The organism is Halarchaeum sp. P4 (assembly GCF_051195175.1).
In the GTDB taxonomy this organism is placed as follows: domain Archaea; phylum Halobacteriota; class Halobacteria; order Halobacteriales; family Halobacteriaceae; genus Halarchaeum.
On sequence record NZ_JBNTKC010000004.1, the window covers coordinates 226,262 to 283,932 of the forward strand.

46 protein-coding genes (2 of these 46 running past the window's edge) are annotated in these 57,671 nt (G+C 67.1%); 17 read left to right on the forward strand and 29 right to left on the reverse strand.

Going from position 1 to position 57,671, the window contains the following annotated elements; all coding sequences use genetic code 11:
- Window positions 1–374, reverse strand: partial view of a glutathione-independent formaldehyde dehydrogenase gene (locus tag ACQUS8_RS14135; protein WP_435102322.1) — the 5' portion only. 805 nt of this gene lie to the left of the window's left edge; the window shows 374 of its 1,179 coding nt (coding positions 1–374); the start codon lies at window positions 372–374; the stop codon falls past the left edge of the window.
- Window positions 375–569: 195 nt separating this feature from the next.
- Entirely contained in the window at window positions 570–1,481 is a 912-nt protein-coding gene (locus ACQUS8_RS14140) for an EamA family transporter (RefSeq protein ID WP_435102225.1), read from the reverse strand.
- 159 nt (window positions 1,482–1,640) lie between these two features.
- On the opposite strand from ACQUS8_RS14140, the gene ACQUS8_RS14145 reads away from it, so the two are divergent.
- Window positions 1,641–3,863 carry an alkaline phosphatase D family protein gene (locus ACQUS8_RS14145; protein WP_435102227.1) on the forward strand — a complete coding sequence of 741 codons (2,223 nt, stop codon included), beginning with the start codon at window positions 1,641–1,643 and terminating at the stop codon, window positions 3,861–3,863.
- 413 nt (window positions 3,864–4,276) lie between these two features.
- Here the strand turns inward: ACQUS8_RS14145 and ACQUS8_RS14150 are convergent, their stop codons facing one another.
- From ACQUS8_RS14150 to ACQUS8_RS14170, 5 genes are all read right to left on the reverse strand, one after another.
- The gene (locus tag ACQUS8_RS14150) at window positions 4,277–7,192 is read right to left on the reverse strand and encodes a GAF domain-containing protein (protein WP_435102229.1); all 2,916 of its coding nucleotides are present in this window, start codon (window positions 7,190–7,192) and stop codon (window positions 4,277–4,279) included.
- A 69-nt stretch (window positions 7,193–7,261) separates the two neighbouring features.
- The gene (locus tag ACQUS8_RS14155) at window positions 7,262–8,263 is read right to left on the reverse strand and encodes a DUF5305 family protein (protein ID WP_435102231.1); all 1,002 of its coding nucleotides are present in this window, start codon (window positions 8,261–8,263) and stop codon (window positions 7,262–7,264) included.
- A 7-nt stretch (window positions 8,264–8,270) separates the two neighbouring features.
- Window positions 8,271–8,771 (reverse strand): hypothetical protein, encoded by a 501-nt coding sequence (locus tag ACQUS8_RS14160; RefSeq protein WP_435102234.1) that lies wholly within the window; start codon window positions 8,769–8,771, stop codon window positions 8,271–8,273.
- On the reverse strand, window positions 8,768–9,772 hold the full coding sequence (locus ACQUS8_RS14165) for a signal peptidase I (protein ID WP_435102236.1): 1,005 nt from the start codon (window positions 9,770–9,772) through the stop codon (window positions 8,768–8,770). The genes ACQUS8_RS14160 and ACQUS8_RS14165 overlap by 4 nt, the downstream gene beginning before the upstream one ends.
- A gap of 15 nt (window positions 9,773–9,787) precedes the next feature.
- The gene (locus ACQUS8_RS14170; protein ID WP_435102238.1) at window positions 9,788–10,348 is read right to left on the reverse strand and encodes a hypothetical protein; all 561 of its coding nucleotides are present in this window, start codon (window positions 10,346–10,348) and stop codon (window positions 9,788–9,790) included.
- Window positions 10,349–10,492: 144 nt separating this feature from the next.
- Here ACQUS8_RS14170 and ACQUS8_RS14175 point away from each other — a divergent pair, with 144 nt between their 5' ends.
- The gene (locus ACQUS8_RS14175) at window positions 10,493–10,945 is read left to right on the forward strand and encodes a hypothetical protein (RefSeq protein WP_435102240.1); all 453 of its coding nucleotides are present in this window, start codon (window positions 10,493–10,495) and stop codon (window positions 10,943–10,945) included.
- A 6-nt stretch (window positions 10,946–10,951) separates the two neighbouring features.
- Here the strand turns inward: ACQUS8_RS14175 and ACQUS8_RS14180 are convergent, their stop codons facing one another.
- Window positions 10,952–11,170 carry a hypothetical protein gene (locus ACQUS8_RS14180; protein ID WP_435102242.1) on the reverse strand — a complete coding sequence of 73 codons (219 nt, stop codon included), beginning with the start codon at window positions 11,168–11,170 and terminating at the stop codon, window positions 10,952–10,954.
- Window positions 11,171–11,367: 197 nt separating this feature from the next.
- Between ACQUS8_RS14180 and ACQUS8_RS14185 the strand changes: the two genes are divergently transcribed.
- Complete coding sequence (locus tag ACQUS8_RS14185; RefSeq protein ID WP_435102244.1) at window positions 11,368–12,021, forward strand: helix-turn-helix domain-containing protein; 654 nt, start codon at window positions 11,368–11,370, stop codon at window positions 12,019–12,021.
- A 3-nt stretch (window positions 12,022–12,024) separates the two neighbouring features.
- Here the strand turns inward: ACQUS8_RS14185 and ACQUS8_RS14190 are convergent, their stop codons facing one another.
- Window positions 12,025–12,951 carry a thiamine-phosphate synthase family protein gene (locus ACQUS8_RS14190; protein ID WP_435102246.1) on the reverse strand — a complete coding sequence of 309 codons (927 nt, stop codon included), beginning with the start codon at window positions 12,949–12,951 and terminating at the stop codon, window positions 12,025–12,027.
- 57 nt (window positions 12,952–13,008) lie between these two features.
- Between ACQUS8_RS14190 and tenA the strand changes: the two genes are divergently transcribed.
- From tenA to ACQUS8_RS14220, 6 genes are all read left to right on the forward strand, one after another.
- Window positions 13,009–13,674, forward strand: coding sequence for a thiaminase II (tenA, locus tag ACQUS8_RS14195; protein WP_435102248.1), 666 nt, complete (start codon window positions 13,009–13,011; stop codon window positions 13,672–13,674).
- Window positions 13,671–14,318 carry a TenA family protein gene (locus tag ACQUS8_RS14200; RefSeq protein WP_435102250.1) on the forward strand — a complete coding sequence of 216 codons (648 nt, stop codon included), beginning with the start codon at window positions 13,671–13,673 and terminating at the stop codon, window positions 14,316–14,318. Before tenA ends, ACQUS8_RS14200 begins: the two co-directional genes overlap by 4 nt.
- A gap of 86 nt (window positions 14,319–14,404) precedes the next feature.
- Window positions 14,405–15,937, forward strand: coding sequence for an FAD-dependent oxidoreductase (locus tag ACQUS8_RS14205; protein ID WP_435102252.1), 1,533 nt, complete (start codon window positions 14,405–14,407; stop codon window positions 15,935–15,937).
- 211 nt (window positions 15,938–16,148) lie between these two features.
- Window positions 16,149–17,624 (forward strand): sodium:solute symporter family transporter, encoded by a 1,476-nt coding sequence (locus ACQUS8_RS14210; RefSeq protein WP_435102254.1) that lies wholly within the window; start codon window positions 16,149–16,151, stop codon window positions 17,622–17,624.
- A 141-nt stretch (window positions 17,625–17,765) separates the two neighbouring features.
- Window positions 17,766–18,695: an ABC transporter ATP-binding protein gene (locus ACQUS8_RS14215; RefSeq protein ID WP_435102256.1), complete on the forward strand. Its 930-nt coding sequence runs from the start codon at window positions 17,766–17,768 to the stop codon at window positions 18,693–18,695.
- Entirely contained in the window at window positions 18,692–19,483 is a 792-nt protein-coding gene (locus ACQUS8_RS14220) for an ABC transporter permease subunit (protein ID WP_435102258.1), read from the forward strand. Before ACQUS8_RS14215 ends, ACQUS8_RS14220 begins: the two co-directional genes overlap by 4 nt.
- Window positions 19,484–19,644: 161 nt before the next feature.
- Here ACQUS8_RS14220 and ACQUS8_RS14225 read toward each other — a convergent pair whose 3' ends face one another.
- Window positions 19,645–20,112, reverse strand: a complete 468-nt coding sequence (locus ACQUS8_RS14225) for a universal stress protein (protein ID WP_435102260.1) — start codon at window positions 20,110–20,112, stop codon at window positions 19,645–19,647.
- Window positions 20,113–20,242: 130 nt separating this feature from the next.
- Between ACQUS8_RS14225 and ACQUS8_RS14230 the strand changes: the two genes are divergently transcribed.
- Window positions 20,243–21,643: a GntP family permease gene (locus ACQUS8_RS14230; RefSeq protein WP_435102262.1), complete on the forward strand. Its 1,401-nt coding sequence runs from the start codon at window positions 20,243–20,245 to the stop codon at window positions 21,641–21,643.
- Between the two features lie 417 nt (window positions 21,644–22,060).
- Here the strand turns inward: ACQUS8_RS14230 and gfo6 are convergent, their stop codons facing one another.
- The 4 genes from gfo6 to ACQUS8_RS14250 form a co-directional block, all read right to left on the reverse strand.
- Window positions 22,061–23,131 carry a D-xylose 1-dehydrogenase Gfo6 gene (gfo6, locus tag ACQUS8_RS14235; RefSeq protein WP_435102264.1) on the reverse strand — a complete coding sequence of 357 codons (1,071 nt, stop codon included), beginning with the start codon at window positions 23,129–23,131 and terminating at the stop codon, window positions 22,061–22,063.
- A gap of 50 nt (window positions 23,132–23,181) precedes the next feature.
- Entirely contained in the window at window positions 23,182–25,812 is a 2,631-nt protein-coding gene (locus ACQUS8_RS14240) for a sugar-binding domain-containing protein (protein ID WP_435102266.1), read from the reverse strand.
- Window positions 25,813–25,892: 80 nt separating this feature from the next.
- Window positions 25,893–27,497: a GMC family oxidoreductase gene (locus ACQUS8_RS14245; RefSeq protein WP_435102268.1), complete on the reverse strand. Its 1,605-nt coding sequence runs from the start codon at window positions 27,495–27,497 to the stop codon at window positions 25,893–25,895.
- Entirely contained in the window at window positions 27,494–28,024 is a 531-nt protein-coding gene (locus ACQUS8_RS14250) for a gluconate 2-dehydrogenase subunit 3 family protein (protein ID WP_435102270.1), read from the reverse strand. The genes ACQUS8_RS14245 and ACQUS8_RS14250 overlap by 4 nt, the downstream gene beginning before the upstream one ends.
- Before the next feature lie 145 nt (window positions 28,025–28,169).
- On the opposite strand from ACQUS8_RS14250, the gene ACQUS8_RS14255 reads away from it, so the two are divergent.
- Window positions 28,170–29,312, forward strand: coding sequence for an ABC transporter ATP-binding protein (locus tag ACQUS8_RS14255; RefSeq protein ID WP_435102272.1), 1,143 nt, complete (start codon window positions 28,170–28,172; stop codon window positions 29,310–29,312).
- A 104-nt stretch (window positions 29,313–29,416) separates the two neighbouring features.
- Here the strand turns inward: ACQUS8_RS14255 and ACQUS8_RS14260 are convergent, their stop codons facing one another.
- From ACQUS8_RS14260 to ACQUS8_RS14285, 6 genes are all read right to left on the reverse strand, one after another.
- A complete protein-coding gene (locus ACQUS8_RS14260) occupies window positions 29,417–30,073 on the reverse strand; it encodes a hypothetical protein (RefSeq protein WP_435102274.1) in 657 nt (218 codons plus the stop codon).
- 81 nt (window positions 30,074–30,154) lie between these two features.
- Entirely contained in the window at window positions 30,155–31,015 is an 861-nt protein-coding gene (locus tag ACQUS8_RS14265; RefSeq protein ID WP_435102276.1) for a carbohydrate ABC transporter permease, read from the reverse strand.
- On the reverse strand, window positions 31,008–31,928 hold the full coding sequence (locus ACQUS8_RS14270; RefSeq protein ID WP_435102278.1) for a carbohydrate ABC transporter permease: 921 nt from the start codon (window positions 31,926–31,928) through the stop codon (window positions 31,008–31,010). Before ACQUS8_RS14270 ends, ACQUS8_RS14265 begins: the two co-directional genes overlap by 8 nt.
- 31 nt (window positions 31,929–31,959) lie before the next feature.
- A complete protein-coding gene (locus tag ACQUS8_RS14275; protein WP_435102280.1) occupies window positions 31,960–33,309 on the reverse strand; it encodes an ABC transporter substrate-binding protein in 1,350 nt (449 codons plus the stop codon).
- A 162-nt stretch (window positions 33,310–33,471) separates the two neighbouring features.
- Entirely contained in the window at window positions 33,472–34,827 is a 1,356-nt protein-coding gene (locus tag ACQUS8_RS14280; RefSeq protein ID WP_435102282.1) for an extracellular solute-binding protein, read from the reverse strand.
- A 173-nt stretch (window positions 34,828–35,000) separates the two neighbouring features.
- A complete protein-coding gene (locus ACQUS8_RS14285) occupies window positions 35,001–37,544 on the reverse strand; it encodes an alpha-L-arabinofuranosidase (protein ID WP_435102284.1) in 2,544 nt (847 codons plus the stop codon).
- A 169-nt stretch (window positions 37,545–37,713) separates the two neighbouring features.
- Between ACQUS8_RS14285 and ACQUS8_RS14290 the strand changes: the two genes are divergently transcribed.
- Together ACQUS8_RS14290 and ACQUS8_RS14295 are read left to right on the forward strand one after the other, a co-directional pair.
- Window positions 37,714–39,846, forward strand: coding sequence for an alpha-L-arabinofuranosidase C-terminal domain-containing protein (locus ACQUS8_RS14290; protein WP_435102286.1), 2,133 nt, complete (start codon window positions 37,714–37,716; stop codon window positions 39,844–39,846).
- 48 nt (window positions 39,847–39,894) lie between these two features.
- Window positions 39,895–41,010, forward strand: coding sequence for a M24 family metallopeptidase (locus ACQUS8_RS14295; protein WP_435102288.1), 1,116 nt, complete (start codon window positions 39,895–39,897; stop codon window positions 41,008–41,010).
- Window positions 41,011–41,219: 209 nt separating this feature from the next.
- Here the strand turns inward: ACQUS8_RS14295 and ACQUS8_RS14300 are convergent, their stop codons facing one another.
- The 5 genes from ACQUS8_RS14300 to ACQUS8_RS14320 form a co-directional block, all read right to left on the reverse strand.
- Window positions 41,220–42,284: an oligopeptide/dipeptide ABC transporter ATP-binding protein gene (locus ACQUS8_RS14300; RefSeq protein ID WP_435102290.1), complete on the reverse strand. Its 1,065-nt coding sequence runs from the start codon at window positions 42,282–42,284 to the stop codon at window positions 41,220–41,222.
- A complete protein-coding gene (locus ACQUS8_RS14305) occupies window positions 42,277–43,335 on the reverse strand; it encodes an ABC transporter ATP-binding protein (RefSeq protein WP_435102292.1) in 1,059 nt (352 codons plus the stop codon). Before ACQUS8_RS14305 ends, ACQUS8_RS14300 begins: the two co-directional genes overlap by 8 nt.
- A gap of 3 nt (window positions 43,336–43,338) precedes the next feature.
- The gene (locus ACQUS8_RS14310) at window positions 43,339–44,220 is read right to left on the reverse strand and encodes an ABC transporter permease (RefSeq protein WP_435102294.1); all 882 of its coding nucleotides are present in this window, start codon (window positions 44,218–44,220) and stop codon (window positions 43,339–43,341) included.
- A 110-nt stretch (window positions 44,221–44,330) separates the two neighbouring features.
- A complete protein-coding gene (locus tag ACQUS8_RS14315; RefSeq protein ID WP_435102296.1) occupies window positions 44,331–45,341 on the reverse strand; it encodes an ABC transporter permease in 1,011 nt (336 codons plus the stop codon).
- Between the two features lie 159 nt (window positions 45,342–45,500).
- Window positions 45,501–47,291 carry an ABC transporter substrate-binding protein gene (locus ACQUS8_RS14320; protein WP_435102298.1) on the reverse strand — a complete coding sequence of 597 codons (1,791 nt, stop codon included), beginning with the start codon at window positions 47,289–47,291 and terminating at the stop codon, window positions 45,501–45,503.
- Between the two features lie 269 nt (window positions 47,292–47,560).
- On the opposite strand from ACQUS8_RS14320, the gene ACQUS8_RS14325 reads away from it, so the two are divergent.
- Together ACQUS8_RS14325 and ACQUS8_RS14330 are read left to right on the forward strand one after the other, a co-directional pair.
- Window positions 47,561–47,773, forward strand: a complete 213-nt coding sequence (locus ACQUS8_RS14325; protein WP_435102300.1) for a hypothetical protein — start codon at window positions 47,561–47,563, stop codon at window positions 47,771–47,773.
- 71 nt (window positions 47,774–47,844) lie between these two features.
- A complete protein-coding gene (locus ACQUS8_RS14330; RefSeq protein WP_435102302.1) occupies window positions 47,845–49,770 on the forward strand; it encodes a glycoside hydrolase family 127 protein in 1,926 nt (641 codons plus the stop codon).
- Between the two features lie 192 nt (window positions 49,771–49,962).
- Here ACQUS8_RS14330 and ACQUS8_RS14335 read toward each other — a convergent pair whose 3' ends face one another.
- Together ACQUS8_RS14335 and ACQUS8_RS14340 are read right to left on the reverse strand one after the other, a co-directional pair.
- Window positions 49,963–51,468: an alpha-N-arabinofuranosidase gene (locus ACQUS8_RS14335; protein WP_435102304.1), complete on the reverse strand. Its 1,506-nt coding sequence runs from the start codon at window positions 51,466–51,468 to the stop codon at window positions 49,963–49,965.
- Window positions 51,469–51,654: 186 nt separating this feature from the next.
- Window positions 51,655–52,413 (reverse strand): IclR family transcriptional regulator, encoded by a 759-nt coding sequence (locus ACQUS8_RS14340; protein ID WP_435102306.1) that lies wholly within the window; start codon window positions 52,411–52,413, stop codon window positions 51,655–51,657.
- A 108-nt stretch (window positions 52,414–52,521) separates the two neighbouring features.
- Here ACQUS8_RS14340 and ACQUS8_RS14345 point away from each other — a divergent pair, with 108 nt between their 5' ends.
- Window positions 52,522–53,697, forward strand: coding sequence for a mandelate racemase/muconate lactonizing enzyme family protein (locus tag ACQUS8_RS14345; RefSeq protein ID WP_435102308.1), 1,176 nt, complete (start codon window positions 52,522–52,524; stop codon window positions 53,695–53,697).
- Between the two features lie 834 nt (window positions 53,698–54,531).
- The gene (locus ACQUS8_RS14350) at window positions 54,532–55,401 is read left to right on the forward strand and encodes a fumarylacetoacetate hydrolase family protein (protein ID WP_435102310.1); all 870 of its coding nucleotides are present in this window, start codon (window positions 54,532–54,534) and stop codon (window positions 55,399–55,401) included.
- A 354-nt stretch (window positions 55,402–55,755) separates the two neighbouring features.
- On the opposite strand, the gene ACQUS8_RS14355 is transcribed toward ACQUS8_RS14350, so the two are convergent.
- Together ACQUS8_RS14355 and ACQUS8_RS14360 are read right to left on the reverse strand one after the other, a co-directional pair.
- On the reverse strand, window positions 55,756–57,156 hold the full coding sequence (locus ACQUS8_RS14355) for a dihydrolipoyl dehydrogenase family protein (RefSeq protein ID WP_435102312.1): 1,401 nt from the start codon (window positions 57,154–57,156) through the stop codon (window positions 55,756–55,758).
- Between the two features lie 54 nt (window positions 57,157–57,210).
- A protein-coding gene (locus ACQUS8_RS14360; protein WP_435102314.1) for a glycoside hydrolase family 9 protein crosses the window boundary here: on the reverse strand, window positions 57,211–57,671 show its 3' end. Its footprint extends 1,228 nt past the window's final position; the window shows 461 of its 1,689 coding nt (coding positions 1,229–1,689); its start codon lies beyond the right edge, outside the window; it ends in the stop codon at window positions 57,211–57,213.

Below are 57,671 nucleotides of genomic sequence, written 5' to 3' on the forward strand. Positions count from 1 at the left end.
GGGCCCATGCCGACGTAGCCATACGCCCCGCCGGCGGGGACGCCGCCGGACGGGTTGACGTTCAGACAGAAACCGGTCTTGCCTTCCTCACAGTTCTTACAGTGGCCGCAGGCGACGTTGAACGGGATGGATACGCGGTCGCCGACGTCGAGCGAGTCGACGCCCTCCCCCACTTCGTCCACGACACCCATCGCCTCGTGGCCGAAGACGATACCTTCCTCCGCGGCGGTCCGCCCCTCGTACATGTGTAGGTCGGACCCACAGATACAGGTCGACGTGACGTCGATGACGATGTCGTTCGGATGCTGGATTTCAGCGTCTTCGACGTCCTCGACGGCGACCTCGTGCGGTCCCTTGTACACGACTCCTTTGATGGACATTGGTATATCCCCGCACGGTACTTCAGTAGGAATTATGATAAAGCCTCGGGTAACTGTTCAGCCTGCCGATATATCTCCGCACCGACGACAGGCAGAGGAGGGCAGACATCGGGCATCGCGCAGGGCGTCGCGACTGCCGGACCGGTGTCGACTGACGCGTCGTCTCGCATGCGACGAGTGCCGTACTGCTCACCAGACGACGAGCACTGCGCCGACGACGACGCCAACGGTGCCGAGCGCGACGTGCCGCGTGACGCGCTCGGTGTCGAGGAAGGCACTGGCGAACGCGAGCGTGAACAGCGGCACCGTCGCGACCAGTGGGTCGACGACGACCACTCGGCCCGCGGGCGCGGCGAGCGCGCTGAACACCGCCACCATCCCGCCGGCGAGGCAGACGCCGCTGGCGAGGAACGGCGGCAGGCTCGCACGCGGCGGCGCGAACACCGACCGGCCGCCCGTCGCGCCGAGGACGACAGCGAGCGTGAGGAGGCCGACGAGTTCGTTCGTCGCCACCGCCAGCAGGACGCTCACGTCTGCGGTCTGCAACCCGGAGCGTCGGAGGACGCGACTCGCCGCGAACGTCGCCGCGGCGACCAGCGGGAGCGCGAGGTCACGGCGCTGCCAGCCGCCGCGCTCGCCGCCGCCGTGGCTCCGGGCACGTTCGAGGACGATGAGGCCGCAGACGAGGACAGCCACGCCGAGGGCGCTCGTGGGCGTGAGGTGCTCGCCGAGGGCGGCGACGCCGAGTGCGGTGGCGAAGAGCGGGCGGACGCTGATGGCGGCGCTATAGACGCTGGCACCGAGGCGGTCGAGACCGACGAGACCGACGAACCGCCCGAGACCGGTGCCGAGCGCGCCCGTCACGGCGAACAGCGCGAGCGTCGCCGGGTCGACGGTGGCGAGGGTGTCGAGCACGCTGACGCCGTTCATCGCGACCAACACCGTCCAGACGACGGCGGCGTCGACGGCGAGGGCGACGAGGACCGCTTGGCGCGCATCGGCGCCGCGGTTGAGTCCGTGTTTGATGAGGACCGGGCTCGCCCCCCAGAGCACCGCCGCGAGGACGGCGAGCGCGTAGACGGAACTCGCGGAGAGGGACACGACTGGTGCGTCGCGCGTCGCGCCGAAAGGCGTCACGGCCCCACAGGGCGCGCCGGCGGTACGAACGGTTCCGTGGGTGTTAGTACTGTAACATATATACTGTCACCAATACATAGGGGAAATATAAAGCTAGTCGGGGGCAGCATCGAATCGCCGCCCATGGACCTCGAACGTCCACCGAACCCCGACCCGACCGCACAGAACCGCCGACAGTTCCTGCAGCGCACCGGTGCCGCAGGACTAATCGCCGCGGTCGGCGTCTCCGGCAACGCCACGGCCGCGATGGACGAGAGCGGCCAGTTCCAGCGCGACCCCTTCACGCTCGGCATCGCGTCGGGCGACCCCCTCCCGAACGCCGTCGTCATCTGGACGCGCCTCGCACCCGACCCGCTCACCGCGGGTGGCGGGATGCCCGAGGAGAGCGTCGACGTCGCGTGGACCGTCGCCACCGACGAGGCGATGACCGACGTCGTCAAGACGGGGACGGCGACCGCCGAGCGCGCCCACGCCCACACCGTCCACGTCGACGTGCAGGGCCTCGAGCCGAACACCGAGTACTACTACCGCTTCGAGGCCGGCGGGAAACGGAGCCCGGTCGGCCGGACGAAGACGGCGCCGAAGCCCGGCGCGTCCGTCGACGAACTGCGCTTCGCGTTCGCCTCCTGTCAGGCGTGGTACGACGGCTTCTACACGGCCTACGACTACATGGCCCGTGACGACCTCGACTTCGTCGTCCACCTCGGCGACTACATCTACGAGTACGGCATCGGGCCGAACGGCGGCGTCCGCAACACCTCCGTCCCGCAGGCCTACCGCGACGAGCCGAAGTCGCTCAAACGCTATCGGCTCCAGTACGGCCTCTACAAGTCCGACCCGGACCTGCAGGCGGCGCACGCGAACGCGCCGTGGCTCATCACGCGCGACGACCACGAAGTCGACAACAACTGGGCGGACGAGAACCCCCAGGACCCGAAGAAGCAGACCGAGGAGGAGTTGCTCGCGCGCCGCGCCGCCGCGTTCCAGGCCTACTACGAGCACATGCCGTTCCGCCAGGCGCAGAAGCCCGAGGACGAACACCAGCGCCTCTATCGGAACTTCACGTTCGGCGACCTCGCGGAGGTCAACGTCCTCGACACCCGCCAGTACCGTGACGACCAAGCCTGCGGGGGTGGTTTCAGCCTCATCGACTGCGAGAAGCGCCTCGAGGAGGATCGCACCATCCTCGGCGACGACCAGGAGCAGTGGCTCCTCGAGAACCTCTCGGAGTCGACGGCGACGTGGGACGTGCTCGCGAACCAGCTCCCGCTCGCGCGCATGGACTTCGAGAAGGGGAAGAAGGAGGGCTATCGGATGGACCAGTGGGACGGCTACGTCGCCGACCAGGAGACGGTCCTGAGTGCCTTCGAGACGGAGGTCGAGAATCCCGTCGTCGTCACGGGCGACTTCCACAGCAGCTGGGCGAACGACCTGATGGGCGTCGAAAACCCCGACGAGCCCGTCGGCACGGAGTTCATCGGCACCTCCATTACCTCCAGCGGCGACGGCACCGACATGGACGACTTCGGCCGGCGCGTCATCCGGGACAACGAGAACGTCCACTACTACAACAACAAACGCGGCTACGTCCGGTGTACGCTCACGCCCGAGGAGTGGACGACGGAGTTCCGCACCGTGGATTACGTGACGAAGCCCGGCGCGCCCGTGCGGACGGACGCCACGCTCACCGTCGAGGCGGGGTCGCCCGGCCTCCAGCAACCCCCGACGACCGTCGGCGTCGAGTCGCTCGCCGTCGGGAACGGGACGGCGGCCACGACGGACCTGACGGCGCGCTGGCTCGACGAGGGCCTCTCGGGCGCGTCGGTGACGCTCACCATCACGGACCCCGAGGTCGCGTCCTTCACGGGCGTCTCGACGCCGGACGCGTTCGGGATGACCGAAACGTCCGTCTCGAACGACGGAACGACGGCGACGCTCCGCCTCGTCGACGTCGAGGAGAAACTCGGCGCGGTGCCCGGCGGGACGGACGTGACGCTCGCGTCGCTCGACGTCCGCGGTGACGCGACGGGCACGACGGACGTCGAGGTACAGGTGAACCAACTCGACGACGACGCCGGGAACCACGTCGAGACGCGCACGAGCATGGGCGTCGTGGTGGTCGGTCCGCCGACGGTCACGGGCTCGAACGCCCCGCAGGACCTGAACGGCGACGGCCACTACGAGGACGTCAACGGCAACGGCCGGATGGACTACGACGACATCAACGCGCTCTTCGAGAACTTCGACTCCGAGAGCGTCCGACTCAACAAGAACGCCTACGACTTCAACGCGAACGGCAAGCTCGACTACGACGACGTCGTCGACCTCTACAAGCAGGTGAACTGAACGGGGCGACGCGGCGCCCCACGCCGTGTGGCGGTGCCATCCCGTCCGACCACGCTCTTCACGCAGACCGTGTAGTAATACTGACTGGGAATACTGTCTAAGCATACTGCCAGTTGTGCAGAGAACGGACCGGCTCTCTCATCACGGTTTGCCGAGTTCCGATGCGCCCACCGACGCAGGGTGGCCCGATGGATGCGGTGGGCGGCGTCGGCGCCAGCGGCGGACCGCGTCGCGTGTACCCCGAGTGCGCGCGACGCGGCGTCGAAGTGGCCGCCGGGAGTCAAGCGCTGTCCGGCTGTGCGTCTCGTGTCCGTCACCGCCACATGCGCGAGTGACGGCGACGCCTCCATCTTGTGGCGGTCGCAGGCTAACGCTTCGGCCTATCGCGTTAGTCCGTCGGCGCGCCCGCCTATTCACGTAGGCTCGCCGAACGCGTCGGCGAGCAGGTGGGCGAGCGCCTTGCGGAGATGCTGGTGAAAGGTCGGCCCGGAGACGCCGAGGTCCGTCGCGACCTCCTCGCCGGTCTTCTCGCGCGGCCACTCGAAGTAGCCGTTCACGTAGGCGGCCCGGAGCGCCTGCAGTTGGCGCTCGGTCAGGAGTTCGCCGAGGTCGCCGCGGAACCCGCTCGCGGACCCGGACGCCGACGCCACCGCGCGGCGGGTGAGGTCGGCCGACGGGAGGCGCTCGCGGACCGCGCCGGTGAACGCGCGGACGTCCGTCGACGGCCGGACCGAGACCGAGACGGAGCCACCGTCGGGCGTCGCGTGAATCCGCCGGATGGTCGCGCCGCGGTCGGCGAACGCCTCCACCACCGGCGTGTTCGAGACGACGAGCGCGAGGAGCGTCGAGTCCGCCCCGGACCGAACTACCTCGGCGTCCGTGACGGCGACGCTCCGCTCGGCGACGTCGAGGACGTCCGCGGCGTCGGACTCGACGGTGGCGTAGACCAGCCACGCGTCGTCGTGGGGCGAGACGGCGTCCACGTCGAGCGCGCGGTCGGAGCGGCGCGCGAGCGCGAACAGCGGGTCGTCGACGTCCGCGAGGGCGAACTGGAGTTCGAGCGAGCGCCCGGAGAGCAGCGTCTCGGAGCGCTCGACGGCGTCGAGCGCGTTCGCGATGTGCGCGGCGAGTTCCGCGAGGACCGCGCCCTCCTCGCCGGTGAACGCGCCGGGGACGCGCGCGTAGAGTTCGAGGAAGCCGTAGTCCGTCTCGTTGTAGCGCAGCGGCAGGCAGACGGCGCTGCGGAAGCCACGGTCCATCGCCTCACGGCGCAGGTCGGCGACCGCGGGGTCGCGGAGGACGTCCTCGACGACGACGGGCTCGCCGGAATCGAGGGCCTGCTTCGCGAGGTCGTGCGCGTCGCGCTCGAGGACGTGGTCGAGGAACGACTCGCCCTCGCCGGCCCAGCCCTCGACGTCGAGGCCGTCCGCGAGCGTGCCGACCCACGCGAGCGGGTAGCGTTCGTCGGCGGCGAGGTTCTCGCAGACGGCGCGGACGACGCTGCCGCGCGACTCGGCCTGCACGAGCGCACCCGTGATGTCGCGGATGACGCGGTTCAGGCGGTTGAGTCGCTGGAGGTCGTCGTTGCGCTCGCGGAGCTCGGACTCGGCCTCGCGGAGTCGCGTCTCGCGGGCGGCGCGTTCGAGCGCGCTCGTCGCGTTCGTGACGAGGAGGTCGGCGAACTCGACGTCGCGTTCGTCGAACGCGGCGGGAGTGGGTGCGGCGGCGACGAAGACGCCGTGGTCGCCGAGCGGGTAGGCGAGCGCGCTCCGGGCGTCCGGCCACGGCGCGCGCTCGTCGTCGGGGTCGTCAGCGACGACGGTCTGGCGCTCGACGAAGGCCTCCCAGACGATGCGGCCGCCGTGGGTCGCGTCCACCGGTTCGGCGTCGACGTCGCCGGCGACGGCGGCGGGATTGAGCCGTCCCACCTCGTCGTCCCAGCGATAGACGGCGAGCCACGGCGCATCGAGGACGTCGCGCGCGGCGTCGACGACAGTCGCGGCGACGTCGTCGGGGTCGGTGGCGCGCGCGAGGTCGTCCGTCCGCTCGTGGAGCGTCGCGAGCACGCGCTCGCGGTCGCGGAGCGTGGCGGTGCGTTCGAGTCGGTCGAGCGCGGCGGTGGCGTTCGCGGCGAGGATTTCGGTGAGCGTCCACGCGCGCCCGGGCGTGTCCGCCTCGGTGAGCCCGAAGACGAGGACGCCGTGGTCGCCGAGCGGCACGTAGAGAACGGCGTCGGCGTGCGGTCGCGCGCGGCCGTCGTCGATGTCGGCGACGTCGTGTTGCTCGGGCGACCCGGTGCGGTAGACGCGCGCGGCGGGCGTCTCCTCGGCGAGGTCGAAGCGGAACGGCCTGCAGTCCGCGTCGACGGCGGCAGTCGTGGCGGCGGGGACGAGCGAGTCGCCCGCGTCGTCGACGAGGTAGACGACGCTGTAGGAGACGGGGACGACGTACTCGACGGTGTCCGTGACGGCGTCCACGACGACGTCGCGGCTGTCCGCCTCGAGGAGGCGTGAGGTCGTCCGTTGGAGGCCTTCGAGTGCCGTCTCGTAGCGCTTGCGCTCGGTGAGGTCGCGGCCGATGCCGGCGATACCGACGACCGAACCGTCGTCGCCGTAGAGCGGCGCGGAGCTGAACTCGTAGGGGACGAGCGAGCCGTCCGCCTGTTCGAGCGGGAGTTGGACGGTGACGGACTCGCCGTCGAGGACGGCAGCGATGGTGGTGTCGAGCGCGTCGTGGTAGGTCGGCGGGAAGACGTCGTAGACGGTGAGGTCGGAGAGGTCGGTCTCCTGGTAGCCGGTGACGTCGCGGAGGACGTCGCTCCAGTAAAGCGGGGTGCCGTCCGTGTCGATGACGTAGATGACGTCGTCGAGCGCGCCGAGGACGGACTCGACGAACGTGAGGTGTTCCTCGAGCGCGGCCTCCCGGTGGTAGGTGCGGACGGCGTCGGTGGCGGTGTCGAGGAGGCGCTCGGCGAGTCCGGCGACGGAGTCGGCGTCGTCCTTCCGGAGGTAGCTCGTGACGGAGGCGTCGATGGCGTCGCTGGCGACGCGCTCGCTCCCGGCGCCGGTGAGGAGGACGAACGGCAGGCGCTCGTCGCGCTCGCGGACGGCGGCGAGGAGTTCGAGGCCGCTCCGCCCGGGCATCGAGTAGTCGCTGACGACGCAGTCCACGGCGTCGGCGTCGACGGCGTCGAGCGCTCGGTCAGGGTCCGTCGTCGTCGTGACGTCGACGTCGTCGCGGTCGGCGCGCTCGAGGTGCGCCTCGAGCAACTCGAGGAACGCCGGGTCGTCGTCGACGAGGAGAAGACGGAGCGGCGAGGAGACCAGCATTCGGTAGTCGACTAGTGGGGCGCGACACGTATGTCTTGCCCGCGTATCGAGCTACGAGCGCCTGAATCCTTAGTTTTCCGACGTTTCCCGCGAAGCGGAGTACCGGTAGCGCGCGGCCTCGGTGAGGACGGTATATCGACCAGTGCTTGGGTCGTAGATGACGCGGCTGTCGGTGTCGATGGCGACGTCCACGAGGGCTTCGAGCGTCGCGACGTCGACGACGTGCTCGTCTCCCACCGACGGGACGAACCCCGCGGAAATCCACTCGTCGTAGCGGTGGCGGTGGAGTTCCTCCGTGACCGCCGCGAGCGACGGCCGGTAGGCGCGATACCACGCGAGGACGGCGACGGCGCCGAGGAGGAACGCGACGCCGGCACCGCCGAGCGCGCTCGGCGGGACGAGGTGCGCGGACGGCACCGTGACGGTGCGGGTGTACGGCGTGTCGTGAGTCCGGGAGTCACCCGACGCGCCGGCGTCGTACCAGTCCTCGCCGAACGTGAGCGGCGCGCTCCCGGTGAGCTGGCCGGTGTAGCCGCCGACCCGGTAGGTCGCGTTGGTGCGGACGGCGACGGAGACGGTGCCGGCGTCGCCGACGTCGCTCCGGTAGGTCGCGAGGTCCTCACGGACGCGTTCGGTGTCGACGGTGACCGGCGTCGCGAGCGACTTGGCGTCGTCGGCGCTCCGGGTGGCGAGCGGGACGGTGTGCGTCCAGAACGTCTCCTCGCGCCGCGAGGCGGTGTAGACGAGCGAGACGGACTGCGTCACCGACGCGAACGAGGCGTTCGCGCTGTGTACCCGTGGCGTCACCCGGAGTACGGGCGCGTCGCGCGGGAAGACGGCGGGGTCGGTGAGGACCGTACCAGTCTCGTAGAGCGACGTGTTCTCGGTGACGGTGGCGTTCGACGCGAACTCGAGCGACGCCCCCTGAACGTTCTGCCGGTCGGTGACGTCGGTCGTCGGCGGGTGCGTCGCCGTCCAGCCGGCGGCGCCGAACGCCGCGACTGCGAGGACGGCGAGGACGAGTGCGACCTGCGGGCCGCGTTTCGCGAGGAGGTAGGTGAGGCGGAGCATGGGGGGATTAGGTCGTGACGGTGGTCGTGCGGTCCGGCGCGGAGACGGTGACGCCGTCGGCGTCCGCGTCAACGTCGAAGCGGACGGTGGAGCCGTCGGGCGCGTCGGCGTCCACGGCGACGTCGATAGTTCGGTTCGCACCGTCGGCGACCGTGACGGACGCGCTGTCACCGACGGACGTCCCGTCGACGACGAGGGTCGCGTTGGCGCGCGCGTCACCGCGGAGCGTGACGGTCACGTCGGCCTGCTGACCGAGGTTGTTCGTGACGGTGACGAGGCGGCTCGTCGTGTTCGCCGTGACCGACGAGGCGACGTCGAGTGCGAGCAGACCGTTCGCGTCGGACGCGACCGGCACCGACGAGCCGCGATCAACCATGCCGGTGGTGAACGCCCCGGTGCCGGCGGCACCGTAGGCCAGCGCCACGACGAGGGCGACGGCGACGACGGCGGTGGCGAGCGTGGTGCGCCCGCCGCCGTGCGATCGAGCGCGCGTCCGGCGACGGCTCATCGGAACCCCTCCGTGAGCAGGCGTGAGAGGCGCGCGCGACTCGGCTGGAGTCGCTCGCCACCGTCGACCGTGAGGAGGACGAGCGCGAGGAGCGGCGCGAACGCGAGGAGTGTGCTGACGAGTGCGGCGAGGAACGGATGAATCGCGTCCAGCCGAACGATGGTCGCGTACGGGAGGACCGCCGGATAGCTCCGTGCGGTGACTTCGACCGCAACGGGGCCGGGCGTCGACGGTGCACGAACGGTGCCTGTGACGGTCATCGCGGTGGCGTTGCGCGCCGTTTCGGCGGCATGCAGGCCGCTCGTGTGGACGACGCGTTCCGTCCAGAGGCGGTCGGGGATGCCGACCGTGTAGGTGACGTTCCGGCTCGTGCCGAGCGCGATGGTCCGTTCGGACCCCGGCGCGCTCGCGTCTGCGACGGCGAGTAGCGTCTCCGTGTGCGTCGCACCACCGAAGGCAACGACGGCCGCCGTCCCGAGGAGGGCGGCGACGAGCAGCGGATAGACGACCGACCCGACGCGCGCCGGCCGCGTGTCGGGCGTGCCGGTCCGCCGCAGTCCGAGGAGCGCGACGGCGGCGAGCGCACCGAGGAGGAGTGCCGTGTTCGCGCGGGCGAACCGGACGGCACCCCCGAGGTATGGGAGGAGGACCGGGTCGCCGCCCACGGTCAACACCTTCCCGGCGACGGCCGCGTCCTCGACCGGCGGATAGCCCGCCTGCTGGTCGCTCACGGGGTTGTTGTCGCCCTTCGTGTGATAGCCCTCCGGCGTGATGGCGACGACGCGGTGGGTGGTGTAGTCGCCGCGCTGGTCGCTCCAGAAGGTGATGATATCGCCGCGGTCGACGTCGCCCGCGGGGACGACGACGTAGCCGTCGCCGACGTCGATGGTGGGTTCCATGCTGTCCGAGTAGACGTACGACACGCCGACGGGTGCGTCCGCTGGCGCGGCGACGAGGACGGTCAGGACGAGCAGGACGACGACGGCGACGGTGCGAAACAAGAGGAGAGAGGGAGTTTAGGCCGTGACGTTGAGGTTGCCCGAGAGGTCACTAACACTGGTTCCGCGGGTGTTGACGGTGACGTCGACGTAGACGCTCTCGGTGGAGTTGACCAGGATCTGACCGGAGGCGCTCTCCTCGCTGGCGACGCCGACGAGCTTCGTACCCTTGTAGATGGCGAACTGGACGTTCTGAGTGCTGTCACCGACGATCGCGGCGTCGTTCGGGTTGTACTGGACGTTGAAGTCGTGCTGGGCGTCGTCGTTGTTCGTGATGACGAACGCGTTGGAGTTCGACGCCGTGCTCACGTTCTCACCGACGGTGAACGTCGCGTTGTCGTTCACGCCCGCGGCGTTCGCGGAGTCACCGGAGAAGTCGATGACGAGTTCGCCGCTGGACGTCGTGGAGACGACGCCGGTGCTGGCGTTGCCGGCTGCGAAGCCGATCAGGCCGTTGGTGTCGGAGGCGACGGAGATGCTCGTGGTGCGGTCGACGGAGGCGGTGGTGAACGCGCTCGCGCCGAACGCTGACGCGACGACGACGAATCCGAGTGCGATTGCAGCGAGTTTAAGTCGCATAACAACTGTACAGAGTGGACTCCCACCCGAAAGGTCGCGGTCTATGCATTTACACGTAATCGCCGGGAGCCTATCTGAATAGGGTCGAGTGTCGTCCGGGGACGGGGAGACAGAAATATAGGCCTGTGGTCGATGTGTCATGCCATGACGGAACAAAGCTCGTATCGCCGGTTCATCGGCATCTACGCGGAGGACGTGACCGCGACGGCGACGGCGGTGGTCCTCGCGGTCGTCGCGCTGTTGGCGCTCCCCATCGGTACCGTTCGCGTCCGACTGCTCCTCGGCCTCGCACTCGTCGGGACGCTGTTGAACCTCTTCGAACTCCACTCGCCGGAGGAGTACACGCGCACGTTCGCCCTCGGGTGGGTGCTCGTCGGCGGCGTGCTCACCATCGGCCTCTTCGTCGTCGGGTTCGTCCTCGCCGCGCCGTTCATGCAAGAGATGTACGCGGGCATCGCCGCGTTCTTCCTCACGTCCGTGGGCCAGTACGTCGTCGTGACGTCGACGAAGCCGATTTGGGGTGAGGTCGAAGACGAGGAGGAGGAGCAGGCGCCGGGCGCGGAGTTACCGACGCAGGGGCCGCGCGGCGGGCGCTGAACGCGGTCACTCCTCGCTATCGAGGGTGGCGAGCCACCGTTGGACGAGCGCGTTCGTCGTGAGGAGTTGGACGAGGGAGAACGCCACGGCGAAGCCGAGGCCGGCGAGGAGGACGCCGAGCGTGCCGCGGACGGTGGTGTAGAGGGCGAACGCGAGGAGTCCGGCGACCACCGACAGGCCGACGGAGAGCAGCGCCGGGACGAGGAGGGAGGGCGAGTCGGACATGGGCGACCTGACAGACTGGGGAGAGATAGTGGTTCCGTTCATCCGCGGGCGACGGCCACAACGATTACTCGGGTCGCGAACGAGGTATGCTGCCAGATGTCTCAGAAAAGAGAGGAACCGACCGCCGGGGCGGGCGATCGCGGCACGCCGGGCTCGCGACTGGGTGAGCCGGTACGGACGGCCGAGGGGGGAGACACGTGAGCGTCATCGCCGAGTTCTCGGTGCCGGCCGAGGCGTTCATCCTCGGGCGAGCGCTCCGGCAGGCGCCGGAACTCTCCGTCGAGTTGGAGAAGATGATTCCGACGCGCGGCGCGGCCATCCCCTATTTCTGGGTGGTCGGCGAGGACCACGTGGCGTTTGACGACGTGCTCGCGAACGCCCCGGAGATAGCGACGTTCGACGTCGTCGACAGGCTCAACGGGCGCCGCCTCTACCGGGTGGAGTGGGAGCCCGCGGCGGACGCGTTCGTACAGGCGATCGTCGAGCATGACGCCGTCCTGCAGGAGGCGGGCGGCGACGCGGAGACGTGGACGTTCCAGATTCGCTTCCCCGATTCGGAGGAACTCTCCTCCTTCCACACGGACTGTCAGGAGAGCGACGTGGACGTGACCGTCGAGCGCATCTACCACCCCGTCGACGTCGTCACGGACACGGGTGGCCTGACGGACGCGCAGCGCGAGCTCATCGAGCACGCCTTCGAGGCGGGCTACTTCGAGGTGCCGCGCAAGGTGACGCTCGCCGAACTCGCCGACGACCTCGGCATCTCCGACCAGTCCGCGAACGAGCGGATGCGCCGGGGTCTCCAGACGCTGGTCGCGCGGACGCTGAAGTCGGACGTCGAGGGGGGATGACCCTCACTCGACGGCGGCGATGGCGTCGAGGGCGCGCGTCACGGCGTCGCGGGCGTCCGTCCCGAAGACGTAGCAGACGGGTTCGATGCCGTAGGCGCCGCGGTGATAGGCGAACGCGGGGACGCCGTCGGCGAACGTGGCGCGGAGTTCGTCGGCGCGGCCCTCGTAGGCGGCGTCGAACTCGACGGGGTCGTAGCCCTGTTCGCGGGCGGCGTCGAGGAGGGCGTCGCTCGTCGCGAGGTCGAGGGCGCCGCGTATCGTCGAGTCGGCGTCGTTGGCGACGAGGACGGCGCCGGCGACGTGCTGGGAGGCGCCGAAGGCGGGGTCGGAGGGGACGTCGACGCGCCCGCGGACGGCGTGAAGACGGCCGGGGACGGCGGCGACGTCCGCATCGCTCGTCGGGTTCGGGAGGGCGCTCGCGACGTTCGTGCCGACGTTCGGGACGTGTGCGGCGGCGTCGTCGGCGGCGGCGAAGGTGCGGACGGCGACCCGGACGTCGCGGAGGGTCTCGCGTTCGCGCGCGGCAGCAGCGTCGGGGCCGCGCACACAGAGGTCACACTCGAGGCCGTCGAGGGCGGGCATCGCCTCCTCGTGGAGCGCGCAGACGGGGCCGCGGTCGACGAACGTCCGGAGGAGGTCCTGCAGTTCGACCATGGCGTCGTAGGCGTCGAGGTCGCCGGCGACCCAGCCGTCGGCAACGCGCTCGACGGTCCGCTGGAGGCGCTCGTCCTCGACGAGTCGGTCGTCGACGGACGCCTGCCCGGCGAGGTACTTGCTCACGGCAGCCTGCGTGACGCCGAGGAAGTCGCCGATTTCGCGCTGGGCGCACCCGCGCTCGGCGAGGGCGTGCGCGAGCGAGACGCGGACGGCGGGGACGAACGACTCGGCGACGATTTCGGCCGGCAGGTGGAGTCCGTTTCGTTGACCCATCTGTAATAACCCAGTTATACAACAAACTATTAACAGTGTCGGCTCGCTCGCACGGGTATGCCCATCAGCGACCAGTTGCTCGAGGAGGGAGAGGAGCTCTGGCACGCACAGAAGACCCACCCGTTCGTCACGGAGTTGGCAGACGGGACGCTGGACGAGGCGGCGTTTCGCCACTGGGTCGAACAGGACTACCGCTACCTCCTCGACTACGCCCGACTGTTCTCCGTCGCCGGCGCGCGAGCGCGCGACGAGCGGACGATGACCGACCTCGTGAGTATCGCGCACAGCACGCTTGCCGAGGAGATGGACCTCCACCGCGAGTTCGCCGCCGACTACGGCATCGCGCCCGAGGAGCTCGAGACCGTGCAGAAAGCCCCGACCTGCGAGGCCTACACCGGCTTCCTGATTCGCACCGCCTACGAGGGGTCGCTCGCCGAAATCGCCGCGGCGCTCTACCCGTGCGCGCAGGGCTACCTCGACATCGCGGCGCACGCCGCCGAGCGCGCGGACGGCGAGCACCGCTACACGCCGTGGATAGAGAACTACACGAGCGAGGAGTTCCGCGACGTCGTCGGGCGCATCCGCGAGTTCGTCGATCGGTGTGGCGAGCAGTACCCGGGCGAGCACGACGCGATGCGCGAGGCGTTCCTGACGAGCGCGCGCCTCGAACACCAGTTCTGGGAGATGGCCTACACCCGCGAGGGGTGGGCGGTGGAGTCGTGAGCGCCGTCGAGGAGCTTCGCGCGGCGAGCGCGTGGGACGCCGCCGTCGAGCACGAGTTCGTCGCCGGCCTCGCGGACGGCACCCTCGCGGAGGCAGTCTTCCGGGACTACCTCGAGCGCGACTACGCCTTCGTCGAGACGCTCGCCGGCCACGTCGGGCACGCCGTCGCGGACGCACCGTCGATGGCCGAGAAACGCCGGTTCTCGGAGTTCCTCGCGACGCTCACCGGCCCCGAGGACGACTACTTCGAGCGCGCCTTCGAGACCCTCCCCGGGCCGTCACTCGCGGACGCGGACCCCGACGCGGGCGCGGTCGGCGCGGCGTTCGCGGACCTCTTCGCGCACGCGGCGACCGTCGGCGGCTACGCGGAGACGCTCGCCGTCCTCGTCCCCGTCGAGTGGGTCTACCTCGACTGGGCGAACGGTATCGAGAACCCGCCGGAGCCGTTCTACTACCGCGAGTGGGTGGACATCCACGCCACCGAGGCGTTCCGCACGTTCGTGACGTGGCTCCGCGACGAGCTCGAGCGGGAAGTGGCGCAGGTGTCCGCGCGCCGCGAGGCACGCGTCGAGCACCTCTTCACGCGCGCCGTCGAGCTCGAAGTCGCGTTCTTCGACGCCGCGATGGGCGCCGAGGGACGGTAACGCCGGCGTCCCGGACGCGCCCGGTCACGCCGCGGAGTTCGCCGTCCGAAGTCGTTATGTCGGGTGCCAATAGATGACGAACAACAATGACAGAGCAGGTGGACGACGTGCTCGTCGTCGGCGGCGGGGACGTCGGGTTACTGACGGCGCTCGCCGTCCGGAAGCTGAACCCGGGTGTGACCGTTACCGTCGTGGACGACTTCGAGACGCCGGTTCCCCAGGTCGGCAAGAGCACCTTCATGGAGATTCAGAAAATCCTCCACGGGACGCTCGACATCCCGCAGCGCCGCTTCATCGAGGAGGTCAAACCCGTCTGGAAGGGTTCCGTCTACTTCCGCGACTGGTGTGACTGCCCGCCCTTCCACTACCCCTTCGACCCCCAGCAGAAGTACCCGAGCGACGACACGCCGAAGGCCGTCGACCACTACTATTACTACTACGACGAACTCTACCGTAGCTCCGACCACCTGACGACCGGCGAGCGCATCGTCGAGGAGGGCGTCACGCCGTGGTACTACGGACAGGGTGGCGAGTTGGAGACGTACGACTACGTCGCCTACCACCTCGACAGTGAGCGCTTCAACGGCCTCCTGCGCGACGTCTGCGAGGGGCGCGGCGTCGGCCTCGTGGACGAGCGCGTCACCGAGGTTGAGACGACGGGCGCACGCATCGACGCTGTTTACGGCGAGGAGACGGTCTACGAGGCGGACCTCTACGTGGACGCGACGGGGTTCAGCCGCGTCCTCCGGAGCGAGCAGGACGTCGACTTCCGGGAGTTCGCCTTCCCACTGGACTCGGCATACAACGCGCGCGTCGAGCGTGACCTCGCGGACGTGGTACCGGCGACCGTCGTGGAGTCGGGCGAGCACGGCTGGTTCTGGCAGATAGACACCTACGACGAACGCGACGTGGGCTACGTCTACGCCTCGGAGTACGTGGACGACGACGCTGCACTCGCGGAGTTCTACGACTTCCTCGAGTCGGTGGCGCCCGCGGACGCCGACCCCGGCGCGGCGGACGCCGAGCAGTTCTCGTTCGACTCGGGGTACTACGAGCGCGCATGGGTGGAAAACTGCCTCGCGATCGGGAACGCCGAGGGGTTCGTCGAGCCGCTGCAGTCGACGGCGCTCACCGCCAACGCCTCGAACGCCGTGGACTTCGCGAACCTCCTCGCGTCGCACGCCCGCGTCGCGGACGGCTCGCTGCGCGACGCCTACAACACGGCTGTCGAGCGGATGTGGGAGTCCATCTCCGACTTCGTCGCCGTCCACTACCGCTACGCGGACGGCGACACGCCGTTCTGGGACGCCGTCTCCTCGATGGAAGTGAGCGAGCGCGTCGAGCGCATCGCCGAGCGCTTCGACACCTACGGCTTCGACTGGAACGTGGAGACGGCGGACGCGGCGGACCTCGCGGAATTGCGGGTGTTCCCGCCGCCCGACTTCTACGAGCTCATGCGCGGACTGGGCGTGACGTCGGCGTTCTATGAGGAGACGGACGTCTCGGTGGACGAGCGCGTCCGGCAAGCCGAGGACGAGAAGTACGACCGCATCCGCGAGCAGGTCGAGCAGTACTACCTCTCCTACGAGGAACTCTACCGGGGTGTCCTCGACGCCTGAGCGACCGACATCCGACACCGGTGGCGATATAACGTAGTTATACCACAACGTTGTATACGAGGTAGCGGCCACCGTCGGACGTGACCCACCAGGACACGCAGACCGACGCGGAACCGAGACGACAGGCACGCCGCGGGCGACGCCCGCGGGAACCGCACGGCGACACAGGCGCGCCGTGCCGCGCCAGCGATGCGCGAGCGGGGGTGACGCGATGCTCGACGTGACGCTCACACTCGTCGCCGTCGTCGTCGCGCTCGCCGCCACGAGCGCCGTCGGATTCTGGTACGCGCGCCGGCGCGAGCGCTCGCTCGACGCGCTCCTCACCGCCCGCGGGAGCGCGAGCGAGGGCACCACCGCCGCCTCCGTCGTCGGCTCCGTCATGGGCGCGTGGATACTCCTCAGCCCCGCCGAAGCCGGCGCCGCCTACGGTGGGCTCACCGCAATTCTCGGCTACGCGCTCGGGAGCGCCGTCCCGCTCCTCCTCTTCGTCCCCGTCGCCAAGCGCGTCCGTGACGTCATGCCCGACGGCCACTCGCTCACCGAGTACGTCCGCGAACGCTTCGGGACGGCCTTCTACTGCTTCGTCCTCGTCGTCTCCGTCTTCTACATGTTCATCTTCCTCGCCGCCGAGATGACCGGCGTCACCGCCGCGCTCGCCATCGTCGCCGGCGTCCCGCCGTGGGCCACCGCCGTCGTCATCGGCGGGTTCGTCCTCGCCTACACCGCGTATGGTGGCCTCGTCGCCAGCCTCGTCACCGACACCGTCCAGACCGCCGTCGCACTCCCACTTCTCATCGTCGCCGCCGTCGGCGCACTCTGGCAATTAGGGGGAACGGACGCCGTCTACGCGACCGCCGCGAGCGCGACCCCTGACCTCATCACCCTCACCAACCCCGCCGCCGTCGCGTTCGGCTTCTACGTCGTCTTCGCCGTCCTCGGCGCGAACGTCCTCCATCAAGGCATCTGGCAGCGCGTCTGGGCCGCCGAGAGCACGACGTCCGTCCAGCGCGCGTTCGGCGTCAGCGCCGTCGCCGTCGTCCCGATGATTCTGCTCGCCGGCGTCTTCGGCGTCATCGCCGCCGCGCGCGGCCTCGTCGACGGGAACGCGGGCATCTCCTTCTTCCTCGTCGTCAACGACGTCTTCCCGCCGTGGCTCGCGCTCTGCGTCGTCGTCCTCGCCGTCCTGCTCGTCGCCAGCACCGCCGATACCGTGTTGAACGCCGTCGCGAGCGTCGTCACCGTCGATCTCGCCGAGTTCACCGACGCCGACGAAGCGACGCTCACGCACGTCGCCCGCGCCTGTACCGTCCTCGTCGCGCTCGCCGCCGTCGTCGTCGGCGCGCAGGGCTACGACGTCCTCACGCTCTTCTTCCTCGCCGACCTGCTCGGCGCCGCGACGTTCGCGCCGTTCGTCCTGGGACTGTACCTCACCGCGCTCGACGAACGCGGCGCGCTCGCCGCCTCACTCGGCGGGCTGGCGGTCGGCCTCGCCTTCTTCCCCGGCGTCGCCGGCCCGCTCGCGGCGCTCGGTCTCCCCGTTTCGCCCGACTTCTTCTGGGTGTTCGTCGGCTCGACCGGCGTCTCGGTCGCCCTCACCGCCCTCGGTGCCGCCGTCTCCGGGACGGCCTACGACTTTCGTGCGCTCGCCCGGGCGGGCGCGCGTTTCGAGGAGGTGAGCGAGCGGTGATTCCGCCGCTCGGCTTCGCGCTCGTCGTCTGGGGCTCCGTCGCCCTCACCGCGCTCGTCTTCGGCTACATCGTCCTGACCCTGCGCTGACGCCCGCCCGCCCCACGACAAGACCTATGCGTCACCTCCCGGACGTACCCGTATGGCCGCCATCGAAATACAGTCCCTCCACAAGCGATTCGGCGACGTCACCGCCCTTCGGGGCATCGACCTGACCGTCGAGGAAGGCGAGGTGTTCGGCTTCCTGGGGCCGAACGGCGCCGGGAAGTCCACGACCATCGACGTCATCCTCGACTACCTCCGTCCCACCGACGGGTCGGTGTCGGTGTTCGGACTCGACGCCCAGCAGGAGACGAAACGCGTCCACGAACGCCTCGGCGTCCTCCCGGACGCCTACGGCCTCACCGGTCACCTGACCGCGCGCCAGCACGTCCAGTTCGCCATCGACTCGAAGGACGCCGACGACCACCCGCTCGAACTCCTCGACCGGGTGGGCATCGCGGAGGCCGCCGACCGGAACGTCGAGGGATACTCGAAGGGGATGAAACAGCGCCTCCTCCTCGCGACGGCGCTCGCGGGGTCGCCCGACCTCCTCATCCTCGACGAGCCCTCGACTGGCCTCGACCCGAACGGCGCGCGCCGGATGCGCGACATCGTCCGCGAGGAGGCCGAGCGCGGCGCGACCGTCTTCTTCTCCAGCCACATCCTCGGACAGGTCGAGGCCGTCGCGGACCGCGTCGGCATCCTCGTGGACGGCGAAGTCGTCGCCGAAGACCACATCTCCGACCTGCGGGACGCCGTCGGCGACGCCGGCGGGACGCTCGTCCTCACGCTCGACCGCGAACCCCCCGAGGCCGCGCTCGCCGCGGTCCGGGACGTCGAGGGCGTCTCCGGCGTGGACGTCCACGAGAACGTCGTCACCGTCGCCTGCCCGGACGAACGCAAAGCCGCCGTCGTGGACGCGGCTCGCGAGGGCGGCGCGGCGCTCCTCGACATCGAGTCCCGTCAGACTTCGCTGGAGGACCTCTTCGCCACCTACACCGGCGGCGTCGAAGGGGAGGTGGAGGCATGAGCTGGCGTGTCGTCGCCGAGCGCGACGTCCGGGACCCGTTCCGGTCGCTGAGCGCGCTCGTCCTCTTCGGGCTGTTCGGTCTGCTGTTCGCCGCCGCCGGCTACCTCGGGTCGAGCGGCGGTGGTGGCGTCGCGCCGCTGCTCGCGTCCGTCGCGAGCGCCATCGTCCCGCTCGCCGGCTACGGAATCTGCTACGGCGTCGTCGCAGGCAAACGCCAGGACGGCTCGCTCCGGGTCTTTCTCTCGCTCCCGCATTCCCGGCGCGACGTCGTTCTCGGGAGCGCCATCGGCCGTGCCGTCGTCCTCGCACTCGCCGTCACCGTCGGGTTCCTCCTCGCCCTCCTCGTCTTCGTCGCCGCGGGCGGGAGCGGGTTCGACCCGTCGGCGTTCCTCGGTACGTGGGCGCTCGCCTGCCTGTTCGCCGTCACCGTCGTCGGCGTCGGCGTCGGTATTTCGGCGGCCGCGCGGACGACCGGACGCGCCGTCGCGGGCGTCGCGTTCGCCTACGTCCTGTTCGTCGCCGCGTGGAACTGGATTCCGTCGCTCGTCCGCTACGTCGCCGCCGGCTTCCGCTTCCCGACGGGGCCGACGCCGACGTGGGCGACGGCGTTCACCTACTGCAACCCCGAGCGGGCCTACTCGGTGCTCACGACGGCAGTCGTCGGCGGCCCGTCGCCACCGACGACCGCCGCCTATACCACGCCCGGGTTCGCGCTCGCGGTGCTCGTCGCGTGGGCCGTCGCCCCGCTGGCGCTCGGCTACCTCGCCTTCGAGCGCGGCGACCTCTGAACGGCGGCCCGCAGACTAGCCATTCGCCGGACCGATGCCGTTAAGGGCACTCGAGAAGTAGTACTCGATAGCTACTTCTTTATTCAAATAGTAGGAGGTCTTCGCGACGACACGATACTGCGACGGCGCTGACGCGCGGCGCGAAAAACGGACGCGTTCGGTTACTCCTCGGACTCGGTGTGGACGGTGACGTAGCCGTCGAAGTCGAGGAGGACGCGCTGGATCCAGTCTCCGAAGATGGCTTTCCCGGCGGGCGACCGGCGGCGGCCCGTAACGAAGACGTGGTCACAGCCGTAGTCGTCGGCGGCGGCGAGCGTCGCCGTGCCGTACCCGCCGTCGATGACGCGGACCGCGACGTCGTACTCGACGTCCACGCCGTCGAGGACGTCCGCGACGTAGTCCGCGAGGGCGTCTTCGGCCGCGTCGATGAAGTCCGCCTCGTTGTCGTAGGTGACGCCCTCGACGCCGCCGAGTGCCTCGAACTTCTCGGCGTCTCCGCCGAGGTGGCGTTCGGTGGCGAACGTCAGAACGGTGAGTGGAGCGTCAGCCCCGCGTGCGTGTTCCGCGGCTTCGCGGAGGAGGTCGCTGTGCGCTTCCGATTCTTCGACGACGACAAGTCCTCTGTGCATGGTCGGCGTGAGAACGCCCGTCCCGTTAAACCTATCGACAGTAACGAAAAACCATTATTCACTAATGCTAACAGTAGTATACATACTGCATAATTTTTATGGGGATGCATTATCGTTCACGATATAGAGTATGCCAGCAACACTGCCAGCACTAGCAGCGTTACTAATCGGGGTTTCCGTGGTCGTCCTGCTCCTCGTGGTGTGGGACCTCCCGGCGTTCGTCGGCCTCATCATTTCGGCGATGGTCGTCGGCGTCGTCAACGCCGCGCTCATCCCCGACATCACGTTCGGGTCCATACCGAGCTCCGTCGCGTCGAACTTCGGGTCGGAGATGACCGGCATCGGTATTCCCATCCTGATGGCCGCCATCATCGGGAAGTCGATGACCGAGTCCGGTGCGGCCAACCGCATCGTTCGGTCGTTCCAGTCGCTCGTCTCGGACGACAACGCCGACTTCGCGCTCTGGGGTAGCAGTACCATCCTCGCGATTCCGGTGTTCTTCGACAACGTGTTCTACCTGATGGCGCCGCTCGCCCGCTCGATGCGGGCGCGCATCGGGAAGAACTACGCGCTCTACATCGCCGTCGTCGGTGGCGGTGGTACGGCCGCACACGCGTTCGTGCCGCCGACGCCCGGCCCCCTCGCCGTCGCACAGGAACTCGGTGCGAGCGGCGAGTCCATCCTCGGCATGACCATCGTCGTCGGTCTCGCCACTGCGATTCCGGCCGCGCTCATCGCCGGCGTCGCCTACGGGCGGTTCATCAACGCCCGCATCGACATCCCGCTCCGGGAGACGATGGGCACCTCCGCCGAGGACCTCGAAGAGCAGGCGAAGAAGTCCACGGAGAGCCTCCCGGGCTTCTTCGAGTCCCTACTGCCCGTGCTCGTCGCCGTCGCGTTCATCGCGGCCGGCACCGTCGTCACGACGTTCAAGGACGTTTACCCGGCACTCGCGTCCCTCCAGCCGATTACGAACTTCATCGGTGACGCGAACTTCGCGCTGACGGTCGCCGCCGTCGTCGCCGCGCTCACCTACCTGCGGATGGACGACTTCCCGCGGCAGGTCTGGCAGGACGAGCTCACCGAAGCCCTACAGAACGGTGGTAACATCGCCGCGATTACCGCCGCTGGTGGCGCGTTCGGTGCGATGCTCGCCGCCTCCGGCATCGGCATGGTCATTGCGAACGCCCTCCAGGGTATCGGTATCGGCCTCCTCATCACGGCGTGGCTCATCGCCGCGATTATCCGCATCGCGCAGGGGTCCGCAACCGTCGCGATGATTACGACGGGTGGCATCATGGCGCCGCTCGTTCCCGAGCTCGCCGTCCACCCGGCCTACCTCGTCATGGCCATCGGCGCTGGCGGTATCACAACGTCGTGGTACAACGACTCCGGCTTCTGGATCGTGAAGGAGATCGGTGGCCTCACGCAAGCCGAGACGCTGAAGGTCTGGACGGCGGTCACGTCCATCCTCTCGGTGGCCGCGCTGATCATCATCCTGATTTACTCGACGCTCTTCCCGCTCGCCTAACGCGACTGGCTCCAACGGCCACTCGCGGTCCCCTTTTTCGTTCCATTATTTCGGAGTAGAGCGCGTCAGCGCCGCGTAAACCGGCTGTTCTTGTCACACCAACCTCTGTTCCGACACTGGCGGAAAGGTTCGTCCAGATTCGTGGTCTATATTGGCAAACAGACCGGCTTTTGGCACCACATAACGAGAGGGGGTGGCGCGAAACCGGGCGTATCGGCGGCCATTGCCGCATTCCCACGGTCGCGCGCGCCGACGACGGACGGACACGTGTCCGTGCCACCTCGTCCGGGTGTGTCGGACTAGCACACCAGTGCTTGACGGCCATATTCGTGTAATATATTCGCGTGACGCCGTCGTCCGTCCGACAATACCGGCAACGAGCGCGGGTTCGTGAAAAAGGGACTGGGACGCGAGTACCTAGTCGAGGCGAACCGTCTCCCCGGCGTCGGCGGACTCGTGGAGCGCCTCGAGCACGCGCATATCGTAGAGGCCGTGCTCGCCGTCCGCATAGATGGGCTCCTCGGAGAGCACGCGGTCGGCGAAGTAGTCGAACTCCTCGGTCATCTCGTTTATCTCCTCGGCTTCCGCCGTCACTTCGTAGTCCTCACGTTCGAGCGTGAGGCGACACTCCATGTGGAACGCCGGCGAGAGCGTCAGTTGACCCTCGGTGCCCGTGATGGTCAGTTCGGTGTCGTCGTAGGCGTTCTGCGTCGCCGTGATGGCCGCGTGGATGCCGCCCTCGTAGAGCGCCGTCGCCGACGAGCGCTCGTCCGGCACGTCGCCGAACGCCTCGTGCTCGGAGTGCATCTGAGCCTGCACGCTCACCGGGTCAGCCCCGAGGATGAAGCGCGCGGTGTTGATCGGATAGACGCCGAGGTCCATCATCGACGTCCCGTAGCCGCTCGCGTCCGGGTCGAGCCGCCACTGGTCCGGGTCGTCGATGATCGAGAGCAGCGGCTGGGAGTTGTTCCCGTACACCTGCACTGGCTCGCCGATGGCGCCCATCTCCACGAGGTCGCGCGCCCGGCGGACCGCGGGCTCGGTGTGCATCCGGTAGGCGACCATCAGCGGGATGTCACCGGCGTTCGCCGTCTCGACCATCTCCTCGGCGGTCTCGACGCTCTCCGCCATCGGCTTCTCGCAGAGCACCGCCTTGTCGAACTCCGCCGCCGTCTCGACGTACTGGAGGTGGTAGGCGTTCGGCGTCGCGATGTAGACGGCGTCGTAGTGCTCGGTGGCCGCGCCGTCGTGGAAGTCCGCGCCCGAGATGGCGTGCGGGACGTCCGCCTCGTCGGCGTAGCGCTGTGCCTTCTCCTCGGAGCGACTCACGAGGACGGAGACCTCACAGAGGTCGGTGTCGCGAATCGCCGGGATGGCCTCATCAACGGTCCACCAACCGAGGCCGACGAGGGCGAACCGGACGGTACCCTCCGTGGTTGTCTGCCAGTCCCGCTCCGTGAACGAGTCGAAGACGCGCTCGAAATCCATACGGGCAACTGGGCGGAGTACGCAATAAATATTTGTGGAATACCGACGAGCTACGCCGCGCCGAGCAGTCGGTCGACGACGGCGCGTGCGACCGCGTTCTCACCGTAGCTGTCGGTCACCCGGAGCGTGCAGACGTCGAGGCGCCCCTCACCGAGAGAGCGGGAGACGACGGCGCCACCCGCGTTCTCCACCCACCCTTCGACGTAGCCGACCGGTACCTCGTCGTCCGCGTCGAGGCTCGAGACGTACGCGTAGGGGTAGAGGTCCGCGAACGCCCATCCGGGAACGGCCTCGAGTTCCGGGAGCAACTCCTGGAAGAGGACGCCCGCGCAGAGGTTCCAGCTCTCCTCCTCGGGGAGCGCGGTGTAGTCGACGCCCTCGACGGCCGCCATCTCGCCGTCCGCGTCCGGGAGGACGACGACGTGCCCGCCGTGCTCGACGAACTCCCGAAGCGTCGCGTCGACCGCGGCGACGACGGTGACATCCGCGTCCCCAGGCGTGTCGACCACGGTGTAGCCATGGTCGGCGAGCGTGTCGCCGAGCCCGCCGTCCTCGACGAACACCGAGACGTCCGCGGGGTCGGAGTCGAAGACCGCGACGTCGCGTGCCGCCGTCCGCTCGCCGTCCGAGAGCGTCACCGTCTCCGTCCCGTCGGCCGCCGACGCGGGAACGGCGACGTCGACGGCGTCCTCGAGGCGGACGTGGTCGTGCGGCGGGACGCTGACCTCGACGTGACCCGTCTCCCCGAACGCCGACCACTCCAGCATCGCCTCGTAGCGCTCGGCCGTGTCGTTCACGACGACGGCGTCCGCGGCGAGGCGCTCCCCGGGCGCGCGGGCGTGCTCGGACGGGGAGAGGTGGAGCATCACGGGGCCGTTGAGCCGCGCGAACTCCTCGTGGAAGGCCTTCTCCTCGCGGACGTAGTCGAGGACGCCGTTGAACTCCCACTCGATGTCGGTGAGTTCGGTGAGAACGTAGCCGGCGACGCCGTCGTGTTCGCGCATGTCCGCGATGATGGGTTCGAGGGAGTCGAACTCGCGGCGCTGCCACGCCTCCGCGAACGCCTCGATGGAGTCGAAGACGTCCGCGGCGGGGCTCTCGGCGAAGCGCTCCCGAACACCCTCGGGGCGCTTCATGCCTTCGAGGAAGTCGTGTGCGAACCAGTGTGGGTCCCCGCCGTAGTGGGCGTCGAGTCGCGAGAGGTCGGGGAAGCCCCACGTGCCGAACTCGGAGACGAGCAGGGGGACGTCCGGGTCGGTGCGGACGTCGCCGTAGTTCTCCTCGGGGTTCGCCGTGACGTGCTCGAGTTTCTCGCGCCACGCGTCGACCCGGTCGGGCGCGACGAAGTACTCGTGGTAGTCGTTCAGGTCGGTCGCGACGTGCGCCCACCCCGAGTTGTCGCAGACGAGGCGCGTCGGGTCGAGGGCGCGGGCGTCCTCGTAGAAGGACTCGAGGTAGTCCTGTTTCTCGACGTCCGTCCAGAGCGGTTCCTCGTCCTCGTGGTGGCCGATACCCCATTCCTCGTTGTAGAGACTCCACGCGACGACGCTCGGCCGGTTGTAGTCGCGTGCGACCATCGCCTCGAACTGCTCGCGCACCTCGCGCTTGGAGCGCTCCGAGTAGACGGTGGGGTTCGCGGGCTCCTCCCAGACGAGGATGCCGAGGCGGTCGGCGAGCTCGAGGAATTCGGGGTGTGCGGGCTTGATGTGCTTTCGCAGGAGGTTGAACCCGAGTTCCTTCGCGGTCCGAATCTCGTCCTCGAAGGTGTCGAGGTCCGCGGGCCGGTAGTAGGTGTCGGGGTAGAAGGCCTGGTCGAGCGCGCCCCGCATCGTGAACGGCTCGCCGTTCAGGTAGAGGTCGCCGTCCTCGTGGGAGACGCTGCGCATCCCGAAGGTGTCCGTGTGGACGTCGACGACCTCGCCGTCCGAACTGAGGCGCGCCTCCACCTCGTAGAGCACGGGGTCGTCCGGCGTCCAGTAGTCGGCGTCGGGAATCGCGACCTCGAGCGACGCCGACTCGCCCGCGAGGGACGCGCTCGTGCTGACGACGGGCTCGCCCGCGTCGTCCGAGACCGTGACGTGGACGTGGTCGGCCTCGCCGCCCGCGACGTCGACGTCCACGGTCGCGCTGTCGTCGGAGAGGTCGGGGGTGACGCGTAGGGACGCGACGTGCGTCTCGGGGAGCGTGAGGAGGTCGACGTCCTGCCACGGGCCGCTGACGCACGTGTACCACGGCGCGCCCTGCTTGCCGTGCGGTATCTCGGTGATGTCCTCGGGGTCGAAGACGCGGAGGACGACGGTGTTCTCGCCGTCCTCGATGGCGTCGGTGGCGTCAACGGCGAAGGGGAGGTAGCCCCCGGTATGTTTGCCGACGCGCTCGCCGTTCACCCAGACGGTCGCCTCGTAGTCGACGGCGCCGAAGCGCAGGAGGACGCGGTCGGCTTCACGTACCGCGTCGTCGACGTCGACGGTGCGTCGATACCATCCGACGCCGGTGTACTCGCGCAAGTCGTCCGCCTCCTGCCATGAGTGGGGGACGGTGACGTCGCGCGCGTCCGGCCAGACTGCGTCTTCATCGTACCACTCCTCGCGCTCGCCGACGTCAGCCGGGTCTGTGGCGAACTCCCACTGCCCGGACAGAGAGGCCGTCGGGTCGCGTGCGTGTGTAGACGTCCAATGCATTATCTATCGTGTAGATTCGAGCAGTGCTATTCTATCTTTCGGAGGGGGCGACACCGTGGGGCGAGACGGCGGCGCGACGCTCAGAGGTCAGCATCGATGTGCTCGGCCGCCTTGAGCGAGAGCGCGCCGATGGTGAGCGTCGGGTTCATCGCGCCACCGGTCGGGAAGACGCTGCTCGAGGCGATGGAGAGGTTCGTCAGGTCGTGCGTTCGCAACCGGGCGTCGACGACACTCTCCGAGGGGTCCGACCCCATCCGCGTGGTCCCCATCGGGTGGCTCCCAGCCCACGGCCGGCGCGGGTTGGCCTCGTAGGTGATAGTCGCCCCGAGTTCGTCCATGATGTCGCGCTGCACCGACAGGGCCTTCTCCGCCGTCTTGACCGCATGCTCCCCGATGGTCCACGAGACGTCCGGCACCGGGTTGCCGTGGTCGTCGGTCCGCGACGTGTCCAGCGTCACCGTGCTGTCCTTCCGCGGGAGTTGCTCGACGAGCGCCTCAGTCCCGACGTGCCCGCCGACCGCGCCCTCGAGCGCGGACGCCAACTCGTCGCCCCACGACCCGTCGGAGAGCGCAGCCTCGACGGCCGTCGGGCCCGCGTAGTTGAGCAGGCCGACGAAGAAACTCCCCGGCGTCTGCTCCTCGTGGTCGTAGAACTGGTGTGTGACCGACGTCGTGAACCCGACGCGGTGCTGGCCCGTCGGCCGGTCGAGGCGGCCGCCGACCCCGACGAGCGCGTGGTCCATGAAGTACCGCCCGACCGCGCCCGAGGAGTTCGCCAGCCCGTCCGGATACTGCTCGGACTCGGAGAGCAACAGGAGCCGCGGCGTCTCCACCGCCCCACGGGCGATGACGAACTGGCGCGCCTCCTGTCGGTGCTCCGTCCCGTCGGGCGTCGCGTAGACCGCCGACGTGACCGAGTCTGCGTCGTGTTCGAGGCGTTGGACCGGCACGCGGTCGATGACGCGCGCGCCCTCCGTCTCGGCTTTCCGGATGTGGACGTCCCCGCTGTATTTCGCGCCCGACGGACAGACGGGCATGCACGTGCCGTAGCCGACGCACTGGCTCCGACCGTCGAAGGACTCGCTGTTCCGCGCCTGTGGCACCGAATGCAGGCGGATGTCGAGTTCCTCGCAGGCGTCCGCGAACAGCGAGTCCGAGTAGCTCGGCGGGAACGCGTCCATCGGGAACGACTCCTCGCGCGGCGGCGCGAACGGGTTGTCGCTCCCGCCCGACACCCCCATCTCCGACTCGACAGCAGCGTAGTACGGGCGGAGGTCCTCGTAGCTGAGCGGCCAGTCGACGCCGACGCCGTAGCGCGACTGCATCTCGAAGTCCTTCGGGTGGAACCGCGGGGTGTAGCCGATCCAGTGGAGCGTCGTCCCGCCGACGCCCTTGACGCGCGTCTCGTTGAGCGGGTAGGGGACGCTCCCGGAGGACGTGTAGGCGTCGCGCTCGCCGCCCATCTCCCAGACGTCCTGCCGGTCGTACGACGGGCGGAGGGAGCGCTCCATTCGCTGGATACGACTTTCGAGGTCGAACCGTGGGCCCGCCTCGAGCACGACGACGTCGTGGCCGCGGCGCGCGAGGTCGTGCGAAACGAGGCCGCCGGCGGGCCCCGCGCCGATGACGCAGACGTCCGCGCGCTCGGACGGCGTCCGGTCGATGGCGGTGTCGCTGCTACTCATTGTCCCGGCGCTCCCTGATACGCCTGTATCCCACCGGGATAGCCCGCGGGGTTCTCCGTCCCGACGAGTCGGCCGCCCGTCGGACTGGAGAAGAGGGCGTAGAGGAGGTCGTTGACGAGGTAGTAGCGGACGCGCTCTCGCTCGCTCCCCCCAGGGTCAGGGTCGGCGTACTCCTGCCCGAGACTGCGGAGGACGTCGTCTCGCTCGTCCTCGGAGAGGTGACGGAACGCGGCGTCATGGCGCTCGCGGGCACGGGCGTTCACGACGGCTATCGCGTCGGTGACGTGCTGGCGGAACTCGCCGTCCGCATCGAGGCGGCCGTCGGCGTACGTCTCGACGAACTCCGCGACGCCACTGACGTCGGAGGGATAGAGGACTTCGGCGAGCGCGACGAGCGTGCCGAGCGGTTCGTCCCGTGTGGACCCGGTGTCGCCGGAGTCGGTCTGGGTGGTGTAGACGGCAGCACCGCCGACGGCGAGTCCGCTCGCGGCGAGGACGGCGACTGCATCGCGGCGCGTCAATCGCATACCGTATTCTTCATTATTGATGTATTTAAATCCTCGCGTGGGTGCCGGAGGTCGGACGACCACGTCGGCACGGACTCCGACCACGGGCGCGCATTTCTAGGGGGAACAATTATGTAGTATCCGGCGAAGTATACGGTAGAAACTCATGAGCGAAGTCCGATTCAAGAGCGTGAAGAAGGTATACGACGACGACATCGTCGCCGTCGACAACTTCAACCTCGATATCGAAGACGGGGAGTTCGTCACCATCGTCGGACCTTCTGGGTCTGGTAAATCGACGCTACTCCGCATGCTCGCCGGCCTCGAAGACATCTCTGGCGGAGAGGTGACCATCGGTGACAAGGCCGTAAACGACGTCCCCGCTCAGGACCGCGACGTCGCGATGGTGTTCCAGAACTACGCCCTCTACCCGCACATGACCGTGCGGAAGAACATGTCCTACGGGCTCCGACTCACCTCCGACCTCTCCGAGGAGGAGATCAACAAGCGCGTCGAGGAGGCAGCCGAGATGATGGGCATCGAGGACCAGCTCGACAAGAAACCCGCCTCCCTCTCCGGCGGCCAGCAACAGCGCGTCGCGACCGGTCGCGCAATCGTCCGCGACCCCGCAGTCTTCCTGATGGACGAGCCGCTGTCGAACCTCGACGCGAAGCTCCGCGCACACATGCGTATCGAGCTGCAGCGCATCCAGGACGACCTCGAAACGACGACGGTCTACGTCACCCACGACCAGGAGGAGGCGCTCACGATGAGCGACCGAGTCGTCATCCTCGACCAGGGCGAACTCCAGCAGGTCGGGACGCCCGCGGAAGTCTTCGACAAGCCCGCGAACCTCTTCGTCGCCGACTTCATCGGCTCGCCCGCGATGAACTTCTTCGACGTCGAACTCGTCGGCGACCGCCTCGAAGGCGAGGCGTTCTCCTACGAAGTCTCCTCGAAAGTCGCAGACCGCGTCCGCGACCGGAAGACCTCCGACGAACTCGTCCTCGGGATCCGACCGGAGCACATCCAGTTCGCTGACTCCAACTCGGTCAACGCCATCGAGGCGACGCTCGACGTCCACGAACCCGTCGGTGACGACAACTACTTCTACCTCCGCGCGAACGACGTCGAGTTCACGATGCGGATCATGGGCGACCACATCTACGACGAGGGCGACGACCTCACGGTCACCTTCAACGAGGAGAAGATGCACATCTTCGACCGGAAGACGGGGGAGAACATCATGATCGAGGACACCACGGCCAACCCGAAATCGGACAGCACACCGGCCGCCCAACAGTCCTAACACCGCGTTCGCGCACTCTTTCGTCCACTTTTTGCGCTGTCGAAGTGAGTACCCGCCCAGTCGCGACGTCGACGATGGCCGAGTGTGGCCTCGCCGGTGAGCAGTTACTCCCGCCGGGACGCCGTGTACGGCGACCAGCTGTCGTCGGCCGCCGTCTCACGCTGTGGCGGCCCGAGAAGCGTTTCGAGGTGGAAGGCGAACGCGATCCCACCGAAGACGAGCACGAACCCGATCGTCATCAGACCCGCGACGACGGCGATGAGAACCGTCCCGAGACCCATCATCGTCGCTGAGAGCGCGTTCTGCCCGGTCCAGCGAACCGCCTGACGGACCGACGACTCGAGGTCGTTCCCGGTCGCGAGTCCCACGAACGTCGGTATCGAGAGGAGCCACGTGTACGCGGCGGCGTAGGCCGTGACGACGCCGAGCGCGAGGGTGAAGGCAGAGCTCGACACGAAGTACTGGCGCGTGTAGAGGACGGAGAGCGTGAGGAACACGACCGGGAGCGCAGCCAGCAGGACGGAGGAGACTCCGTGGCGCTTGAGCGTCGTGACGACGTGCCCCCGGTCGAAGCTGTACTGTTCGCGCAGCGACGCGATCGCGGCGTACGCCCCGAGCGTCGCCGGCCCGATCGTGATAACGGGGAGCGAGCAGACGAACCAGAGGGCACTCACGGCGATGAAACGCGGGCCGTTCTCGTAGAAGAACCGAGCGGCGCCGAAGAACGATTTATAGACGGCCTTCGTGTCGACTGATCTCATTACTACGAGTGTGCACCCGCGGCAGTAATTAGGTTATCCTTCGAGCAGGCACCGGTCGCGGAGAAAGGAGGCCGGGCAGGACTACGTGACGCCCTGCATCTCGACTGCGGACATCAACTGCTCCTGGAGTAGCAGGAACAGGATGAACAGCGGCCCGGACGCGATGACCGCGGACGCCATCGTGAGCGCTGGCTGATAGGTGAACGTGTCGCGAAGGACGACGATACCGATCGGGAGCGTGTACATCGCCTCGTTCTGGAGAACGATGAGTGGCCAGAGGAACTGGTTCCAGCTCCAGACGAACATGAACAGCGCGAGCGCGGAGAGGATCGACCGCGAGAGCGGGAGAATCATCCGCGTGTAGATCCGGAAGTTCGAGAACCCGTCGAGTTGAGCCGCTTCCTGGATCTCGTAGGGGATGTCCCGGAAGAACTGCGCGAGGAGGAACACGCCGATCGGACCCGCCGCGAACGGCAGGATGACGGCGAGGTAGCTGTTGATGAGCCCGAGGTCGGAGATGAGCATGTACAGCGGGATGATGTTCACGAACCCGGGAACCATGAAGCTCGCGACGATCAGACCGAGGACGTACCGCTGACCCGGCCAGTCGAGGCGCGTAAGCGCGAACGCGATCATCGAGTCCACGACCAACACGAGCAGCGTCGTCGCCGACGCGATGAGGATCGTGTTGACCGTCCACTGAATGATGCCGGAGCCGGTGAGCAGCTCGACGTACTGGCTGATCGTGACCGGGTTCGGGATCCAGTTCATCCCCGCGGCAACCGCTCCCTCCTGCGTCTTAAGCGACGTCGAGATCATGTACAGGTACGGCACCAAGAACAGGAATGCCGCGCCGTACATGACGGCGTGCACGAGCACGCTACGCACGTCTATGTTCCCTGGCAGGCGCGATTCGATCCGGTTGGTAGTTGCGTTACTCATTGTCGCCTCCGAGGAGGTAGTAGTTCAGGATGGACACGACGACGAGGATCGCCGTCAGGACGTATCCGATCGTCGCCGCGTACCCGAAGTTCCGCTGGTTGAACGCCGCCTGGTAGAGGTACATGACGAGCGTCTCCGTCGTCTGCCCGGGCCCACCGGACGTCATGACGTACGGCTGACCGTACACCTGGAACGCCCAGATGACGTTAATGACGACGACGAAGAAGATGGCGTGACGCATCTGCGGGACGGTGACGTCCCGGAACATCCGCCACGACCCCGCGCCGTCGAGGCGTGCGGCCTCGTAGAGGTACTCGGGGACGCTCTGTCGCGCCGCAAGCAGGATGACGAAGCTGAACCCGACTAGCCACCAGACCGTCGTAATCGCGATCGACGGCATCGCCCAGAAATACGACTGGAGCCACTGGGGCGGGTTGGACATGATCATCCCGAGGTAGTGGTTGATCACGCCGTACTGCGTCGAGTACAGGTTCGTCCAGACGACCGCCGCGACGGAGACCGTCAGGATGTACGGGCTGAAGAAAATCGCCCGTAGCACGCCCCGCCCCCTGATGTCCCGGTTGACGCCGAGCGCGAGCCCCAGACCGACGACGACGATCGAGGGCACAGTGAGCAGGGTGAAGTACAGCGTGTTGAACAGTGCGTTCCAGAACTGTGGGTCTGAGAGGAGGTGGCTGTAGTTCCCGAGGCCGATGAACTCGGAGCGCGAGGGGAAGATCGCGTTCCACTCGAAAAGGCTCATGTAGCCACCCATCACGAGCGGGTAGAGCAGGAACACGCCGAAGATGAGGAGGTATGGGAGCGAGAAGAGGATCCCCTCAACGAGCTCTTTGCGCGAGCGGGAGAGGGAGAACATCCCGTCACCTCCTCTCAGACGGTCGATAGCGGACATGATTTTTCAGTATGGTAGTAGATACTTCAGTCTATTGCACGTTCTTCGTCCACGACTGGACGCCGTTCTGGATCGCCTTCTCGACGGTGGTGTTCTGCGAGTACGCGTCGGTGATCCATGTCCAGTTACTGGTCGCGTAGAGGTCCGAACTCTCAAGCTGCGGCCAGTACGAGAGCTGACCGTCCTGTGCCATCTCCATGTAGGACTTCAGCGTCTTGTTCCAGAGGTCGGAGTTGCGGAGCTGGTCGCCGTTCAGGATGGGGTTGTACGCGGGGAGGTGGCCGGCTTGCGCCCCCCACGACGGGTTCTGCTGGGTAATCCACTCCGCCGCGCTCACCGCCGCCTGCACGCGCTCCTCGCTCGCGCCCGACTTCTTCGGAACGATGACCGTGTGGCTGTCGGCAGTGGAACGGAGTTGCTGGGCGTCCGGGAAGACGCGCGGCTTGTCGAAGCCCCACTCGAAGCTCTGCTCGCGCATGACGTTGACGTACCACGTTCCGTTGACGGTCATGGCGACGTTCCCGTTCCGGAAACTCTGGGCGACGCGGTCCGCGGAGATGTCGGGGACGTCCCAGTTGCGCTCCCCGGAGACGCTCGCGAGGAAGTCCAGGGAGTTCGTTCCGGCGTCGCCGCCGAAGACGGCCTCGGACTGGTCGTCGTTGAACATCTTGCCGCCGTACTGGTGGAGGCCCATGAACCACTGTCGGAAGCCACCGCCACCACCCCAGTACGGGTCAGGGCTGAACGGCTTCGCGTCGGTGTTCTCCAGGATGGCGTTACACGCCTCCTTGAACTGCGTGAAGTTCTCGATGGGTGGCTCGACGCCGGCCTCTCTGAGGATGTCCACGTTGTAGTAGAGGCCGACCGGGTGGGAGTCCATCGGCACTGCGTACGTGCCGCCGTCGATCTTACAGGCATTCAGAATCTGGTCCACGTAGTCGGTGGACGACATCATCCCGCTGATGTCGGTGAGCGTCGGCTTGAACCGCCGGAGGTACGAGGCGTGCGAAATCGCGAGGTCCGGCGGCGAGCCGCCAGTCATCGACGTGTAGAGGCGGTTGTAGTGCTCCTCCCACGGCGTCCGCTGGCGATTAATCGAGATGTTGTCGCCCAGCGGCTTCTCCTCGTTGAACTTGTCAATGATGGCCTTCATCACCTCCCCGTCGCCACCACTGAACAGCGTCCAGTAACTGAGCTCTATCGATCCGTTACCACCACCGCCGCCACCGCCGCCACCGCCGCCCATAAGTCCCGTACAGCCGGCGAGGCCGACCGCACCGGCCACCCCGGTCGCTTGCAGGAATCGGCGTCGGTTGGATTGTCCAGACGTCTGTCGACTCTCGGCGTTCGAGTCCGCCATCTCCTCCTTGGTATCCGGCATCACACTTGTGCTACGACACTATATCATGATAAATGTTCCTGTTCTTTATGCAATAATAGTGCACTATAGAATGAGGTGTCGACGAGGAGAGACGGGGCAGAGCGCGCTATCGGTTGCCAGAGGCGCCCACCCACGCACGGATAGTGTGGACGCGCTCGCCGTCTACTGGACGTTCGAGTTCCAGGTCTGGACGCCCTGCTGAATCGCCTTCTCGACCGAGAGGTTGTGCGCGTACGTGTCGGAGATCCACGTCCAGTTGGAGCTGCCGTAGAAGTCCGCGCTCGGGAGCTGCGGGAAGTACGCGAGTTGGTCGTTTTGCGCCATCTCCATGTAGGGCTGCAGGGTCCTGTTCCAAATGTCGGCGTTGCGGAGCTGGTCGCCGTTCAGGATGGGGTTGTATGCCGGGAGATGACCGGCCTTCGCCCCCCACGACGGGTTCTGCTGGGTGATCCACGCCGCCGCATCGACGGCGGCCTGCACGCGCTCCTCGCTCGCGTCCGACTTCTTCGGGACGACGAGCGTGTGGCTGTCCGTCGAGGCCCGGAGTTGCTGGGCCTCGGGGAAGACGTGGGGCTTGTCGAAGCCCCACTCGAAGTCCACGTCACGCATGACGTTGACGTACCACGTTCCGTTGAGCGTCATCGCGACGTTCCCGTTCTGGAAGCTCTGCGTCACGCGGTTCTCCGAGATGTCGGGGATGTCCCAGTTGCGCTCCCCGGAGACGCTCGCCATGAACTCCAGCGAGCGCGTGCCGGCGTCGCCGCCGAAGACTGCTTCCGAGCGGTCGTCGTTGAACATCTGCCCGCCGTACTGGTGGAGGCCCATGAACCACGCGCGCATCCCGCCACCACCGCCCCACACGACGTCCGGGCTGAACGGTTTCGCGTCGGTGTTCTCGCGGACGGCGTTACAGGCCTCCTTGAACTGCTGGAAGTTCTCGATGGGTGGCTCGACGCCCGCCTCGTTAAGGAGGTCGACGTTGTAGTAGAGGCCGAACGGGTGGGAGTCGAGCGGGACGGCGTACTGCCCGCCGTCGATCTTGCAGGCGGACAGGATCGACTCGACGTAGTCGTTCGAGGAGAGCATCCCGCTGATGTCGGTGAGCGTCGGTTTGAACCGCCGCAGGTAGGAGGCGTGGGAGATGGCGATGTCCGGCGGGTTCCCACCAGTCATCGCGGTGTAGAGGCGGTTGTAGTGCTCGTCCCACGGCGTCCGCTGGCGGTTGATCGTGACGTTCTCGCCCAGCGGCTTCTCCTCGTTGAACTTGTCGATGATGGCCTTCATCACCTCCCCGTCACCGCCGCCGAACAGCGTCCAATAGTCGAGGGTGATGCTTCCGTTTCCACCACCCCCGCCACCCCCACCCCCACCGCCGCCCATTATCCCACCACATCCCGCGAGACCGACGGCGCCGGCGACGCCCGACGCCTGCAGGAAGCGACGACGGCCGAGAGAGGTATCCGAGGTGTCCCCACGTGCGCTACTCGGGTCCGTACCCGTAGGTGTGTTATCTTGCATCACACCACCAGGTACTGACCTATCCCTCATAAACGTTTCTCACGGACTGATTGGACGAAACGGCGGCGAGGGACCGTCAGGCTGCGCCAGCACGGACACCCAACAGTCGTTCCTACCTGTGGAACAGATGGTCTTTACACATATACTGGTGTTCGGAGAGAGTGGGCGCGGCCTCAGCGCGTCGGGTTACCCCGGCGTGAGGACTCGCCCTCCTCGTGGCCGCGTCGGCGACCCGGGTCGCTGTCGTCCTCGATCGGGATGGCCTCCTCGCCGTCGAGTCCCGGCCAAACGCCGTTGTCGCCGACGACGTCGGCGCGGCCCTTGTCGTTGTTGACGAAGAGTCGCGCGATGGACGCCGGCCCGAGCGTGAGCGAGAGCGTGCCGTCCGCGGACACCTCGCGAACGACGTGCCCGACCGTGTAGTTCGACGGCTCCTCCCACGACGTCGCGATGTCGTGGGGCAGCGGGCGCTCCGACGCCGACGGTTCGAGCGTGACGATTTCGACCGCGCTCCCGGCGTAGCGCTTCCCGAGTTCGACCGTCACCTCACCCTTCGTGCGAAGGTTGCGGTTCGTCAGGAAGACTGCAAGGTCCTTCCCACGACGGTCCTGCATCGCGGCCGCATCGACGTACGGCACGTCCTCCATCGGGTTGATGCGCGGGCCGGTGTTGGGGAGGTCACGACTCGCACCCGAGGCCGTCACGCCCACCGAGTGCCACTCGGCCTTCCCCTCGAAGACCGCCGAGTAGAGGCCCGTGACGGACCCGTCCGGCCGCAGCGGGTTCGGGTCCGGCGGGTAGTCGTTCGTCTTCACCGGCACCCACGACTTCGTCGGCACCCACGTCTGGGAGAGCCACCGCACGGTGTCGTTCTCGCGGATGGCCGCGTTCAGCGCGCCCGCGACGTATGCCGCGCCCGGCATCGTCCCCGGGCCGGGGTAGGGCGCGCCCGACGCGACGGTCGGGAAGATGCCGAGCTCGCTGAGGTTGACGTAGAAGTCCTCGTACCCCTTCTCCTCGGCGAGGTCGCCGAGCCCGGCGAGCTGCTCGCCGAGCTGCGTCGCCGCCATCACCAGCACCTCGTTGTAGTCCCAGTCGTCCGCGTTGTTCTCGGTCTTCCAATCCTCGACGGCGCTCGCGTCCGAGAGGCCCCACTGGTAGCGGTGGATGTTCAGGCCGTCGAGAATCTCGGGGTCGAGTTCCTCGAGGAGCGTCTCGTTCCACGGGTTGTCGTTGTGCTCGGCCTCCGCGGGGTCCCAGCCGCTCGCGATGACGGTGATGGAGTCGTCCACCTCGCGCATCGCCTTCGAGTACTCGTCGAATCCGACCCGCTCGTCGTCGTTGAGGCCGGCCCGTTCGTCTTTGTCGGACTTGCCCTCCGGAGTCTGGTCGCCCGCGACCGCCGAGTCGTTTCCGACGGCGTACATCGAGGGGTCCGGGGTATGTCCCCACTGCCACGACCCCCAGACTTCGTTGCCGACGCCCCAGTGTTCGACGTTCCACGGTTCCTCGTGGCCGTGTTCGGCGCGGAGCGCGCCCATCTCGGTGTCCGTGCTACCGTTCGCGTACGCCACCCAGTCGGCGGCGTCCTCGGGGAGAATCTGGCGTTCGGCCGCCCATTTCGGCGGGTTGTCCCACCACCCGACAGTGATTTCGGGGACGAGGTCCGCCACCTCGCAGAGTTCGAGGTATTCGGCGGTGCCAAAGAAGTTCGGCTGCATGCCCTGCCACGCGTGGTTGAAGCGCGGCGTCCGCTCCTCCAGCGGCCCGATGCCGTCGCGCCAGTTGTATTGACTGGTGACGTTTCCGCCCGGCCACTTCAGCCACGTGCCGTTCTGCTCCTCGAGCAGCTCGACGGTGTAGGGGTTGAACTTGCCGTTGACGGCGTCGTCGGCGGCGAGCTCGACGAAGTCGATGTCGAAGTGGCCGTCGCCCTCCGCGGTGAAGGTGAGGGTGTACTGGCCGTAGGGCGTCTCGACGTTCGCGACGGCGCCCCCGACGTACTGGTCGCCGCTCCGCTCCTCGAGTTCGAGCGTCGGCTCGTGGCGCGTCCACTCCTCGGAGACGCCGAGCGAGGATTCGGCGAGGACGTCGCCCTCGAGGGTCGTGAGCGCGACGGTGACGCTGTCGACGCTCCCGCGGACGGAGACGCCGAGGTCGTAGCCGAGGGTGCGCTGGTCGGGGAGGACGATGCGCTGTTTCAGGCCGCCGGTGGTGCCCGCGCCGTCGAGCGAGATGCGGGGGTAGCCGACCGAGCCGTGCGGCGTCTCGCCGCCGGCGACGCGCTCGCCGTCGGTGCGGTGGGAGACGGTCACGCCGTCGCCGGCGATGCGCTCCCACGGATAGGGGAGGTCGGCGTCCCGCTCGACCTCGTAGAAGGTGTCGATGTTGCCGGCGTCGAACCAGGAGTCGGGTACTCGCCAGAACGTCGGGTTCATGACGTGCAGCGAGTAGACGCCGGGATAGATGGTGGCGTCGCCGTAGTGTTCGTTCAGGCGGCCGAACAGCGTGTCCGGGACATCCATCTCGGAAGCGTCGTCGGTGTCGACGGTGACGGTGCTCTGGATGGGGTCGCTCGTCTCGGCGGACGCGGTGCCGCTCCCCGCGCCGACCGCCGCGCCCGCGACCAGCATCGACTGGGTCGCGAGGTATTGGCGGCGGGAGAGGCCGTTCCGGTCGGTCGATTCGCTCTCGTCAGTTGATGGATCGGAATCCATGCGAACGCCACTTTGTAACATACCTATAAATTATTATCGTTAACGTTTGTTATGTTATGATGTATGACTGCTGCGCGTGACGGAAACCGCCGTCAGTCCGGCGCCGAGAGCCGGTAGAGTCGGCCGGTCGGCGTAGCTATTTACGGGTCGGCCGTGAGGCTCCGAGTCGATGACGGAACTCTACAGCCACACCGGCGGCGACGGCGAGACGGCGAGCGTCACGCTCGACCCGTCGCGGCGCGCCGACTACGACGTCCCCGCCGAGCTGTTCGGGAAGTTCATCGAACACCTCTACTCCCCGTGGCGCGTGAAGAACGCCCTCGAAGCCCAGACGCTGTTCAACCCGACGCTCGGGTCGTGGAAGTTCCAGCACGAGACCTACGACGCCGACGGCGGCCGCGGCGCGATCCACGACCACGACGAAATCGCCGAGCGGGTCGAGACCTACGTCGAAACCCACGACCTCCCTGGCGCCGAGCGCCTCGAGGACGCCTACCACGGCGGCTGTGCGTTCTGGTGGTTCCACCACGGCGACGGCGTCCGCACCAGTCCCGACGTCGGCGTCGCCGGCGACCGCGCCCAGCGCATCGAGGTCGGGAATAACGGTCGGGCCGGCATCGCGCAGTGGTGTTTCCTGCCGCTCCATCGCACCGACACCTTCGAGGGCGACGTCGCCCTCCGCGCCACCGACGAGACGACGGTGCGCCTCGCGCTCCACGAGACGGACGACGAGGGGGACCTCGGCGACCCGGTCGCGACGACGACGGTGACGGCCGGCGAAACCTACGATACCCACGAATTCGAGTTCGCCGTCGAGGACTACGACTGCGCGGACGACGCCGTCTTCGGCTTCAGCGTGACGACCGCCGAGGAGGCGAACCTCGTCGTCGACCACGTCCGGTGCTACCCGGACGACCACGTCAACACCGCCGACCCCGAAATCGTCGAGTTGCTCCGCGACGCCGAGTTACCCGTCCTCCGGTGGCCGGGCGGGAACTTCGTCTCCGGCTACCACTGGGAGGACGGCATCGGCCCGATCGAGGAGCGCCCGACGAAGCCGAACCCCGCGTGGGACGGCATCGAACCGAACCTCTTCGGCACCCACGAGTTCCTCGAGTTCTGCGAGGCCGTCGGCTGTGAGCCGATGATCTGCCTGAACGCCGGGGACGGCTCCACGGGCGAGGCGGCGCGCTGGGTCGAGTACTGCAACGGCGACCCGGAGACCACCGAGATGGGCGCCTTACGGGCCGAACACGGCCACCCCGAGCCCTACGACGTTACCTACTGGGAGGTCGGGAACGAAGTATACGGCCCGTGGCAGGTGACGTGGACGACGCCCGACGGCTATGCCGACCGCCTCGAGCGCTTCACGGACGCGATGACCGCCGTCGACGACGACATCGAAGTGTTCGCCTGTGGCAACCGCCTCACCGACTGGAACGACCCGTTCCTCGCGTCCCGCGACGAGCTCGACTGGCTCACCGACCACGTCCTCCTCGAGTGTCACGCCGACGCGAGCACCGACCCCGTCGAGGTGTACAACGCCCACTCCGGCATCGCCCACCAGCTCCGCGAGGAGTACGACGCCGTCCGCGAGGACTGCGAAGCCGCCGGGCTCGGTGACACCCGACTCGCCATCACCGAACTACAGTTGTTCACGCGCTTCGACGAGGGCGCCGAGGGCGACGCGATGACCGAGGCCGACCTGCCGCGTAACTCCTCCATCACGGAGGCCGTCTTCGACACGTCCATCGTCAACGCCTGCATTCGCGACGACTTCGTGCGGATGGTGACCCACTCCGGCGTCGGGAACCACGGCGCGGGCGTCCGGAAGGTCCGCGAGCGAACGCACGCCGAACCCGCCTACTACGGCCAGCGCCTCGGCCTCTCCCTCGCTGGCGGCACGCCCGTCGGCGTCGACGTCACCTGCGGGACGTTCTCCACCGAGACGACGTTCGGCGCGGACACCGCGAAGTGGTTCGGCCAACTCGACCCTGTCGAGGACGCGCCCGCCGTCGACGTCACCGCCGTCGAAGACCCCGACGACCACGACGCCGCCGCCCTCCTCGTCCACCGCGACGCCGGCCGCGACGACATCGCCGTCGAACTCGACGGCGGCGGCCTGTTCACCGACCACGACGACGTCACGGTGACGACGCTCACCGCGGACGAGATGACCGCCGAGAACACCTACGAGGACCCCGAGAACGTCACGCCGACCGAGTCGACGGCAGCCGTCGAGGACGGAACCGTCTCGCTGACCCTCCCGCAGTATGGCGTCGTGCGCGTCACCGCCGACTGACGGCCGGCAGAAAGGGGGATTTTTACTCCGCGGTGCGACTGTGAGCGTATGGCGTACGCCATCGAGACGAAACTCGACAGAATCGACGCGCTCCGCGAACGCCGCGACCTCGACGAGCTCTGGTTCCTCACCCCCGCGAACTACGGGTGGCTGAGCGGCGGCGACCCCGTCGTGGACGCGACGAGCGACGTCGGCGTCGCCGCCCTCGGCGTCGGCGACGACGGCGTCCGCGTCCTCGCGCCGAATAACGAACGCGAACGCATCATCGACGAGGAACTGCCGGCACTCGAGGCCGCCGGCGTCACGCCCGACGTCACCGAGTACGGCTGGGCGGAGCACTCGCTCCGGGAGGCCGTCGCCGCCACCCACCGCGGCGAGGCGGCCGCCGACGTCCCCGTGCCCGGTCTCGATACGGTCAATGCGACGCCGCTGCGCGCGCCGATGCCGGCGGCGGAGCGCGAACGCTACCGGAGTGCGTGCGTCGAGACGGCCGAAGCCGTCGAAGCCGTCGCGCGCGACATCACACCCGAAACGACGGAGAACGAAGCGGCCGGCGCGCTCGCACAAGCACTCCTCCAGCGTGGCTTCCGCGCGCCCGTCGTCCTCGTCGGCGGCGCGGAGCGCTCACAGCGACATCGGCACTTCACGCCGACAGACGCCGAACTCGGCGGGTTCGCACACCTCACCGTCGTCTCGGAGCGCGGCGGGCACGACGTCGCGGTGACCCGGACAGTGGCGTTCGACCCGCCGGAGTGGCTCCGCGAGCGCCACGACGTCGCCTGCCGCGTCGCGGCGACGGCGGCCGCGGCGACCCGCGAGCACGGCGACGCGGACGGCACGGCGGGCGACGTTTTCGACGCTATCGAGTCAGCCTACGCGGAACTCGGCCACGAGGGCGAGTGGCGCGAACACCACCAGGGCGGCGCCATCGCGAGCGAGACGCGCGAGTGGACGGCGACGCCGGGTGCCGAGACGGCACTCGCGGTGCCGATGCCGTTCGCGTGGAACCCGACCGTACAGGGCGCGAAGTGCGAGGACACCCTGCTCGTCACCGCGGACGACGTCGAGGTGGCGACGGCCACCGGCGAGTGGCCGACGACGACGTACGACGCGGTCGGCTACGACGCGAGCGTGGCCTTCCACGACCCGCTCGACGTCGAATAGCCGAGTTTTCGACGTTCGTCGTATAAAGTATTATGTGGTCGTCGAACTAGATGGGGAGTATGCGCTCGAACTGTGCGCGATGTACCGGTACCGTCGAACGACGAGGCGGCACGCTCGTCTGCGAGCAGTGTGGCTACACTCCTAATCACGGCGCAGACTGACAACGACACGAGCGGAAAGAGACGTCGAGAAGGAGAAGCGACCGACGATCAGTCAACCAGTTCCGGGCTGTCCCAGTACTCGTGGTCGTCGATCGCGCGATAGCAGGCGACGCGGTGGTCCCCGTCCTCATCCACGTCCGTACCCGGCGGTTTCTCCTTGCAGACCTCGCGGGCCTCCGGACAGCGCGTGTGGAAGCGACACCCCTCGGGTGGATTCCGCGGATCGGGAATGTCGATCTTGCGGAGCGGAGACTCCAGTTCTTCCTCGTCGGCGTCGGGATTCAGGCTCGGCGCCGCCCACATCAACACTTTCGTGTACGGGTGCTGAGGGTTCTCGACGACCTCGTCGATCGGACCGATCTCGACCAGCTCGCCGAGATACATGACGCCGATGCGGCCGTCCGCCTTCCCCGTGACATAGCTCGCATTCGAGAGGTTGTGGCTGATGAAGAGGTAGGACGTGTTGAACTGGTCCTGGAGCTCCAGCATCAGGTCCATCATGTCGATACGCAGTGAGACGTCGAGCGCACTCACGGCCTCGTCCGCGAGGATGAGGTCCGGGTTCATCAGCAGCGCACGGATGAGTGCGACACGCTGGCGCTCCCCACCCGAGAGCTGGTGCGGATACCGGTTCGCGTAGTCCTCGGGGGGCTCCATCCCGACACGCGAGAGCATCTCGTGGACACGCTCACGACGGTCGAACGTGTCCATATCGGGCTGTGTGAGCTTCAGCGGGACCATGAGCGAGTGGAGGACCGTCTTATTCGGGTTGAGCGACGCGCCGGGATCCTGGTGGATGATCTGGAGCGCGCGACGGATGCGTTCGAAGGGGATTTCGACGTCACCGTCCCCGTCACGGGCCTCCCAGATGTCCTGCCCACGGTACTCGACCGCTCCCTCGGTCGGGCGCTGTGTGCCGATTGCCGTCTTCCCGAGCGTCGTCTTCCCACAGCCAGACTCGCCAACGAGCGCGACGACGTCGTTCTCCTCGATATCGATCGAGACGCCGTCGACAGCCTTCACGACGTCCTTCTCCCGGGAGAAGATGCCGGACTCCGACTCGAAGTGGACGTGAACGTCCTCCAGCGAGACGACGTGCTCCTCCTCAGTCATGGTACTCTACCTCCTGCAGGTTCAGCGGGATCTCGTCGCGCGTCCGGTCTATATAGTGACATTTCGCTTGGTGGTCGGCGCTGTCGTCGTTGGATTGGAAGGGAGGATCGTTCTGCACGCAGTTCTCGTCGGCGAGCGGACAGCGCGGATTGTACGTACAGCCGACGGGCACGTTCACCGGGTCCGGGCTCTTGCCTTCGATTGGCCGCATCTCCTCGCGCGGCGTGTCGAGGTTCGGTGTCGAGTTAAGCAGCGCACGCGTGTATGGGTGCTTCGAGTCCGTGAGGACGTCGTACGCCGGTCCGACCTCGATGAACTCGAAGGCGTAGAGGACACCGATACGGTCCGCGAGGTTGGCGACCAGCGGCAGGTCGTGCGTGATGAAGACGATGGTGAGGTCACGCTCTCGACCGATTTTCCGGATCAGCTCGATGATGGAACGTTGCATCAGGAGGTCGAGCGCCGCCGTCGGCTCGTCCATCACCAGCACTTCCGGTTCGAGGAGCAGGCTCAGCGCGAGGAGCGCACGCTGCTTCATCCCGCCCGAGAGTTCGTGTGGATACGACTCAAACACCTGCTCCGACTCAAGGTAGAGCTGGGAGAGGAGTTCGTCCGCGTGCGCCATCCCCTCGTCAACGTCGCGACCGTGCGTCTTCAGCGTCTCCTCGAAGTGGTCGCCGATGGTCATTGTCGGGTTGAACGAGCTCATCGCACCCTGGAAGACCATCGCGATTTGCTCCCAGCGGATTTCCTTGATTTCGGACTCGGACTGATTGAGGAGGTCGATCGGTTCGCCGTCCTCGGGGTGGAACATGATTTCCCCCATGAGGACGCCGGGTTCGGGGACGGCGTCGAGGAGCGCGGACGCGAACATCGACTTCCCCGAGCCGGATTCCCCGACGACACCGAGGATTTCACCCCGGTCGATGTCCATGTCGACCGAGTCCATCACCTTGGATTCGCCACGCTCCATGTCGAACGTGACCGAGGCGTTTCGGACTTCGAAGATTGGGTCTGTGACGTCGAACTTGTGCGTAGTTTCGGCTTGCATGAGTTACTTCTCCATCGGCGAGGTCTCGTCGATTGTCTCGGCGTGACGTGCTCTGATACGCGGGTTGAAGAGCCGTTCGGTTCCCTGTGAGAACAGGACGAGACCGAACGACAGCAACACGATGGTCGCCATCGGGAGGACGACCCAGTAGACGGAATCCCACGAGTAGATCGCACCGCCCGTCGAGTACGCGCGGTTCAGCATGATCCCCCAGTTGTTGAACGCGACTGGGAGAATACCGAGGTAGTAGAGACCGACGGACCCGAAGATGACGGCACGCGCGGTGTTCACGAAGCTAATCAGGACGAACGGCATGATGTTCGGCAGGATGTCGTCGTAGATGATCCCGCCGGTCGAGCGTCCCATGATCCGCGACGCCTCGACGTAGGAGTTGTCGCGGAGCTCAAGCACCTGTGAGCGGATGTTCCGTGCGAGGCCCGCCCAGGCGTTAATCGAGAGGACGATCCCGATGAGGTACGGGTCGCTCGGGTTGAACGTGACGACGAGCAGGATGATGAGCGGCAATCCCGGAATCGTCATCGCGATGTCGACGACGGTCGAGATGACGGTGTCGACCGTCCCGCCCTTGTAGCCGGAGACGGTGCCGAGCACGACGGCGATGACGGTGGCGAAGACTGCACCCGCTGCGATCATCTTCAGCATCGGCGGCGTGGCGTGGACGAGGCTGGCCATGAGCCCTTCGCCGAGGTTGTTCGTCCCCAGCGGATAGCCCGGCGCCTCGAAGATGCCGGCGAGGCGCGGCCCGCCGACGGACGGCGGCTCGACGAGGTGGACGCCGACGGTGCCGACGAAGATGTAGAACAGGATGATGATTGTCCCGAGTTGCGTCCGCCAGTCGCTCCAGACGACTCGGAACGGAGTCATGACGTAGCGATCCAGTCGCTCTCGGTAGAGATCCGACCTGGATCGTGCTCTCTCTGGCTCGGTGCTCGAACCGCCCGTGAACGTCTCGTTTGCTTCTGACATGGTTCTCTTTAGTATGACTCACCCGACCCCGTAGAGACGCGGGGGTCGACTTTGCTGTAGGTCAGGTCAGCGAACAGGATACAGAGGACGACGGCCACCGTGATGGTGATGAAGATCCCCATCATGAGCGGGTAGTCACGCGCGTTGATGGCAGTGAGCAGGTAGTACCCGAGTCCTGGGTAGGCGAAAATCTGCTCGAGGACGACGGAGCCACCGAACATGAACCCGATGGAGATCATGAACTGCGTGTACAGCGGAAGGACGGCGTTGCGGCCGACGTAACGGGTCGCGATGCGCCGTCCAGAGACACCCCGAAGGTGTGCGACGCGGATGTACTCCTCACCGATCTCCTTAATCGCGTTACCACGCATCCCGAGTGAAATCCCGCCGAATCCGGTGATGACGAGCGAGAGAATGGGGAGGGTCGCGTGCTTGATGATGCTCCCGATGTACGCCACGGAGAACGACGCCTCCAGTCCGGACGCGACGTTGCCCGACGCCGGAAGGAGGGAGAACTGGATCGAGATGACGTAGACGAACAGGAGTGCGGCAATGAAGTACGGGACCGAGTTGAGGAACATCGAGACCACGGTCGAGGTAGTGTCGAACCACGAGCCCTCCTTGTACGCCATCGCGGCTCCCAGGACGATACCGATGGCGAACGTGAGGATAATCGACGTGGTGAGCAGGAAGAGTGTCCACGGCGCGGACTGGAGGATGATGTCCGCGACCGGCTCACCGTACCAAATCGAGCGTCCCAGATCGCCCTGTGCGAGGCTTGAGACGTAGTACCACAGCTGCATCCATATCGGTTCTCCCGGATGGATGTTCATGTAGTCCGCCGCAAGCGAGCGAAGCTCGCTCATACTTATCTGATTCCCCGTGCGGGACTGCATCAGCTTCGCACGGAGGTAGTCGACCGGGCCACCGGGCATCGCCCGGACGAGGAGGAAGGTGAGTACGACCACGGAAAGTACCGTGAGAATCGATTGGCCGACTCGCCTGACTATGTATCGCATGGATTACTGTCTAACATCATTATTGGGATGTCATATAGGTTGTGGTCTTTCATGCAGAACGCCGCGACGGTCGAGGAACAGAACCGCCAGCAAGCGGCGGGAAAACACCGGCACGACGAGGGTGAAAAAGCGGAAGACGACGTGGCCCGTCGGTTCGTCTCAGTTAGACTTCGCGTTCATGAGGCCCATCCGCGGGAACCACCACTGCGGCCACTTCGCCTGCCACTCGTCGGCGTCCTTCGACGGCTGCCAGTTCCAGTCGTCGTTGGTCATCCACGCGGTGTCGTTAATCTCGAGGATCGGGAGCATCGGGATGAACTGGTTGGCGACCCACGCGAACTCGGTGACGGCCTGCTGGAGGTTCTCCTCCGACGCGTTCCGGACGTTCTCGAAGAGTTGCAGGACGTCGACGCTCTGCAGTTCACCGTCGGGCTCACCGAGCGGCGGCACCTTCACCTCCGTCGGCTTGAAGTTCATCTTGTACACCTTGTCCGAGAGCGGGCGGAACCACTGACCGAAGGTGTACCACGGGTTGTCACGGCCGAGCGTCCACCCGGTCGCGGCGGTGACGTAGTTCCCCTCCAGGTAGTGGTTGGGGTAGTAGGACGTCGCGTCGATCATCTTCACGCTGGATTTGATGCCCTCATCGGTGAGCAGGCTGGAGATCGTCTTGTAGATCGGGTGCCAGTCGGTGTAGCCCGCCGGGACCTTGATCGGCATCTCGAGCTGCGTGCCGTCGGGGCGCATCCACTTGCCGTTCTGCTTCGTGTAACCCTGTTCGCGGAGCAGACGCCGGCCGCGCTCGGGGTTCTGGTAGCGATACAGCTGGTTCGCACCCTCGTCGGTGACCCAGCGCGTCCAGCGGTCCGTCTGCTCGTTGTTGCTGTTGATGTTGCCGACGAGACCGCTCGGGGCCTGCACCGGAACACCGAACTGACCGTAGTTGCGCGAGACGAGGTCGCGGTCGATGAACTCGGCGATCGCCTGGCGGACGCGGATGTTGCCGAAGTCCTCGTGCCCGCAGTTGAAGGGGAGCGACTGCCCCCAGAGCGCCGGAAGCTGGTTGTTCAGGATGCCGTCCTTGTTCTTGGCCTGGTTGAGAACGGACTGCGGTGGCGTGAAGTTGCGCACCATGTCGATGTCCCCCTCCGGAACCATCCCGAGGATGACACTGGCGGTGTCCGTGGAGGCACGGATGACGTCCCAGTAGTCGAAGTTGATCTTGTCCGCGTCCGGGTGGTGCTCGTAGAGCTCCATCCGGTACCGGCTGGAGGAGCGAGACTTGAACTTGAACGGGCCGTTCCCGAACGGTTCGTCGAACTTCGCACTCCGGAGGTCGGTACGGACGCTGTTGCGCTCCTCCTTGCTCGTGGCATCGACGAACCGCTCGACGTAGTCGCCGTAGCGGTGGTGCGGGACGTTGAGCCAGAAGTTGTTGAGCGACTGGCGGAAGATTGTCTCGTTGACCGTCCCGTCGAGCGGGACCTGAACCGTGCGGTCGCCGGTGACCTGAATCTCACTGGCCTTGTAGAGGCCGGAGACCGTCGAGTTGACCGCAGCGTGGCAAACGAGCCACGCCTTCAGGTCCTCGCCGGTGACTGGGTCGCCGGGGTCGCCGTTGTGCCAGGTAAGTCCCTCGCGGACCGAGAGGACGGCGGTCTCGTCCTTGCCGTTGTACTCGTCGATGGAGACCGCGTAGTCCGAGAACTCGTTCGTTCGGATGTTCCACCGCTGGAGCATGTCCGTCTGCAGCGGGTGGCTGAACGGCTGTGTGAAGTTGAAGTGGTTGAACTGCCAGTTCGTCGGGTTGTCCGTGGTGTAGTTGGCGAAGGAGTTGTCCGCGACGCCGGACCCCCCGGACCCGCCGTTGGAGGAGGTGGTGGTCGTGGAGTCGTTGCTCTGTCCGCCACATCCTGCAAGCGCCATCATCCCGGCGCCCGCACCGGCCATACCGGTTCGTCGAAGGAGCTCTCGACGTCGGACCTCACCGCTGGACCGACCGTTATCCCCACTCGGGTGGTTGCTCGATGTCACACATGTCCATGCCGATTCATTCATAATAAATGTTAGCAAGCTATTCTCGTTGCTGTCCAGAAATACTGACTCACGGCGGGTGGGGCGGTACGGAACGGGCCGAGGGGGAGTGACGAGACGTCAGACGGGTCATCGAGTTCCGCATATCGGTACGTATTTCATCTCCACCGTGTTACCAGTACACAATGCAATTGAGTAAGACCATCTTCCGTTTTCTCCTCGTTATCATCTCGTTCCTCGCACTCGTCACCCTGTTCCTGTTCCCGTTTCAGGAACCAGGTACCAAGGGTTACGTCATAACCGTCATCACGCTGGTCATCCAGGTGACCTTCGTTCTCCTAATGGCTGTCGCGCTCTACCTCGACTGGGACCCGTTCGGGGCGATCGAAGAGGTATAAACGGGCCGCGTCATCGACCGGAAAAGTGGCTAATCCACTACAATTAATACTGTTGCTATGGAGGCTGAACTGTGACGCGCACACCGCTCGCCGACCGACTGGAGCCTGTACCACTCGCGGACGTCGCCATCGACGACGCGTTCTGGAACGATCGACTGGAGACGAACCGGGAGGTGACACTCGAACACCAGTACGACCAACTCGGGGAGCGCAGTCTCGAGAACTTCCGTCGCGTCCGCGACGGCGAGACCAGCGGCTTCCAGGGGATGTGGTTCGAGGACTCGGACACGTACAAGTGGCTCGAGGCCGCGAGCTACGTCCTCGCGACGCACGACGATCCCGAGTTGAAGGAACGCGTCGACGAGGTCATCGACCTCGTCGCCGCCGCCCAGGAGGAGAACGGCTACCTGAACACCTACTTCACCCTGGAGGAGCCGGAAAACCGGTGGACGAACCTCAACATGATGCACGAGCTCTACTGCGCCGGCCACCTCTTCGAGGCCGCCGTCGCACACCACCGCGCGACCGGCGAGGACTCCCTCCTCGACGTCGCGACCGCGTTCGCAGACCACATCGACGACGTCTTCGGCACCGGCGAAGACGACCTCGACGGCGTCCCCGGACACGAAGGCATCGAGCTCGCGCTCGTGAAGCTCTATCGGGTCACCAGCGAGGAACGCTACCGCGACCTCGCGCAGTACTTCGTGGACCGCCGCGGTCGCGAGAATTCCCGCCTCGAGTGGGAGACGACCCACCCCGACGAGACCGGCGGCGACGTCCCACCCGACATCTTCCTCGAGGACGGCGAGTGGGACGGCTCCTACGCGCAAGCCCACAAGCCGATCCGCGAGCAGGAGACTGTCGAGGGCCACTCCGTGCGCGCGATGTACCTCTATAGTGGAGTCGCGGACCTCGTCGCCGAAACCGGCGAGGGGGAACTCTACGAGACCCTCGAAACGCTCTGGTCGAACATGACCACCAAGCGGATGTACCTCACCGGCGGCATCGGCCCCGAGTCCGCCCATGAGGGCTTCACGGTCGACTACGACCTGCGCAACCGCACCGCCTACGCCGAGACGTGTGCGGCCATCGGGAGCGTCTTCTGGAACCACCGCATGTTCCAGCTCACCGGCGAGGCACGCTTCTACGACGTCCTCGAGCGCGCGCTCTACAACGGCGTGCTCGCCGGCGTCTCGCTCGATGGCACGGAGTTCTTCTACGAGAACCCCCTCGAGAGCCTCGGCCACCACCACCGGAAGGGCTGGTTCCAGTGTGCGTGCTGTCCGCCGAACGTCGCGCGCCTCTTCGCCTCGCTCGGCGAGTACGTCTACGCGCAGGGCCCCGAAGACGACGTCTACGTCAACCTCTACGTCGGGGGCGAGGCCGACATCGACGTCGACGGCGAGGACGTGACGCTGACCCAGGAGACCGACTACCCGTGGGGCGAGTCGACCACCGTCGGCGTCGAGACGGACGCACCCATCGAGACGACGCTCCACGTCCGCGTCCCCGAGTGGTGCGAGGACGTCGCGGTCAGCCTGAACGGCGAGGCGCTCGACGTCGACCCCGACGCGGGCTACGTCAGCGTCGACCGCGAGTGGACGGGCGGCGATTCGCTGACGCTCGACTTCGCCCTCCCGGTCAAACGGATGGTCGCGCACCCGAACGTCCCGGACGACGCCGACCGGGTCGCCTTCCAGCGCGGCCCGCTCGTCTACTGCGTCGAGGAGACCGACCTCGACGTCGCACCCTCCCACCTCCGCATCGACCCCGAGGCGGACGTCGAGACGCGTGCTGCGGCCGACCTGCTCGACGGCGTCCACACCATCGAGGGTGATGCGCGCGCGGTCACCAACGACGAATGGGGCGACGACCTCTACCGGGAGTACGGTGAGACGGCGGGCGAGGAGACGGAGGCGACCGTGACAGCGATTCCCTACTACGGCTGGGACAACCGCGAGGAGGGCCGGATGCGCGTCTGGCTCCCCACCGACTGAGAGGACGCGACGGCCGCCGGCCTCGTTCGCCGTCGGTCATACCACTGTTCTGCGACGGCGCGAAGCGACGCGCTCGGCGGTCATCAGGCAGAAAGTACGACAGCGCGAGACGAACGTCTCGCGGAAGGGATGCGGCCCGGCCGGGCCGCGATGAGAGCTACGAGAGAGGTGGCCGGAGTGGCAGTCCCGCGTCTATTCGAGGGTGACGGCGGCGACCGTGGACGGTTCGAGGTCGACGCTGAGGACGCCGTTGTCGACGTCGACGTCGAGCTCCTCGGCGGCGAAGGAGTCCGCGTTCGACGCATCGACTTCGAGGTCCGCGTCCTGGCCCTCGAAGAGGACCTGCGCGTCCGCGACGTCGTCGGCGCTCACGCCGCCGTCGACCTCGATTTCGACGGAGTGGGCGTCGCGGCAGTCGAGGTTCGTGACGGTGATGTACGTCTCGCCGTCGTCGTCCACGGAAGCGGACGCACCGACCAGCGGCAGGTCGTTGTCCTTGCGCTCGACGTCGCGCGTCGGCGTGTCGACGGTGGTCGTGACGGCCTCGTTGGCCTTGTGGGGCGCGTAGAGGTCAAAGACGCGGTAGGTGGGACGGGCCCACGCGTCGTCGCCGTCCGTCTCGATGAGACACTGGAGGACGTTGACGGTCTGCGCGATGTTGCTCATCGTCATCACGTCCGCGTGGTGGTTGAAGATGTCGAGGACGGCCGCGGCGGAGAGCGCGTCGAGGACGGTACCGGGCTGCTCGAGGCCGTTCTCCGGGACAGCTTCGGGGTGCCACGTCCCCCACTCGTCGATGATGACGCCGATGTCGCGCGTCGTCGCGACGGCGTCGATGGCGGCGGCCATGCGCTCGATGTGGTAATCCATCTCGAGGGCCTCGACGAGCAGCTCGTCATAATCGTCCTCGTCGGACTCGGAGACCGTCATCGCGCGGCCGTAGTAGTGGTGGAGCGTGAGGTGATCGAGCGGGAAGTCGACGCCCCAGCGGCCGCTGGCGAGTTCTTCGAGGAAGCGGTGGTTCCAGTCGTGGCCCTCGAAGCCACAGGCGATGAGGTCGACGTCGTAGTCGAGCATCAGGTTGTCCATCGACCCCATGTAGGTCGCGAAGCGACGGAACTCGCGGGCGTACTGCTCGGGCGACATCTGGCCGCCACAGCCCCAGTTCTCGTTCCCGACGCCCCAGTAGGGCACCTCGTAGGGTTCCTCGTGGCCGTTCTCGCGGCGGCGGTCGGCGAGCTCGGTGTCGCCGTCGTAGCCACAGTACTCCATCCAGTCGGCGGCCTCCTGCGGGTCGCCGGAGCCCACGTTCGCGGCGAGATAGGGCTTGGTACCGACTTCCTCACAGAGCTGGAGGAACTCGTCGGTGCCGAAGGCGTTCGACTCCTCAGGGACGTCGTCGCGGCCCTGCGCCCAGAAGAGGTTGCGCCGTCGCGGGCGCTCCTCCTGGGGGCCGACGCCGTCCTCCCAGTGGTAGTCGTCGGCGAAACAGCCGCCAGGCCACCGGAGGACGGGAATCTCGAGGTCAGCGAGCAGGTCGACGACGTCGTCACGGAACCCGTTCTCGTCGGCCGTGTCGTCGGTGTAGAGGCCGTCATAGACACAGCGGCCGAGGTGTTCGGAGAAGTGTCCGTGTACTTCCGGTTCGATACTGTCGATACGCGCCTCTGGGTGGACGGTAACGCGAGCGTTTGCCATACAGTTCCAAGATTCAGGAGTCAGCGATTATAAATCATCGGGTTACGGAGATTCGGATGGGGTGAACTCAGGGCCGAACGAGGACCCGACACGTCGGGCGCGTGCGTGTGTGAATGAAACGAGAGGGCGACGGAGTCCGAGACCGTCGTGGACGCGGTTCGACTCGAAGTCGGCGACAGAGGTCGCCTAGCGGTACTTCATGTTGACCTCGATGACGTTCGCCGTGCGGAGCACGAGGTCCGGGATGTCCTCGAGGAACCGGTCGTCCTGCATCCCGCTCTTGGGGCCGGAGACACTGACTGCGCCGAGGACGCCGTCCTCGCCCGTGATGGCCGCGCCGACGCAGCGGACGCCGGGAATGCGCTCCTCGTCGTCGATGGCGAACCCGCGCTCGCGACACTCCTCGATCTCCTCGTAGAGCCGGTCGCGGTCCGTAACAGTGTGCTCGGTGACCGCCGGGAGGCCGTGCTCGTCGAGGATGGCGTCGATCTTCTCGTCCTCGAACTCCGCGAGGATGGCCTTGCCCGCCGAGGTCGTCGAGAGATGGACCTGCTTCCCGACGTGCGTGTCCAACTGGAAGGCATCCTCGCCCTCGGCCTTCGCGTAGAAGACGGCCTTCCCGAACTCCTCGACGACGAGGTTCGCGTGCTCACCCGTCTGGTGGGCGATCTTCTGAATCTCGGGCTCGGCGACCTGATAGAGCGGGTCCTGCTTGCGCGCGAAGCCGCCGATTTCGAGGAAGCGCGCGCCGACGCGGTAGCCGTCGCCGTCGTTCGTTACGAACTCGTTCTGCTCGAGCGTCCGCAGGTGGTCGAAGACGGTGCTCGTCGGGAGGTCGAGGTGGTCGGCGAGTTGGGAGACGCCGGCTCCCCCCAGGTCCCGGAGCGCTTCCACGATGTCGATGGTCGTTTGTACCGACCCGATGGGTGCGTCCTGTGTGGTCATACGTGCCTGTTAGCGCGAACGTGTATAGGCCTTCCGCCACTGGCGGAACGAAGTGACGAATTGGAGATAGATATATTTAATATCCCGGTCCACGACGACGGAAATGCAATGTCGGACGTAGAAATCACTGGCGTAGAAACATATCTGGTAGCGAACCCGTGGAAGCCATGGGTGTTCGTCGAGCTCGAGACGGACGCCGGCGTCACGGGTCTCGCGGAAGCCACGACCCACGACAAGCCGCGCACGGTCGCCGCGGCCATCGACGAGATGTCGAACTTCTTCATCGGGCGGGACCCGTTCGACACCGAGGACATGTGGCTGGAGATGTACCGCAACGAGTGGTTCTCCAAGAACGTCATCAACACCACCGTTGTCTCCGCCATCGACATGGCGTGCTGGGACATCAAGGGCAAGATCCTCGACAAGCCGGTCTACGACCTCCTCGGCGGTCCGGTCCACGGTACCGAGCTTCGCACGTACGCGAACGGCTGGTACCAGAACACCGGCGGCACCCCCGAAGGGTTCGCCGAGGCCGCGAAGGAAGTCGTCGACCACGGCTACGACGCGATGAAGTTCGACCCGTTCGGCACCGCGTGGCAGTCCATGTCGCGCAAGGAGCAGAACAAGGCGGTCGACATCGTCGGTGCCGTCCGCGAGGCCGTCGGCCCGGACGTCGACCTCATGATCGAGTGCCACGGCCGCTTCTCCGCCGGGCAGGCCGTCGAAATCGCTCGCGAGCTGGCCGAGTTCGAGCCGACCTGGTTCGAAGAGCCGTGCCCCCCGGACTCCATCAACAGTCTCGCGGAGGTGGCCCGCAAGTCGCCGATCCCGGTCGCGACTGGCGAGCGCCACATGACGAAGCACGACTTCTACGAGCTGGTCACTCGGACGGACGTCGACGTCTTCCAGCCTGACCTGATGAACACGGGCGGCATCACGGAAGGCAAGAAGATCGCCGGCCTCGCGGAGGCCGACCACGTGGACGTCGCGCCGCACAACCCGCAGGGTCCCGTCGCGGGCGCCATCTACGGGCACTTCTGCACGTCCATCCCGAACTTCCGCATTCAGGAGATGTTCCAGACGTTCGACGTCGACTGGGTCAACAACCTCATGGACAAGCCGCTCGTCGTCGAGGACGGCTACATGCAGATCCCCGACGGCCCCGGCTACGGCATCGAACTCGACCACGACGTCGTCGAGGAGCACAAGTACGAGGAAGACCGGGTCCACACCATCGACCTCTGGGAGTCGGGCTGGGAAGACCGCGCGCAGGACAAGCGCTAGACGCCACTCCCGTCGCGTTGTCCCCTGCCGGACCGACCCCGTCTCTGTCGGTCCACCTCTGACACCTCCCTTTTCGTCCGTGCCGCCGCGCACTGAGCCCCCGTAAAGCGCGGCGACACCACGTCGCCGAGCGCACTCGCTAATCACGTCGCCACTGCCGGTTACGTGGCACGTCTCGTAATTCTCCGTCTCGGACCCAGTCGACCGACGTCGACCACACACCAGCCACGCGTTCCCCTGCGGCTGTCTCGGTAACGCCGGCCCGGCTTTCGCGCGGTGGCGGCGGCCACCGTCTCGCCGGCGCTCGCCGCCGCAGTCTCGTGAGCCAGATGTCCGGACCAGCGCGCGTTCGTCAATCAGTACCTGCTCCCATCGCGCCGCCGTGGTGCGAGTCGGTAGCGGCGCCCGAGGCTACAGTCGTATTGCCCAACGCGTCCGCGCGCCCGTCACGGGCGTGGTCGTCTCTGTCCATTCTTTGCAACACCTCGGCCGGTCTGTCGCGCTCGTGGCGCTCCGAGACCGGACGGCGGAGACACGCACGTCGCGGGCGCGGTGTAGTACCCCGAAGAGACACCGCGGTACGGGTACGCCGCGGACAATCAGCGCGGGTCGGGGGCCATCGCGGGTAACGGGACGCGCCATCCCGGCGAGCATCGATTCCGGCGTCACCGGATTATCTGAACGCCCGGTTCTGACGGTGTCTCCGTCGTACCGCCCACACTTTACAGCAATATTATCGTCATATTCTGGGCTAAAATTGTCCGGCAGGAGCGGAAGAGTCTATGATAATCCGACACACAAAGATATTTATCGGTCGATGGTTCACGTAGGTACATGCGATATTACCGCACGGAGCGGGACAATGCCGTCTCGCTAATCGCACAGGACGGTAGAACAGCCTACAATCTGACGGAGACCGAGAAGGCCCCTGACTCCTTCATGGACCTCGCGGCCGCCGCCTCGCTCACCGACCAGAGCGTCGACGACGTCGCGCGCCCGCTCACCGAGGAAGCGCCGACCGTCGACCTCGAGGAGGTCCGCGAACACCTCATCCGCCCTGTCGACCCCGACGAGGTCTGGGGCGCGGGCGTGACGTACGCCATCAGCCAGGAGTCCCGCGAGGGCGAAGGCGGCCTCGAAGAGGCCTACATCGGTGCCTACGAGGGCGAGCGCCCCGAGGTCTACTTCAAGGCGACGCCGACGCGCACCGTCGGGCCGGGCGACTCCGTCGGTATCCGCGGCGACTCCGACTGGGACGTCCCCGAGCCGGAGTTCACGATGATCCTCCACGACGGCGACATCGTCGGCTACACCGTCGGGAACGACATGTGCAGCCGCGACATCGAGCGCGAGAATCTCCTCTATCTCCCGCAGAGCAAAATCTACGACAAGAGCTGCGCCATCGGCCCCTGCGTCGTCACCGAGGAAACCATCGGCGACCCCCACGACGTCGAGATGACGCTCACCATCGAGCGCGACGGCGACGTCGCGTTCACGGAGTCGACGTCCACGAGCGAAATGGTTCGGACCGTCGACGAGCTCGCGGAATTCTTCCGGCGCTACAACTACATCCCGGAGTCGGCGGCGCTCCTCACCGGCACGTCCATCATCCCGCCGGACGACTTCACCCTCGAGGAGGACGACCTCATCAGCATCGAGATCGAGAACGTCGGCACGCTCGAGAACACCGTCGAACAGCTCTGAGGCGAGACGGCACACCGGAACACCCCGTGCCGCTCGCCGGCGGCGCTCGCCCCTGACTCTGGGGCGAGCGGATAGCGACGCGTCTGTCCGGCGCTCGCGGATAGTCGGCTCACCGTGCGCCGTGCCTCCGAAACTCCGCGGTGGGAGCGGAGTTCTGGTGCGAGAGCAGCGAAACCGCGACACACCCACCCGACCGAACTGGGCGATACTCGCCCCGAATTACACAGATACTGCCGTAATACAACAGGCAACGGTAATCCCCGGACGGTTCTTCGTGGCGACGGGTTGAGACGTATCTCGCTAGGTATCACCACACACCCCAGCAAAAAACTGTCGGTCGTTCGGACTGACGCGTCAGTCGAGCGCGGCGCGCGCGTCCCGGACGAGGCCGTCGATGATCTCGGGCGTCGTCGGGTGGTAGGCGCGGTCCGGGACGTCTCGGACGTCCAACCCGTTCTCGAGGACGACCTGCATCGTCTTCGCCATCACGTCGGCCTCGTAGTGGAGGCCGTGGTAGCCGAGGACGGCGCCGTCGTCGGCGTCGACGACGAGGCGGGCGTGGCCCCAGCGGGCGTCCTTCAGTTTGAAGATGCCGTCGTCGGTGGCGTCACGCTCGGCGACCACGACGTCGTGGCCCGCGTCACGGGCTTCCTCAGCAGTCAGCCCGAGCGACGCGTAGGGGTAGACGCTCGCGCCCGCGAACGTCACCTCGTGGTGGAGCGGGTCGTACTCGGCGAGGTCCTCGCCCGCGATGGCGCGCGTAACGTTCTCCGCGACGGTGAGCGCCTCCTCCTTCGCGGTGTGGAGGAGCATCCGTTCACCGAGGGCGTCCCCGGCGACGAAGACGTGTGGGGCGTCGCGACACTGCATCGTCGCGGTGTCCACCCAGCCCTCCGAGTCGACGTCGACGCCGGCGTTTGCGAGGCCGACGTCGAGGTTCGGCGAGCGCCCCGTGAAGCAGAAGAGCTGGTCGGCCTCGACGGCGCTGCCGTCGTCGAGGTGGAGGCGCACGCCGCCGTCGTCGGTGGGCTCGACGGACTCCTCGTAGACCTCGGTGCGTATCTCGACGTCGAAGTCCTCCCGGTAGAGCGCGAGCAGTTCGTCGCCGAAGCGGTCGGCGGCACGGTCCAGCGGCCGCTCGTCGTGCTCGATGACCGTGAGGTCCATCCCGGCGGCCTCGCCGAGGTAGGGGACGAGTTCGAGGCCGACGTAGCCAAAGCCCATGACGACGCCCGAGTCCGGGAAGTCGGTGGCGTCAAGGACGTCCGCGCTCCCCATCCAGTCGACGTCCTCGATGCCGGGGAGGTCAGGGACGTGCAGCGACGACCCGGTGGCGACGACGACGTAGTCCGCCTCGAGGTCGCGCTCGCCGACGCGGACGGTGTGGTCGTCGACGATGCGGGCGGTGTCGTGGACGAACTCAACGTCCTCGCGCTCGGCGAGGTTGCGAACGGAGTCGCGGCGCGAGGCCGCCCAGTCGAGCACGTGGTCGTCCTTGTGCCGGACGGTGCGTTCGAGGTCCACCTCGGGCGCGTCGCCCTCGAGGCGTGGGTCGTGGCGCGCCTGATAGCGGTGCGCGGTCGCGGAAAGCACCGCCTTCGAGGGCATACACCCGCGCAGGATGCAGAGCCCGCCGCCGGGGTCGCCGTCGTCGACGAGCGTCAGGCGAACGTCCGCGTCCGCGAGTTCGCGCGCCGCTGCCGCGCCCGCGCTCCCGTACGCCCCCAGCACGACGACGTGTGGTCGGTCGGTCATGCACGGAGGGACGGGCCGCTCCCTGATAGGCGTTCGGCCCGCCCCGCGACACGACTACTGTCTCGAGCGCGCGAGGACGAGGAGGAGTGGCGCGGTGTAGTCGATTGCCCATTCGTTGGCCGCGTAGGACGCTGTCTCGTCCACGTAGGCTTTCGCGGGCGGCGGCGACTCGCGCTCGATGTAGGCGGCGAGGGCGTCGTCGTCCCCGTTCGCGTTCGCGCCTGTCACGAGCATCCCGGGGAGGGACGTCCCCGTGCTCACGACGTGTCGGTCGTGCGGGTTCCACGGCGGGTTCGCGCCCGCGCCCGTGACGTAACTATAGCCAGTGGGCGTCCGCCCGAGCGCGTAGTGCAGTTGGTCGAACGCGGCCTCGACGTAGCGCTCGTCGCCGTCGATTTCGTCCGCGAATAGGAGGAGACAGCCCTTCGCGAGCGCGAGTTTCGTCGACGCCCAGTGGTAGTCGTCGGTGTCGAGGGCGACCCGATAGCCGTCCGCCGCGACGGACGCGACGAGGT

Bases quoted from the DNA above. Each gene is read 5' to 3' on its own strand.
- ACQUS8_RS14145 (WP_435102227.1), top strand. From the start codon at position 1,641: ATGGACCTCGAACGTCCACCGAACCCCGACCCGACCGCACAGAACCGC.
- ACQUS8_RS14150 (WP_435102229.1), bottom strand. From the start codon at position 7,192: ATGCTGGTCTCCTCGCCGCTCCGTCTTCTCCTCGTCGACGACGACCCG.
- ACQUS8_RS14155 (WP_435102231.1), bottom strand. From the start codon at position 8,263: ATGCTCCGCCTCACCTACCTCCTCGCGAAACGCGGCCCGCAGGTCGCA.
- ACQUS8_RS14160 (WP_435102234.1), bottom strand. From the start codon at position 8,771: ATGAGCCGTCGCCGGACGCGCGCTCGATCGCACGGCGGCGGGCGCACC.
- ACQUS8_RS14170 (WP_435102238.1), bottom strand. From the start codon at position 10,348: ATGCGACTTAAACTCGCTGCAATCGCACTCGGATTCGTCGTCGTCGCG.
- ACQUS8_RS14175 (WP_435102240.1), top strand. From the start codon at position 10,493: ATGACGGAACAAAGCTCGTATCGCCGGTTCATCGGCATCTACGCGGAG.
- ACQUS8_RS14180 (WP_435102242.1), bottom strand. From the start codon at position 11,170: ATGTCCGACTCGCCCTCCCTCCTCGTCCCGGCGCTGCTCTCCGTCGGC.
- ACQUS8_RS14190 (WP_435102246.1), bottom strand. From the start codon at position 12,951: ATGGGTCAACGAAACGGACTCCACCTGCCGGCCGAAATCGTCGCCGAG.
- tenA (WP_435102248.1), top strand. From the start codon at position 13,009: ATGCCCATCAGCGACCAGTTGCTCGAGGAGGGAGAGGAGCTCTGGCAC.
- ACQUS8_RS14205 (WP_435102252.1), top strand. From the start codon at position 14,405: ATGACAGAGCAGGTGGACGACGTGCTCGTCGTCGGCGGCGGGGACGTC.
- ACQUS8_RS14210 (WP_435102254.1), top strand. From the start codon at position 16,149: ATGCTCGACGTGACGCTCACACTCGTCGCCGTCGTCGTCGCGCTCGCC.
- ACQUS8_RS14215 (WP_435102256.1), top strand. From the start codon at position 17,766: ATGGCCGCCATCGAAATACAGTCCCTCCACAAGCGATTCGGCGACGTC.
- ACQUS8_RS14220 (WP_435102258.1), top strand. From the start codon at position 18,692: ATGAGCTGGCGTGTCGTCGCCGAGCGCGACGTCCGGGACCCGTTCCGG.
- ACQUS8_RS14225 (WP_435102260.1), bottom strand. From the start codon at position 20,112: ATGCACAGAGGACTTGTCGTCGTCGAAGAATCGGAAGCGCACAGCGAC.
- ACQUS8_RS14230 (WP_435102262.1), top strand. From the start codon at position 20,243: ATGCCAGCAACACTGCCAGCACTAGCAGCGTTACTAATCGGGGTTTCC.
- gfo6 (WP_435102264.1), bottom strand. From the start codon at position 23,131: ATGGATTTCGAGCGCGTCTTCGACTCGTTCACGGAGCGGGACTGGCAG.
- ACQUS8_RS14240 (WP_435102266.1), bottom strand. From the start codon at position 25,812: ATGCATTGGACGTCTACACACGCACGCGACCCGACGGCCTCTCTGTCC.
- ACQUS8_RS14245 (WP_435102268.1), bottom strand. From the start codon at position 27,497: ATGAGTAGCAGCGACACCGCCATCGACCGGACGCCGTCCGAGCGCGCG.
- ACQUS8_RS14250 (WP_435102270.1), bottom strand. From the start codon at position 28,024: ATGCGATTGACGCGCCGCGATGCAGTCGCCGTCCTCGCCGCGAGCGGA.
- ACQUS8_RS14255 (WP_435102272.1), top strand. From the start codon at position 28,170: ATGAGCGAAGTCCGATTCAAGAGCGTGAAGAAGGTATACGACGACGAC.
- ACQUS8_RS14260 (WP_435102274.1), bottom strand. From the start codon at position 30,073: ATGAGATCAGTCGACACGAAGGCCGTCTATAAATCGTTCTTCGGCGCC.
- ACQUS8_RS14265 (WP_435102276.1), bottom strand. From the start codon at position 31,015: ATGAGTAACGCAACTACCAACCGGATCGAATCGCGCCTGCCAGGGAAC.
- ACQUS8_RS14270 (WP_435102278.1), bottom strand. From the start codon at position 31,928: ATGTCCGCTATCGACCGTCTGAGAGGAGGTGACGGGATGTTCTCCCTC.
- ACQUS8_RS14275 (WP_435102280.1), bottom strand. From the start codon at position 33,309: ATGCCGGATACCAAGGAGGAGATGGCGGACTCGAACGCCGAGAGTCGA.
- ACQUS8_RS14280 (WP_435102282.1), bottom strand. From the start codon at position 34,827: ATGCAAGATAACACACCTACGGGTACGGACCCGAGTAGCGCACGTGGG.
- ACQUS8_RS14285 (WP_435102284.1), bottom strand. From the start codon at position 37,544: ATGGATTCCGATCCATCAACTGACGAGAGCGAATCGACCGACCGGAAC.
- ACQUS8_RS14290 (WP_435102286.1), top strand. From the start codon at position 37,714: ATGACGGAACTCTACAGCCACACCGGCGGCGACGGCGAGACGGCGAGC.
- ACQUS8_RS14295 (WP_435102288.1), top strand. From the start codon at position 39,895: ATGGCGTACGCCATCGAGACGAAACTCGACAGAATCGACGCGCTCCGC.
- ACQUS8_RS14300 (WP_435102290.1), bottom strand. From the start codon at position 42,284: ATGACTGAGGAGGAGCACGTCGTCTCGCTGGAGGACGTTCACGTCCAC.
- ACQUS8_RS14305 (WP_435102292.1), bottom strand. From the start codon at position 43,335: ATGCAAGCCGAAACTACGCACAAGTTCGACGTCACAGACCCAATCTTC.
- ACQUS8_RS14310 (WP_435102294.1), bottom strand. From the start codon at position 44,220: ATGACTCCGTTCCGAGTCGTCTGGAGCGACTGGCGGACGCAACTCGGG.
- ACQUS8_RS14315 (WP_435102296.1), bottom strand. From the start codon at position 45,341: ATGCGATACATAGTCAGGCGAGTCGGCCAATCGATTCTCACGGTACTT.
- ACQUS8_RS14320 (WP_435102298.1), bottom strand. From the start codon at position 47,291: ATGGCCGGTGCGGGCGCCGGGATGATGGCGCTTGCAGGATGTGGCGGA.
- ACQUS8_RS14325 (WP_435102300.1), top strand. From the start codon at position 47,561: ATGCAATTGAGTAAGACCATCTTCCGTTTTCTCCTCGTTATCATCTCG.
- ACQUS8_RS14335 (WP_435102304.1), bottom strand. From the start codon at position 51,468: ATGGCAAACGCTCGCGTTACCGTCCACCCAGAGGCGCGTATCGACAGT.
- ACQUS8_RS14340 (WP_435102306.1), bottom strand. From the start codon at position 52,413: ATGACCACACAGGACGCACCCATCGGGTCGGTACAAACGACCATCGAC.
- ACQUS8_RS14345 (WP_435102308.1), top strand. From the start codon at position 52,522: ATGTCGGACGTAGAAATCACTGGCGTAGAAACATATCTGGTAGCGAAC.
- ACQUS8_RS14350 (WP_435102310.1), top strand. From the start codon at position 54,532: ATGCGATATTACCGCACGGAGCGGGACAATGCCGTCTCGCTAATCGCA.
- ACQUS8_RS14355 (WP_435102312.1), bottom strand. From the start codon at position 57,156: ATGACCGACCGACCACACGTCGTCGTGCTGGGGGCGTACGGGAGCGCG.